This window comes from Kitasatospora sp. MAP12-44 (assembly GCF_029892095.1).
Classification (GTDB): Bacteria; Actinomycetota; Actinomycetes; order Streptomycetales; family Streptomycetaceae; genus Kitasatospora.
Genome location: NZ_JARZAE010000004.1, coordinates 56,924 through 114,594, shown reverse-complemented (window position 1 = coordinate 114,594; position 57,671 = coordinate 56,924). Strand labels below are relative to the sequence as shown.

The following is a 57,671-nucleotide window of genomic DNA, read 5'->3' as shown; positions in this document are numbered from 1 at the left end:
ACCTGCGTGACCAGCGTCCTGATCGGTGTGGTCGGACCCCTGAGCGCGAGCGCGAGTGCAAGTGCGAGTGCGAGGGTGGTCACGCCGCCCGTCTCACTGCGTACCGCCGCTGGCTTCGCGGTCCTCGCCGCGTCGACCGTCACCAATACCGGCGCCACCGTGATCAACGGCGACCTCGGGCTGAGCCCGGGCACTTCGGTGACCGGGTTTCCTCCCGGGCAGGTGAACGGCACCCAACACGTCGCCGACGCTGCCGCGTTGCAGGCTCAGAACGACCTGACGGCCGCCTACAACGACGCCGCGGCGCGCCCGACCACCGCCACCGTTCCCACGGAGCTCGGCGGTACCACCAAGACCCCCGGCGTGTACGACTCCCCGGCGGGCACGTTCGGGATCACCGGAACGCTGACGCTGGACGCCCAGGGCGACCCGAACGCCGTGTTCATCTTCAAGGCCGCGTCCACGCTGATCACGGCATCGGCGAGCAGTGTGGAACTCGTCAACGGTGCGCAGGCCTGCAACGTCTTCTGGCAGGTTGGCAGCTCCGCGACTCTTGGAACCAGTTCCACGATGCGGGGAAGCGTCCTGGCGCAGGCATCGATCACCGTCACGACGGGCGTGACGGTGGACGGTCGGACGCTGGCCCGCACCGCCGAGGTCTCACTGGACACTGACACGATCACCCGCCCGGCTTGTGCCGCATCGGCGCACAACGCCTACGTCACCAACCTCTTTGACGGCACGGTGTCGGTGATCGACACCACCGCCAACGCCGTCACCGCCACCGTCACCGTCGGCAACGGTCCGCAAGGAGTCGCTGTCAGCCCCGACGGGACGCACGCCTACGTCACCAACGAATGGGATGGCACGGTGTCGGTGATCGACACGGCCACCAACGCCGTCACCGCCACCGTCACCGTCGGCGACAGCCCGTTCGGAGTCGCCGTCACCCCGGACGGGACGCACGCCTACGTCACCAACGAATGGGACGGCACGGTGTCGGTGATCGACACGGCCGCCAACGCGGTCACCGCCACCGTCGCCGTCGGCAACACCCCGCAGGAAGTCGCCGTCACCCCGGACGGGACGCACGCCTACGTCACCAACGAATGGGATGGCACGGTGTCGGTGATCGGCACCGCCGCCAACGCCGTCACCGCCACCGTCACCGTCGGCAACAGCCCGGAAGGAGTCGCCGTCAGCCCCGACGGGACGCACGCCTACGTCGCCAACAGCGGGGATGGCACGGTGTCGGTGATCGGCACCGCCACCAACGCCGTCACCGCCACTGTCACCGTCGGCAACAGCCCGGAAGGAGTCGCCGTCACCCCGGACGGGACGCACGCCTACGTCACCGACCTCTTCGACGGCACGGTGTCGGTGATCGGCACCGCCACCAACGCCGTCACCGCTACCGTCACCGTCGGCAACGGTCCGTTCGGAGTCGCCGTCACCCCGGACGGGACGCACGCCTACGTCACCAACGAATGGGACGGCACGGTGTCGGTGATCGACACCACCGCCAACGCCGTCACCGCCACCGTCACGGTCGGCTTCTTCCCGACCGGAGTCGCCTCCTCGTAGGACAGGTCGCTGTCCGGTGGCGCAGTGCCACAGGCGCGGTCAGCGGACCCACGTCGGGAGCTGTGCGCGCGGGAGTGCCGTCTGAGCTGGGGCAATGAGGCTTGCTTCGAGTGTCGCGTCGGTCCGGCAAGAGGCACGTTCTGCCGGACCGATCGCACGCCGATCGCAGCCGCGGAGCCGGGCGCGATCCCGCTTCGCCGGCGCCTGAGGAGGTGCCGGCGGGCGGTGGCGAGGCGATCGGGGGCGTTGCCTGTGCGGCGGGAGGGTCGGTGCCCGGTGGCCTGGCGCAGGCGGCCACCTCACGGGCACTTGGGAACTGTGAGGTGTGGTTCTGACTCCGCAGCCGGTGGCGAAACTGGAGTCTCGAAGTCACGCCGGCTTCCCCAGACAGCTGATCGGCCGTCATGGGATCGTGCGCGGCCGAGAAGTGCAGAGGCACTCCGTATGCGAATCACCTTACGCTAACCGAGTCGCGCCTGAATCGGCTTGAGCCGCCACGGGCCCTCGGGGCGGTGAGGTCGCGCGGACCCGCGACGTTGTGGCTGTTGGGGTGAAAAAAGCGGAGGCACAAGGGCGAATCCGGTATAGATACAAACGTTTGAGCACATACTTACACCGCCTGACGAACGGTGCGGTTTCATCCCTCGGCACCCCCTGGCTGGTGCACTTCTGCGTGTTTGCTTTCAGTTCTTCCGGAGGCTCGAGAATGAACCGTAAGTCCCTTCGCAGGTCGTGGGTTAAGACAGCCACGATGCTCTCGGCAATGGGCGCTCTCGCCCTGGCCATCAGCCTGTCCTCGCCGTCGGCGGCCGACGCCGGCGTGATCGAGAAGTCCGTCGTTGGTTACCTTCACTCGGTGCCCGGCCCGAATGGCGCCCTGAGCGCCGCCTTCACCCCTCGCACACGAGCAGTGCTCAACGGCGGCGAGGATCCCGGCGATGAGGGCGGTGGATCCCGTGGGGACGGGGGCGGGGCCGAGGATCCTGGTGACGGCGGCGAATCTCATGGGCACCACGGGCACCATGGTTCCCAAGGACCACAGGGAGACCAGGGAGACCAGGGCAGTCAGGGCGGTACGGGCGCCCAGGGCACGCAGGGCTTTCAGGGCGGTACGGGCACCCAGGGCACGCAGGGCTTTCAGGGCGGTACGGGCACCCAGGGTTTTCAGGGCGGTGTGGGCGCCCAGGGTGCGCAGGGCTTTCAGGGCGGTGCGGGTGCCCAGGGTGCGCAGGGCATTCAGGGCGGCATGGGGGCGCAGGGCAACGAAGGCAGCCAGGGGACGCAGGGCAGCCAAGGCACCCAGGGCATGCAGGGCACGCAGGGCTCGCTGGGCGGACCCGGCGCGCAGGGCAGCCAGGGCGACGCCGGCGTACAGGGCAATCAGGGCGACATCGGTGCCCAAGGGTCTCAGGGCGCTACCGGAACCCAAGGTACGCAGGGAAACCAGGGCGGCACCGGCAGCCAGGGCAGCCAAGGTGGGGCCGGAGTCCAGGGCACCCAGGGCAGTACCGGAGCCCAGGGCGGGCCGGGCACCCAGGGCACCCAGGGCTCCCAGGGCGGCCCCGGGGTGCAGGGCGCCCCGGGTGGTGCCGGCGCGCAGGGCAGTCAGGGTGGGAACGGTGCCCAGGGCGGTGCCGGCGCGCAGGGCAGCCAGGGTACGCAGGGCGACACCGGCGCGCAGGGTTTCCAGGGTGGTGCCGGTGCGCAGGGGAGCCAGGGCGACCAGGGCTCGCAGGGCCTCCAGGGCGGCGCCGGCGCCCAGGGCACCCAGGGCAACCAGGGCGGCGCCGGCGCCCAGGGAGCCCAAGGCAGCAACGGTACGCAGGGCTTCCAAGGCGGTACCGGCGCGCAGGGTTTCCAGGGTGGTGCGGGCGCGCAGGGGAGCCAGGGCGACCAGGGCTCGCAGGGCTTCCAGGGCAGTACCGGTACACAGGGGAACCAAGGCGACCAGGGCGGCACCGGCAGCCAGGGCAGCCAGGGTGACATCGGTTCGCAGGGTTTCCAGGGTGTGGCGGGTGCGCAGGGGAGTCAGGGTGGTGCGGGGGCTCAGGGCGCGCAGGGTGGTACCGGCGGCCAGGGTTTCCAGGGTGGTGCGGGTGCGCAGGGGAGCCAGGGCGACCAGGGCTTCCAGGGCTTCCAGGGTGGCACCGGCACGCAGGGCAGCCAGGGCGACACCGGTGCCCAGGGGGTCCAGGGCAGTCAGGGTGTTCAGGGTGGTGATGGGAGCCAGGGGTTCCAGGGTGGCGCGGGTGGTCAGGGTGTCCAGGGTGTGACCGGTGCTCAGGGTGCGCAGGGCGGCAACGGTGTGCAGGGCTTTCAGGGCAGCACCGGTGCGCAGGGTGCTCAGGGTCCTTCGGGTACGTGTGTGGGCTGCCAGGGTGGCACGGGTGCGCAGGGTTCTCAGGGCAGCGCGGGTGCGCAGGGCGCTCAGGGCGACACCGGTGCGCAGGGTAGCCAGGGCAACGCCGGTGTCCAGGGGGTTCAGGGTGGCACCGGGGCGCAGGGCAGCCAGGGTGGCACGGGTGCGCAGGGCAGCCAGGGCGACCAGGGCGCGCAAGGTTCTCAAGGCTTCCAGGGCGGCACCGGAACCCAGGGCGCGCAAGGGAACCAAGGCGACACCGGGACTCAGGGCGCTCAGGGCACGCAAGGCGGCACCGGCGCTCAGGGCAGCCAAGGCTTCCAAGGCGCCCAAGGTGGTACCGGGAGCCAAGGCACTCAGGGCGGCACCGGTGCTCAGGGCAGTCAGGGTGACCAGGGCACTCAAGGCATCCAGGGCTTCCAGGGCACCACCGGAGCGCAGGGCGCGCAGGGCGCACAGGGCAGCACCGGCAGCCAGGGTGGCACGGGTGCTCAGGGCAGCCAGGGTGACCAGGGCACCCAGGGCTTCCAAGGCAGCACCGGCGCCCAGGGGATCCAGGGCAGCACCGGTACGCAGGGCGCTCAGGGAAGCCAGGGTAGCCAGGGTGTCGGGGGCGGCACCGGCGCCCAGGGCAGCACCGGTACGCAGGGCGTGCAGGGCGCACAGGGCGGCGCTGGTGCGCAGGGCATCCAAGGAGACACCGGCGCCCAGGGCTTCCAGGGCGGGACGGGCGCTCAGGGCACGCAGGGCACGCAGGGCTTCCAGGGTGGCGCCGGCTCGCAGGGCAGCCAGGGAACCCAGGGCATCCAGGGCTTCCAGGGCAACGCCGGGGCCCAGGGCAGCACGGGGACGCAGGGTACTCAGGGCTCTCAAGGTGTTCAGGGGTTCCAGGGCGGCACGGGTGCTCAGGGTGTCCAGGGGTTCCAGGGCGGCACGGGCGCGCAGGGCAACCAGGGCAACCAGGGCAGCACTGGCGCTCAGGGAACCCAGGGCAATCAGGGTGGCTCCGGGGCTCAGGGCACCCAGGGCGGCGCGGGGGCGCAGGGCGGTACCGGCGCCCAGGGGACGCAGGGTGTCCAGGGCTTCCAAGGGAGCACCGGCAGCCAGGGCACCCAGGGCGGCACTGGCGCTCAGGGAACGCAGGGTGTCCAGGGCGGCACTGGCGCTCAGGGAACGCAGGGTGTCCAGGGCGGCACGGGTGCTCAGGGTGTCCAGGGTTTCCAGGGCGGCACGGGCGTCCAGGGCAGCCAGGGGAGCCAAGGGAGCCAAGGTGGCACCGGTGCCCAGGGAAGCCAGGGCACTCAGGGCACGCAGGGATTCCAGGGCGGTACCGGCACGCAGGGTGCCCAAGGTTTCCAGGGCGGTACCGGCACGCAGGGTGCCCAAGGCTTCCAGGGCGGTACCGGCACCCAAGGTGCACAGGGCACGCAGGGTGGCACCGGCGCGCAAGGCAGCATCGGCACCCAGGGCAACCAGGGCTTCCAAGGGGGCACCGGGGCTCAAGGAGCGCAGGGCCTCCAAGGCGGCACGGGTGCCCAGGGCACCCAGGGCACCCAGGGCAGCACCGGCACTCAGGGCACGCAGGGCAATCAGGGTGGCCCCGGGGCTCAGGGCACCCAGGGCGGCACGGGTGCTCAGGGTGTCCAGGGGTTCCAGGGGACGCAGGGTGTCCAGGGCTTCCAGGGGAGCACCGGCAGCCAAGGCAACCAGGGTGGACCTGGCCCTCAGGGCGGCACGGGCGCGCAGGGCGGTACCGGCGCGCAGGGGACGCAGGGTGTCCAGGGGACTCAGGGTGGCACGGGCGCCCAGGGCATCCAGGGCGGTACCGGCGCACAGGGTGGCACGGGCGCCCAGGGAGCCCAAGGCAACACCGGTGTCCAGGGTTTCCAGGGCGGTACCGGTGCTCAGGGTGCGCAGGGCCTCCAGGGCGGCGCCGGCACGCAGGGCAGCCAAGGAAACCAGGGAAGCCAGGGCTTCCAGGGTGGTGCGGGCGCCCAAGGCAGCCAAGGCAACCAGGGCACGCAGGGCACTCAGGGCCTCCAGGGCTTCCAGGGCGGCACCGGCGCGCAAGGCGTGCAGGGCAACCAGGGCGGCACAGGCGCCCAGGGGAATCAGGGCAACCCGGGGACTCAAGGCACTCAGGGCGGTACCGGCGCCCAGGGCAACCAGGGCTTCCAGGGTGGCACCGGCGCCCAAGGCGCCCAAGGCACCCAGGGCACCCAGGGCTTCCAGGGCGGCACCGGCGCAGAAGGCCCCCAGGGCTTCCAGGGTGCTCAAGGGGACGTTGGGACGCAGAGCGTCGTCGTGAGCAGCACACTTGTTGGCCCTCAAAGCGGAACGAATCTCAACACCGTCTTCTGTCCCGCCGGCAAATTTGCCACCGGTGGCGGCGCTTATAACCTCAACCCACTAACCGGACTGCATTTCGCCATCCAAGGTGCTGTCTATCCAATCGGTTCGCCTCCCACCGGCTTTCAGGCAGAAATCGGAGGGGGCGTTGGCGTAGGCGTCAACACCGTGGTTTACGCAATCTGCAGGGCATGAGGGCCGCTGGCTTGTCGCGGTGTACGCGCCGTGCCCGTGGCGCCGTAGCCGCGAGCCGACTGCCCGCGGCTACGGCGCGCCGGTGCCACAGAGTCCGCTCCTTGAGCGATAGCGTCCGTTTGGCTCTACGTTCTCGCCTCCTGTTGGCGGCCGTCCCCTTCGCTCTCACCAGATCCAAGAGGTAAGCGCAGTGAAAAAACGAGTGCGGTTGTGGACGGGACTCGCCGCGACGGTCGTAGTCGCCAATATGGCGGCCGGTTGGGTCGAGCTGTCCAGAGAGCACCCCACGGCCAAACCCGTGTCGGCGCCCACGGTGTCCACGGCCACAACCGCATCCGAGGCGGGGGCGGTGCTCCAAGCAGGTATCAGGCAAGGGGAAAGCCACGATTTCGTCGGGGCCACGAAAAGCTTCAGGCAGGTTCTGAAGCTGGATCCTGCCAACAAACTCGCCTGGTACAACCTCGGCGTCATCGCCCAGAACGACAACAGGACGGCCGAGGCCCTCTCGGCTTACGACGATGCTCTGAAGATCGATCCGGATTTCGAGTCGGCCCTTTACAACAAGGCGATCCTGCTCGGATCGAATGACACCGATCAGGCGATCGCGATCCTGCAGCACATCGTGAGTGCCAACCCGAAGGCGTCCACGGCCTACTTGCACCTTGGGCAGGCCCTGGCGAAGAAGGGCAGCGACAGCGAGGCCAAGGACGCCTTCGGTCGCGCCGTCCGCGCCGACCCGTCGCTCCAACCGCTCGTGCCGGAACGCTTCCGAGATGCCGCGAGCGCAGTACCGACACCGCAACCGACAGTCCCTCAGGCAGGTACCAGCAGATGACGTCTCCCTGCACGCCGAAGTTCTCCGTGTTCACCCCCAGCCACCGGCCGCGCTTCCTGGATGACTGCCTCGCGACCCTGCAGGCGCAGACGCACTCCGACTGGGAGTGGATCGTGCTCCTCAACAGCGGAGCGCGATGGCGTCCGGAACACCCCGACGACCGTGTCAGGGTGGAGATCGCGGACGACATCCGGGGAGTTGGTGCGGCCAAGCGGCGCGCTTGCGAACTGGCTCGCGGGGAGATCCTCGTGGAGCTCGACCATGACGACCTGCTGGCGAAGGACTGCCTGGCGGAACTGGCGCGGGCCTTCGACGAGCTTCCCGACGTCGTCTTCGTCTACAGCCACACCGCTCAGATCACTGAGGACGGCGGCCGGGACGACACGCGGTTCAACGAGGCGAACGGTTGGCAGTACGAGGAGGTGGATGTCGACGGCCGACGGCTTCTGCAGGCCGTCTCCATGGCGCCGACGCCGCACAACGTCTCGTACATCTGGTACGCCCCCAACCATGTGCGCGCGTTCCGCAGGGGCGTCTACCACCAGGTCGGCGGGTACGACGCTTCGCGCACGGTACTGGACGACCAGGACCTGATGTGCCGCCTGTTCCAGGTGGGCGACTTCCACCGGATCCCCCGCTGCCTCTACCTCCAGCGGATGCACCCCGACAACACCCAGCGCGACACGGAGATCAACTCGCACATCCAGCGCGAGACCGTGGCGCTGTACGACAAGTACGTCGAGGCCAACGCGCTCGCCTGGACCAAGCGGCGCGGACTGCTCGCGCTGGACCTCGGCGCCGCCCATCGCAAGCCGCCCGGTTACCTGGGAGTGGACCAGTACCCCGGGGAAGGCGTCGACATCGTCGCGACACTGCCCGGGAAACTGGACCTCCCGGACGACTCGGTCGGCCTGCTCCGCGCGGTGGACTTCCTGGAGCACGTGCCCGCGAAGGTTCCACTGATCAACGAGCTGTACCGCCTGCTGGCACCGGGCGGCATGCTCCTCACCCTGACGCCCAGCTCGGACGGCCGTGGCGCGTACCAGGACCCGACACATGTCGCCTACTACAACGAGAACTCGTTCTGGTACTACACCGACAACCAGTACCGTGCCTTCGTGCCGGAGATCCAGGCCCGGTTCCAGAGCTCACGGCTGGTCACCTACTACCCGACCGACTGGCATTCCAGGAACAACATCTCCTACGTGCAGGCCAACCTGATCGCGATGAAGGACGGCGCGGAACGGTGTGGTGGTCTCCTGCTGGTGTGATGGGGTCTGTACGCGACCGGTGTATCTCCCGACCAAGGTGCAGCTCGATGCTCAGGCGCAGGCCTCGTAGCCACCCTGACCGCAGTGTTAGAAATGACGCATGGCCGAACCCCCCGACCGATTTCGGACGGTAGTCGAGCAGTCGCCGATCGCTAAGAGTCCTCTCGGGAAGAAGTCCCGGAGCGTCGCCGGCCAGGTCTTCGCGCTGCAGGTCGTGGTCGTGCTGCTGCTCGTCCTCGGGGCGATCCTGGCGCTGGCCTTCGAGTCGCGGCGCGCCAGTGACGCGGAGGCCCGGAGCCGGTCGGTGGCGGTCGCGGAGACGTTCGCGCATTCCCCCGGCATCCTCGCGGCACTGAAGTCGCCCTCTCCGACGGCGATACTCCAGCCGCTGACGGAGGCGGCGCGCGGACCGGCCGGCGTCGACTTCATCGTGGTCATGGACACCCACGGGATCCGCTACACGCACCCCCTGCCGGACCGGATCGGCAAGCGGTTCGTCGGAACGATCGGCCCTTCGCTGGCTGGCCACGTCTACACGGAGAGCGTGTACGGGCCGCTCGGGCACGAGGTCCAGGCAATCGTTCCCGTCAAGGCGCCCGACGGGTCGGTCGTGGGACTGGTGTCGGCCGGGCTCAAGGTCAAGAACGTCAACACGGCCGGCAACCGGCAGCTGCCCGTCATTCTCGGCGCCGGCGCCGCCGCACTGGCGGTGGCCACGACCGGGACCGCTCTGGTCGCCAGGCGGCTGAAGCGGCAGACGCGGGGCCTGGGTCCGGCCGAGATGACGCGGATGTACGAGCACCACGACGCCGTCCTGCACGCGGTGCGGGAAGGCGTGGTCATCGTCGGACAGGACGGGCGGTTGCTCCTGGCGAACGACGAGGCGAGGGAGCTGCTGGGACTGCCGGCTGATGCGGAGGGCCGGCACGTGGGCGAACTGCGGGACCTCGACCCCGACACCGCGGAACTGTTCCTGTCGGGCCGAGTGGCGACGGACGAGATGCACCGCTGCGGTGGCCGACTGCTTGCGGTGAACCAGCGGCGGACGGACCGCCACCGCGGCGCGATGGGAACGGTCGCCACGATCCGCGACTCGACAGAGCTCCTCGCACTGTCCGGCAAGGCCGAGGTGGCCGGCAGTCGCCTCGCCCTGCTTTACGAGGCCGGCGTCGGCATCGGCACGACACTTGACGTCGTGCGCACGGCTGAGGAGCTGGCGCGGGCCGCCGTGCCCGGCCTCGCGGACTTCGTCACCGTCGACCTCGCCGACCCCGTGATGCAGGGGGACGAGCCCGCCGGTACCGGGATGGACCTGCGCCGCGTCACGGTCCACGGGATCCGCGAAGACCATCCCTTCTACCCGCCCGGCAGGCTGATCGCCTTCGTCCCTTCCACTCCCCAGGCCCGGGGTTTCGGCAGCGGCCGATCGCAGGTGGTGCCCGACCTGTCGGTCGCCAGCGGCTGGCAGGCTCAGGACCCGGAGTGGACCAGGCGGATCGTCGAGTACGGTGTCCACTCGCTCATCACCACTCCTTTGACTGCGCGCGGCATCATCCTTGGCGTCGCCAACTTCTGGCGGTCCCAGAAACCCGAGGCCTTCGACGACGAGGACAAGTCGCTGGCCGAGGAACTGGTCGCGCGGGCCGCGGTCAGCATCGACAACGCCCGCCGCTACACCCGTGAGCACGCCATGGCCGTGACGTTGCAGCGCAGCCTGCTGCCGCGCGCCCTCCCGGAACAGAGTGCCCTCGACGTCGCGCACCGCTACCTGCCCGCACAGTCCGGAGTCAGCGGCGACTGGTTCGACGTGATATCCCTGCCCGGCAGCCGGGTCGCCCTGGTCGTGGGCGACGTCGTCGGCCACGGACTGCACGCCGCGGCCACCATGGGCCGGCTGCGCACCGCTGTGCACAACTTCTCCGCCCTCGACCTCCCGCCGGACGAGTTGCTCGGCCACCTGGACGAACTGGTGGACCGCATCGACCAGGAGGAGACCGACAGCGGCACCGGCACCGGCGTCACGGGAGCGACCTGCCTGTACGCGATCTACGACCCGGTGTCCCAGCTCTGCACCATCGCGAGGGCCGGACACCCCGCACCCGCACTGCTCAGGCCCGACGGCAGCGTCGACTTCCCAGAGCTTCCGATCGGACCGCCGCTGGGTGCCGGCGGGATGCCGTTCGAGACGGCGCAGGTTCACCTGGCCGAAGGCACCCAGATCGTCCTCTACACCGACGGGCTGATCGAGGACCGCACTCGGGACTTCGACGTCGGGATGGAGCTGCTGCGCCAGTCGCTCGTCTCCCACCAGGATCGGCAGCCCGAGGAGAACTGCCGGGCCGTGCTCGACGACCTGCTGCCGGCCCGTCCGCAGGATGATGTGGCGCTGCTGATAGCGAGGACGCGGGTGCTGGGTGCGGAGCACGTCGCCGAGCGGGAGGTGCCGTTCGATCCGGCCGCCGTCGCCGAAATACGGGCGTGGACAGCCGCGAAGCTCGACGAGTGGGACCTGACCGACCTGGCGTTCGGCACGGAACTGATACTCAGTGAACTGGTCACCAACGCCATCCGCTACGGCTCGGCGCCGGTGCGGTTGCGGCTGCTGCGTGATCGCGGCCTGATCTGCGAGGTGTCCGACGGCAGCAGCACCTCGCCGCACCTGAAGTACGCGGCGTCGATGGACGAGGGCGGCCGCGGGCTGTTCATGGTGGCCCAGCTCACCAAGCGCTGGGGCACGCGGTACTTTCCTCAGGGGAAGATCATCTGGGCCGAGCAGCCGCTTCCCGCTTCGGTAACCGACCCGGACGGGAACGAGAACGGGACCGGGAGGGAACCCTCGGGGCCACTTCCGGCGACGTCGCACCGACCCGAGGACCATTGGCATATCTGACTGTCACCAACGCGTTCGCTGCCCTGCGGCTGCTGCCGATGAGCGACCGCGACAAGGACGCCGAGGGCATCGACCCCGCACCCCGTCGAAGCGTCACCACCTGGGCGCCGGGCGGTGCCCCCTCCGTCCGCATCATGGGGACCACCGCGCATCCCACCGCCCACTGGGTGGGCCAGGTTGCCCGGAACCTGGTCATGGACCTCGAGAACGCCGAGCCACCGTCAACTACCGGATCCGCGACCGGGACGCGAAGTTCCCGGCGGTCTTCGACCACATCCTGGGCGACGCCGGTATTCGGCAGGCGCAATGGTCGACGTCCTGCGCGACGCCAAACCCGAGACCAAGCGGCAGACCTACGCGGCCCTCGGCCTGCGCTGCCAATACAATCACGCGCAACGCAAAATGCAGGTCAGGATTGCTCCTGACCTGCATTCCCTGGCCAACGATGTTGGCCAATGGGTCGTGTCCGAGGACCGACTTGAACCATATCTACATGCCGCAGCTGCGCGGGGAACCGGATTTGGCATGGCCTTGACGCGCAGTCGCTGGCGTCGTCCGCACGTGCCTCAACCCTGATGAAGCAGCGTCACGCCCGTTTCTGCCGGCCGAAGCCTTCTGCCGCTGGTGTGGCCGGAGTCACTTGCCCCATGGACCACTCTGAGCTGCCATTATTTGGATAATGGGCACATCCGGCGCGCGTCGTCCGGGCCTGGTCGGCGTCGCTTTCCGGCACCGGCACCGGCACCGGCGGCCGACGCTGAAGGGCGGAGCCACCAGCCGGGGTGGGCTGAGCCCGGCTTCAGCCGGTGAGTGCGGGCAGGAAAGGCGCGTGAGTGGCGGGGTCGGGCGGATCGCTGTCCCGTTGCGGTCTGCGTGGCCGAGAGGTGGAGCTCGAAGAGCTGCAGGCGCTGATCGCCTCGGTGGCCGGCACCGGAAGCGGGGGATTGGCCCTGATCCGGGGGGAGGCGGGTATCGGCAAGACCACGCTGCTCGCCGAGGCCGTGACCAGGGCCAGGGCAGCGGGCTTCTCAGTCGGTCTCGGCAAGGCCGACGAGCTGCATCACATCGTGCCGCTCTCGTCGTTGGCGGCCTGCATCCTGCACGGCGATCAACCGCTGTTCTCCGGCGATGCCTTTGCCGATCTCGCGCGCAATCACGATCAGCGGATCTGGCTGGTGGAGCGCATAGCGGAGGCGATCGAGGCCAGAGCCGGCAGCGTGCCGGTGCTGATCGCCCTGGACGACGTGCAGTGGGCCGACCCGCTCAGCCGGTTTGCCCTGAAGCAGCTTCCGACACGCTTGTGGACCTCGCCGGTTCTGTGGATCCTGGCGGGGCGACCGGAGCCCGTCGGTCCAGCGGACGAGGTCGTCGCAGCCGCGAGGGGCACACTCCCGACGGTTACCGTGCCATTGGGGCCGCTGTCCGGCGCGGCCGTCGGCCAACTGGCCGGCGACACACTGGGTGCAGCCGCTGACGAGCGGGTACGCGACCTGCTCGAGGGAGCCGGCGGGAATCCGTTCCTGGCGGTCGAGATGCTCGCCGGACTGCGGTCCGCCGAGGGCTCGGGTGAACTCGTGCCCCCGGGGCTCGTGGTGGGTGTGCGCGGCAGACTCAGGTCCCTGCAGCCCAGCACACTGCGCCTGCTTCGGATGGGAGCGGTGTTGGGACGCCGGTTCGGCTTCCACGACGCCACCGCGCTCTGCGGCCAACGGTCCACCACGTTGATCGCGGCGCTCGAGGAGGCGGTGCGAGCCGGACTCCTGGACGATGACGGCGATCAGCTGGTCTTCCGGCATGATCTGCTGCGCCAGGCCGTCTACGTCGACATCCCGCCGTCAGCCCGGAAGGCACTGCACCGAGAGGCTGCCAACCACCTGGTCTCCGCGGGCCGCCAGCCGATCGACGCGGTGCCGCACATCCTTCGGGGCGCCCTGCCCGGGGACGAGGAAGCCGTGGCGCTGCTGCGGCGAGCCGCGGACGACGTGTTGCCGGTTGCGCCGGGTCTCGCGGCCGACCTGATGGTGCGTGCCCTGGAACTGGTGCCGTCAGCACGGCAGTTGAGGTTCGTCGTGGGTGAGCAGGCGATCGTCTGCCTGACCCGGGCCGGCCGGAATCGAGAGGCGCTGTCGACCGGCGACCGCCTGCTGGACTGCCGACCGCCGCTGGAGGCGTTCAGTCGGTTGCAGGCTGCCCTGGGCGGCACCCTGTGGACCATGGATCTCGCCGGAGAGTTGCGCCGCCGGGCCGAAGCAGCCCTCGCCATCGGGGGCGCAGCCCCGGACGTCGGAGCGAGGCTGGCGGCCCTGCGTGCGCTGGCGCTGTCCCGCGCCGAGGATCTCGTCGCGGCGCGGGAGGCCGGCGAGACCGCGCTGCGTGCCGCCACCGCGAGCGGTGACCGGGAGGCGCACGTCCTGGCCCTGTGCGGGCTGGGCGAGATCGCGCTCAACGCGGGTCAGAACACCGTCGCGCTGGAGCGGTTCGCCGCGCTCAGTGCCGTCGATTCCGCTTTTCTTCCCGAGGAGATCGTCGCGCACCAGCACGTGGACGACTTCGAGTCCAGCGAACGACTGCTGCTGCGGGCGGTGGATCGTGGCGGGTCGCCGCGTCAGGCCATGCTGCTGTGGGGACAGGGGCAGCACCATCTGGCGCTTGGCAAGCTCGCCGACGCTGACGCCGACTTCGTCACGATGGAGCGCCTGGAGGACGACGTCCAGGTACCCGTCCAGCAGGTGAACTCCCGTGTGATCCGCTCACAGATCGCCCTGCTGCGCGGCGATCCGGAAGCAGCGCGGCAGCACCTGGCGGCAGCGCGGGAGAGACTGGCGGCCAAACCGAACCCGGGCAACACGGCCGCAGTGCGCTTCCTGGAGGCGGTCCACGCCGAGGCCGACGGGGACGTCGGGCTTGCCCTCGACAGGATTCGGCAGGTGCAGCAGGCGGGTTTCTTCATGCGCTGGCGGCTGTTGCGCAACTGGATCGATTCCGCGATACGCATGGCCCTGCGTGGCTCGGACCGCGAGCTCGCCGAGGACCTGGCTGCGCAGGCCCAGGCCTACGCCGAACGCAACCCGGCCGTGCCCACGGCCACGGGCATCGCGGCGCAGGCCGCCGGGCTCGTGAACAACGATCTCGCCATGCTGGAGCGCGCCGTCACACTGCTCAAGGCGAGCCCTCGCCCGCTGGTCCGGGCCGCCGCCGAGGCCGATCTCGGACGGGCACTCCTGGCCGCGGGTCGGAAGCCTCAGGCAGTAGCCGCCCTGACGCACGCTCATGGCACGTTCGCCGCGTCAGGCGCCCACGCCGCAGCCGAACGAGTACAGCGCGATCTGGCCGGTGCCGGGGCCGGCAGCCACCGGGCAGCGCCCACGCAGCGCCCTGTCCAGGGCTGGGGAGCCCTCACCGCCTCGGAGAGGAAGGTCGCGCGCCTTATCGCCGAGGGCCGTACCAACCGGTCGGCCGCCGACCTGCTCGTCGTCTCCCCGCACACGGTCAACACCCACCTGACCTCCGTCTTCCGCAAGCTGTCGCTCAACTCCCGGGTTCAGCTTGCCAACCTGGTCATGGCCTTGCCGGACAACTGACGCCCCCAGGTGTCTGGCCGTGACCCGCATGTTTACGCTGTTCGAGTCACCTGGGGATCTTGGTTCCCCTCTCTTCACCGCCATCGACACTCCGGCCACCCACGACACTTGGTAAAGGCACCACCATGAGCTCACCAGCCAGGCCGTCGGCGCGGCGGATCGCCGCCCGACTGGGGACCGGACTCGTCGCCCTGGGCCTGGTCGCCACCGGGTGCGGTGGCCCAACCGGTGGCGCAGCCGGTGCCGGGTCAGCGGCAGGCAGGGTCACCTCCATCACCGCACTCGACTACTACACCGACGAACCCGAGCACACCCAGTGGGGCGAGTTGCTCACCACCTGCGGCAAGACCGTCGGCGTATCGGTCGAGCAGACAAGCGTTCCAGGGCCGTCCCTCATCCCCAAGGTCCTCCAACAGGCGTCGTCGCGGACCCTGCCCGATCTGTTGATGCTGGACAACCCCGATCTGCAGCAGATCGCCCAGACCGGCGCGCTGAACCCGCTGGACCAGTACGGCATCGACTCCAGTGGCTTCGCCAAGGGCATCCTGTCGGCGAGCACGTACCAGGGAAAGCTGTACGGACTGGCGCCCAACGTCAACACGATCGCCCTCTTCTACAACAAGGACATGCTCTCCGAGGCCGGTGTCGCCGTGCCGAGGACCTGGGAGGAGCTGAAGGCGGCGGCGGCCAGGCTGACCCGCCCGGGGCGCTACGGCATGGCGGTCGACGCGAACGCCACCTTCGAGGGCACCTGGCAGTTCCTGCCCTTCCTCTGGTCCAACGGCGGGGACGAGACGCAGTTGGACACCCCGCAGGCCGAGCAGGCACTCCAGTTGTGGGTCGACCTGGTGGAGAGCGGATCCATGTCGAAGTCGGTGCTGAACTGGAACCAGTCCGATGTCAGCGCTCAGTTCGTCGCCCGCAGGACGGCCATGATGATCAACGGTCCCTGGCAGATCTCCGCCCTGAACGCAGCGCCGGGCCTGCACTGGGGCGTGGCCACCATCCCGGTCCCGCAGGCGGGGCAGACCGCTGTCACACCGCTCGGCGGTGAGGTGTGGACGGTCCCGCAGAGCGCTTCCAAGGTCCGCCAGCAGAAGGCCGCTCAGGTCCTCGCCTGCCTGAACGACTCCACGAACATGCTCGCCCTGGCCAAGGAGCGCTCTACCGTGCCCTCCCGATCCGCGGTGGCTTCCAAGTACGCCGAGCAGGAGCCGTCGATGGCTGCGTTTGTGAACAGCGTTGAAGCGGCCCGGGCCCGTACCGGCGAACTCGGCGTCAAGTGGCCCAAAGCAGCCATCGGGATATACACCGCGATCCAGTCCGCGTTGACGGACCAGCAGACGCCGGAGGAAGCACTCAAGCATGCGCAGCAGATCGCGACCGACTCCTGACGGGACCCCACGCTTCTGGGAGCCGCTCGCCCAGTGGCTGTTCATCGTGCCCGCCGCGACGTACCTGCTGCTGTTCTTCGGCTACCCGATCGCCAAGAACATCGTGATGAGCTTCCAGCAGTACACGATCACGACGTTCTACACCGGTGCCGCACCGTTCGTGGGGCTGCGGAACTACTCGGAGATCCTGTCGTCGGACCTGTTCTCCAAGGCCCTGCTGACCACGGTCCTGTTCACCGCTGGTTCGATACTCGGGCAGTTCGTGCTCGGCCTGGCCTTCGCCCTGTTCTTCCAGCGCAGCTTCCCGCTCGGCCGCGTTATGCGGTCGCTCCTGCTGCTGCCCTGGCTGCTGCCGCTGGTCGCCTCCGCAACGACGTGGCGGTGGATGCTTGACGCCGACTCAGGGGTCGTCAACGGCGCGCTGCGCGACCTCCACCTCTCGTCCGGCGTCCCTTGGCTCACCGGTACCTCGCAGGCACTCGTGTCGGTGACGCTCATCAACGTCTGGGTCGGAATCCCCTTCAACACCACGATCCTCTACGGCGGTCTGCAGGACGTCCCGACGCATCTGTACGAGGCGGCGAAGCTGGACGGCGCAGGCCCGGTGACGACGTTCCGCTATGTCACCTGGCCACTGCTGCGCCCCGTGGTGAGCGTCGTGCTGGTGCTGGACGTCGTTTACACGGTCAAGGTGCTGGACATCATCCTCACGGTGACAGGCGGCGGACCGGCCAACGCCACGGAGACCATCGCCACCCAATCCTACGAACTGTCCTTTCAGCAGTTCGAATTCGGGCGCGGTGCTGCGATGAGCACCGTACTCATCGTCATCTCGCTCGCCTTCGCCCTCGTCTACCTGCGCGCCAACCGCCGCGCCCAGAACGTCTGAGAGGCGATCCCGTGAAGCGCGCTCCGAGCCGCGGCCGGCCATCCACGATGATCGGGATCATCCTGCTCGCGCTGATGCTCTTTCCCGTCTACTGGATGGTGAACGCCTCCCTCCAGCCGACGGGCAACACACTGCGGGGAGGCTGGTTCCCCACCCATCCGGACTTCAGCGGTTACGTCACCGCACTGCGCGATCAGGGACGCAGCCTCGTCACCAGCCTCGTCATAGCCCTGGGGAGTGTTGTGCTCAGCCTCGGGCTCGCCGCCCCGGCGGCCTACGCGCTGGCCCAGTTCCCCATCCGAGGAACCAAGTTCGTGCTTCTCGGCATCCTGATCACCCAGATGGTGCCGAGCATCGTCGTGGCCAACGCGCTCTACAGCGCCTACAACGACCTGGGACTCCTGAACTCCTACCTCGGGCTGATCCTCGCCGACTCCACCGCAGGGGTCCCCTTCGCGATCATCATCATGCGTTCGTTCATGCAGAGCATCCCCCGGGAGATCATCGAGGCCGCGCGAGTGGACGGCGCCGGGAGGCTGCGCGTCTTCCGGGCCGTGGTGCTCCCGATGAGCGTGAACGCATTGATCACGGCCGGCCTCTTCACCTTCCTCTTCGCCTGGAGCGACCTCCTGTTCGCCCTCACCCTGACCACCACCGAGACCGTACGGCCGGTCACCGTGGGCATCTACCAGTACATCGGCGCTCAGACGGACCAGTGGAACGCCGTCATGGCCACCGTCGTTCTGGCTTCCGTGCCGGCGGCCGTGCTGCTCGTCGTCGCTCAGCGCCATGTCGCCGCCGGCGCCACCAGCGGGTCCCTCAAGTGAGGGCCGCACCTCCGATCTAGCGGATTCACGCGATGCGTCGATCCGGCCCCGCTGGCACGGTGTTCCGAAGAAACACCTGCTCAGGGGAGTACTCATGACTGTCGTACTGACCACAGCTTGTGCGCCGGACGACGACAAGCTCGACTACTGGAACAAGGCCCTCACCCGCATGCTCGTCCCGCAGGCGGCCACTCCCCGCGTCAGGGCGCCGTTCTCGGGCCAGATCACCTCCCACCGTCTGGGCTACCTCCAGGTCTCCACCATCGAGGCGGACCCGCAGCGCATGAGCCGCACACACCGGCACATCGCCCAGTCCGACGCGACGTTCGTGTCCGTCGGGCTGCAGAGCTCCGGGCGCGGCGCGCTGGCCCAGGACGGGCGCACCGCCCACCTGGCGCCGGGAGGGCTCGTGCTCTACGACTCAGCCCGTCCCTATGCCCTCGACCAGCCCGAGGCCTTCCGCATGCACGTCTTCCAGCTGCCCCGCCGCGTCCTGGCCATGCCCGAGGCGGATATCGAGCGCGTCACCGCGACGGCGCTTCCCCCGGACGCGGGCGTGGCGGGCCTGCTCACGCCCCTCCTGAGCGCGCTGGCCACCACCGCTGGGCAGTGCAGCCCCCGCGTGGGCGAACAGCTGGCGGGCACCGTCGGCGGCCTGGTGGCCGCGCTGATCAGCGAGCAGGCCGCAGGGAGCGAGCCGGCGGACCGGGGGAGTGCCGGTTGCGGCATGGCACTGCGCGTGCGCGGCTATGTCAACGATCACCTGTCGGACCGCGATCTCTCCCCCCAGACGATCGCCGCGTACCACCACATCTCCGTCCGCTACCTGCACAGGCTCTTCGAGGGTGAGGGGACCACGATCACTCGCTGGATCCAGCAGCGCCGGCTGGAGGAGTGCAGCCGCGAGCTCGCGCGCCGCGGGCGGGTGAGCCCGACCGTGTCCGCTGTCGCTCAACGCTGGGGCTTCGTCAACGCCGGCCACTTCAGCCGCGCCTTCCGCGCGGCCTATGGAATGTCGCCACGGGAATGGCGCAGCGCGACACTCACCGGGCTCACGTAGTTTCCCTCACCCCACGTGGCTGTGCAGGGCGATGTGGACGGTGTCCACGGCCTGGATGAACGCGGCGCGGGCGGTGCGGGTGCGACGGGCGGCGTCGAGGAGGAGGAACCCGTGCACGACGCCCTGGTAGCGCGTGGCCACCACCGGGACGCCGGCCGCGCGGAGCCTGGCCGCGTAGGCTTCTCCCTCGTCCCGCAGGACGTCGGCCTCGGCGGTGACCACCAGCGCCGGTGGGAGCCCGGCGAGTTGCTCCAGGGTGGCGCGCAGGGGAGCCGCGGTGGCCTCCCGCCGGCGGGGTACGTCGGGCAGGTAGGCATCCCAGAACCGGCGCATGTCGTCGCGGCGCAGCAGGTACCCGTCGGCGAACTGGCGGTACGAAGGGGTGTCGAAGTCGGCGTCGGTCACCGGACACACCAGCACCTGGTGCACCAGCCGCACGCCGCCTCGCTGCCGGGCGAGCACGGTCACCGCCGCGACGAGGTTGGCACCCGCCGAGTCGCCCACGGCGGCGATCCGGCGCCCGTCGAGCCCGATCTCGTGGCCGTGGGCGTGGAGCCACTCGGCGACGGCGTAGCACTGCTCGACGGCCACCGGGTAGCGCGTCAGAGGTGCCCGGGCGTAGTCGACGAACACCACCGCGGCATCGGCCCCCACGGCGAAGTCGCGCAGCAGGCGGCCGTAGCCGGCGGCGTCCCCCAGCGCCCAGCCGATTCCGTGGAGGAACAGCACCACCGGGGTCGGTTCGGCGGCGCCGGTCGGCCTGACCACCTGGACCCGTACGGGCCCGGTCGGTCCGCCGGGCAGCACGAACCATTCGGCGGTCGTGTCCTGGGGTCCGTCCGGTCCGTCCGGTCCGTCCTCCAGGGGGAGGGAGGAGAGGTCCGGGAGTTCCTCGCAGAGCCCGCCCGTCCCGCCTTCCGCAGCAGGCCGGTGGGCGTGGGCATCCACCAAGTCCTGGAGCGCCCTCTCAAGCACCGGGGGCCGCGGGTGCGAAGGGGTGGTGTCGGACACTCAGGTCTCCTGGCGTAGCGGCCGGTCGGGTCGGATGGCACGGGGGTGGTCGTCCGCCGTGTGGGGCCGAGCACTTCGCACGCTAGTCACAGATCGGTCGGCCGTGCTGCTGAGGAGGCATCGCTCCTTGCTCCACCGCGCACGGCTGCCGGCCGGCCGGCACCGAACGGCTCGGCGCGCTGGCAGTCCCTTCGACGGTGCGGGACGCGCGCCACTCGCGCGGGGACATCCCGTAGGCGGCGCGGAAGGCCCGGCTGAAGTGCGCCGGGTTGACGAACCCCCACCGCTGGGCGACCGCCGACACCGTCGGCGCGGTGCGGCTGCGCCGGGCCAACTCCCGGGCGCACGCCTCCAGTCGGCACTGCTGGATGAGCCGGCTCACCGTGACCCCTTCGCCTTCGAAGAGCCGGTGCAGGTAGCGCACCGAGATGTGATGGGCCTGGGCAATGAGCTCCGGGGACAGCTCCGGATCGCCCAGGTGGCCGTTGATGTGGTCCCGCACCCGCTGGACGAGATTGCCGTTCGAGGTCGTCCGGGGGTCGGCGGCTATTGGCCCGGTGAGCTGGCCGACGAGCATGATGAGCAGATCGGCGACACTGCCGGCCAGCCGATCGCCGACGGAGGCGGGGTAGGAGTGCGCGGAGGCCGCCAGGGTGTCGAGGAACGGGAGCAGGACGGCCCCGAACCCCTCGGTGGAGGTGATGGCCGTCCCCGCCGCCTGCCGGATGTCGCACTCCGGCACCCCCAGCAGTCTGCGCGGGACCTGGAAGACGTGGGAGCGGAAGCGCTCCGGGTAGTCGAAGGAGTACGGCCGCGCGGTGTCGTACAGCACGAGGCCGCCCTCCGCCACCTCCGCCCGACGCCCGTCCTGCCGCAACACGGCGCGGCCGGACGCCTGTACACCCACCCCCACCTGCGGCTCCGCCTGCGGTGACCGGGCGATCAGGCCGGCCGTGCGCGACACCCGCGTCGCGTCCGCCTTCATCGTGGACACCCGCAGGTATCCCAGCCGGTGCGATACCAGGCGGCCCTCGAACGGCCGGTCGGCCAGTGGCACCACCTCCACTGGCACCAGCGTCCGCGACACCGCCTCTCCCCAGAACGCCGCCTTCTTCTCCTCCGGGACGGAAGCGGTCGTCACCAGCAAGCTCACCTGAATGCCCCTTTCGGCCAATGCCCTGCGCAGTCAGCCTGGTCCCGGGGGCGGCAGCTGCTCTAGGTCATTTGACTGCCGGTCTGCGCAGCAGGGACGGTCGTGCGCTCTCGGAACAGGCGCAGTGCACGCGCAGGACAGAAAGCGGCGGAACCTCCGGCTCTCAGTGCGAGTCGAGGGCATGGGCGAGCGCGGCCCGTGAGGTGATGCCGAGCTTGGGAAAGATCTTGTAGAGGTGCGCCGCGACGGTCCGGGGCGACAGGCGGAGCGCGTGGCCGATCTCCTTGTTGCTCAGGCCGGTCGCGGCGAGCCGGGCGATGCGCAGCTGCTGGCCGGTCAGCTCCGCGACGGAGGCGGCCGAGGTGACCGAGGTGACCGAGGTGACCGAGGTGCTCGGCGCCGGTGCCACCAGGTCACCCGCGGCCCGCAGCTCCTCCTCGCAGCGTCGCGTCCAGGGGTCGGCCTGGAGGCTGTGGAAGACGTGGTATGCCGCACGCAGGAGGTCCCGGGCCTCGGCGCGCCGGCAGCGGCGAAGCCACGAGCCGTGGGCCAGCTGCAGGCGGGCGAGTTCGAAGACCCACTGCTCGGCCCCCGGCACGGCGTACGCCGCGCGGTAGGCGGCGTCGGCCCCGTCGTCGTCCGCGGCCAGCGCGGCGGCTGCGGCCAGCAGGAAGGCGTGCCGGCCGGACAGTTGCGCGGATCGCTCGGCCTGCGCGGCGGCCAGGTGCGCACCTGCCTCGCGGCGTCGACCCGTGTGCACGGCGGAGTCCACGAGATCGAAGACCAGTGTGTGGAACCAGGGCAGGCACCTGGGCGGCCGTCCGGGCGCGGTGAGCTCGGCGAAGTGCGCGTACGCCTGCTCATGGCGTCCGTGGGCCAGGGCGGTCAGGCCCCGCAGATGGGCCAGCCGGTCCAGCACGAACCGCATGCCGGCGCGCGCGGCGGCCGGCCTGATGAGCTGTTCGATCTCCCGCAATCCTGCCTCGTCGCCCCGGCCGGCGAGGAAGTGGGCGTAGTAGTGGCGGAACATCAGCGCGTTGCAGTGGTAGCCGAGTTCCTCCGCCGCCTCGGCCTCACGCAGGCAGACGGGTGCCAGGTCCCAGCGGCCGCGCAGGAAGTCCTGGTAGCACTTGGCCTTCGCCACCGAGCCCTGGGTGGCGTAGCCGTGCAGCCCGGTGAAGCGTCGCCACAGGTCGCCGTCGGCACTGTCGACCGCCGAGGCGGTCCACAGCAGGAGCCAGGCTGCTCCCGCCTCCTGCTCCTCGTTCATCCGCTCGACCACGGTGCGCAGTTCCTCGGCCAGGCCCGGGGACGGGTCGGTCCAGGCCCGGTGGCAGAGCCGGCCCGGTTCGGAGGCGTTCTCCCGGTGCCGGGCCAGCGCGTCCCAGGCCCTGGGATCGTCGGTGTAGGTGGCGGCGAGCAGCAGTTTGAAGTAGACCTGCTCGGCCAGTCCGCCGAAGGACTCGGCGCCGGGTGCCGTCAGGGCGTCGAGGGCCGCGGGCAGCAGAACGGAGGAGGACTCGAAGTCGATCCGATGGCTCTGGTCGACGTACACCACCGCGTAGGCGAACAGCGGGGCGATGTCCGGCGGCACCGGGGCGCGCTTCAACTCCTCCACCAGGGCGGCGGTGTGGCGCAGCTGTCCGCCGCGGGCCGCCATCACGGCCGCCCAGGTGAGCCTGCGGGCCCGCTCGGCGGGGTCGGTGCTGAGCACGGCGGCCCGGTCGAGCAGCAGCGCCCCTTCCGCGTCGCCGCCGCGCCGGGCGAGCCGGCTGCCCGCCTCCTGCAGGCGGCCGGCGAGGGCTTCGTCCGGGAGCAGTGCCGCGGATGCCTCGTGGACCAGACGCCGGGGGTCGCCCGGATCGAGGAACCCGGCGAGGACGCGGTGGGCCTCGCGCCGAGCGGACTCCGACGCGGTCGAGATCACGGCCGTTCGGACCAGCGGGTGGCGGAAGACCAGCCGTCCGGCCGGGTCGAGCCGGGCGAGGCCGCCGGCCGCGATCCGCTCCAGGGCCTCCTCCGCGTCACCGCCCGCGGCGTCGTACAACCACGCCGAGCTTGCACCGTCCGTGCCCGTGGCGAGCGCCGCCAGCAGGAGAACACGGCCGGCCACAGGAGTCAGCGATGCCAGCCGCTCGGCGAACATGCGCTCCAACCGCCGCCCCAGGGGCAGGTGATCAGGCAGCGGGGCGACACCCCGCTGCTGCTCGCCGCGCAGCTGCCGTGGCAGCTCGACGAGTGCCAGCGGGTTGCCCGCCGCCTCATCGAGGATCCGGTCGGTTGCCGTGGCGGCCAGCTCCGGGTAGCGCCGCCGCAGCAGTGAGGCCGCGTCCGGGCGGGACAGCGCCGCCACCTCGGCGGGCTCCGTCGGCCACGCCTCGGCCGCCACACCGTCCGGGCGGCTCGCGCCGACGATCACCAGCGGCAGCTCCGCGCAGCGCCGCCGGAGGAAGGCGAACACGGTGGCGCTCGACGAGTCGATCCAGTGCAGGTCGTCGAGGACGAGCAGCAGCGGGCTGCTTCGCGCCGCCTCGTCGAGCAGCGCGAGCGCGGCCGCCCCGACGGCGAAGCCGCTCGGCGGGGTTTCCGCGCGGCCGCCGAAGGCGCTCTCCAGCGCGTCCCGCTGGTGGGCCGACAGAGCATGGGAGCGCTGCAGCAGTGGCCAGGCGGCCTGGTGCAGGGCGCCGAAGGCGAACTCCGTCTCCGCTTCGACGCCGACCGCCCGCAGCACGGCGAAGCCGAGCTCGCGCGCCCGGTGCCCGGCCCACTCCAGCAGCGCGCTCTTGCCGATGCCGGCCTCGCCGCGCAACAGGACGGCCGAGCCGCCCCCGCCGCCTGCGGCCCGCTCCAGGGCGGCCGCCAGCAGGTCCATCTCGTGCTGCCGCCCGACCAGAGTCGTGCCGTGCGTGTCCCGTCGCATCCTCGTCCCCCGGGTAAGTCAACCTCCCGGAGGCGGTCCGCGCTCACCCTCCGGACGCTGTCACACGGTGCTCGTCGGAGCTCGTTCGTCCAGCAATCGCCCGTCAGCGGGCGCCCTGAAGGGTAACGCTCCGCAGAGTCCGTTGCCACCAGGCCGACTGACGGGCCGCCGGGCCGGCCGGCGGGCAGGCAGGCGCCGCCCGCCGCCGTACCTGTGCGCTGTCTTGGCGGGTCAGCGGGCGATGGTGGCGTGCATCTCCCAGACCAGGATCTCCGCCGGTTCGACCGCGGTGACCTTCTGCCCGCCGATCGCGGTGAAGCGCACGGCGTCGCCGGCGGCCAGCGGGCCGACGCCTTCCAGGGCGACGTTGCCGCGCGGGACGAAGAGGTGCACGAAGGGGGCGTCGGGTAGCTCGATGCTCTGGCCGGGTTGCAGGCGGGCCACGTGCAGCGCCGCGTAGCGGTTCTTGATGCGGATCGCGGACGCGCCGTCGTGCTTGTCCATCCCGGAGGCGACCGGGATCAGGGCGCCGGACAGCAGTTCGTTGTCGATTTCGAGCTGTTCGTAGCCGGGTGTGATGCCGCGTTCGTCGGGGACGACCCACATCTGGACGAAGTGGACGGGGTCGGTGTGGGTGTCGGCTCCGCTCAGGCGCCAGGAGTCGTTCTTCTCGGAGTGCAGGATGCCGGTGCCGGCGCTCATGCGCTGGGCGAGTCCTGGGTAGATCACGCCGGAGTGGCCGGTGGAGTCCTGGTGGACCAGGGAGCCCTGCATCACCCAGGTGACGATCTCCATGTCGCGGTGCGGGTGGGTCTCGAAGCCGCTGCCGGGCTTGACGATGTCGTCGTTGTTGACGAGCAGCAGTCCGTGGTGGGTGTTGGCGGGGTCGTAGTGTCCGCCGAAGGAGAAGGAGTGCTTGGAGTCCAGCCAGGCGATCTTCGTGGCGGAGCGCTCGCCCGCGCGGCGGACGTCGATCTGCGGGTGGTTTGCGGTGGTGTTCAACTCGTGTCCTTTCGGGCGGTCCGGGAGCTCTCGCGAGGCCCCGGTGGTGTCTCGCAGCACCCTGCACCAGAGAACATAGTTCATCGTTCAACTATTCCGGATGCGAGGGCGGTGTCACAGCCCGTACTGCTCCAGCAGGCGCAGCCAGATCTCACTCATGGCGGGGAACGCCGGAACGGCGTGCCACAGGCGCTCCAGCGGGACCTCGCCGACGATGGCGACGGTCGCCGCGTGGATGAGTTCGCCGACACCCGGGCCCACCAGGGTGCAGCCGATCACGACGGATCGCCGCTCGTCCACGACCAGCTTGGCGTGCCCCCGGTAGCCGTCGGCGAAGAGCGAGGCTCCGGCGACGTCGCCGATCGGGTACTCCACCGCCCGGACCGGGAGGCCGGCCCGGCGGGCCTGCTCCTCGGTCAGGCCGACGGCGGCGGCCTCCGGCCTGGTGAAGACCACCTGCGGTACGGCGTGGTGGTCGGCGGTGGCCGCCCAGGCAGCCCACGGGGTGGGTTCCGCGAGGTGCCCATGCGCGCGTGCCGCGATCGCCGCCGCGCAGGCCCGGGCCTGGTACTTCCCCATGTGGGTGAGCGGCGAGCGCTGGTTGATGTCGCCGGCCGCGTAGAGCCAGTCGGCGGCGACCTCCGTGACTCGGCAGCTGTCGTCCACGAGCAGTCGGCCGCCGGGCGCCAGGCCGACCGTCTCCAGACCGAGGCCGGCCGTACGCGGACTGCGGCCGGTGGCCACCAGGAACTCCTCGGACTCCACCGTCGACCCGTCGGCCAGGTACGCCGTGACCACGCCGGTCGAGTTGTCCCGGGCCACTCGCTCGACCTCGACCCCGGTGCGTATCTCGATGCCCTCGCTGCGCAGCCCGTCGGCGACCTGCGCCGCGGCGAACGGCTCCCAGGCGGGCAGCACCCCCTCGCCGCGCACCAGCATGGTCACCCGGGAGCCCAACGCGCTCCAGGCGGTGGCCATTTCGCACCCCACCACGCCGCCGCCGAGGACCACGAGCCTGCTCGGAGCGGCACCGGCCGTGGTCGCCTCCCTGCTGGTCCAGGCCCCGATACCGGCCAGGCCCGGCACCGGCGGCAGTACGGCGCTCGATCCGGTGCACAGCACCACGGCATGACGGGCCGTCAGTGACGTGGTTCCGCCGTCGGCGCGTACCTCGACGCGTCGCTCTCCGACCAGTCGGCCCCAGCCGCGTACCAGGTCGATGCCGGCCGACTTCAACCATTCCGCCTGGCCGTCATCCCGCAGGTCGGAGACGAACGCGTCCCGCCGGGCCAGGACGGCCGGGACGTCCAGCGAACCGGCCACCGCCTCGCGTGCGCCGGCCACCGCGCGAGCCTCCGCCAGCGCCGCGGCCGGGCGCAGCAGGGCCTTGCTGGGAATGCAGGCGAAGTACGAGCACTCGCCGCCCACTCGTTCACCCTCGACGACGACTGCGCTCAAACCTGCCTTGACCACGCGGTCGGCGACGTTCTCACCGGTGGGGCCGGCACCGATCACCACCACGTCGTACTCGGCCGTTGCCGGCAGGTGCGGCTCGTGGGCCGTGCTCGTCGGGTTGCGCATCTTTCCTCGATTCGGTGTCGGCGGATGACTTCCGCGTTGTCAGCAGGACGTGGCTGCGGCGCCGACGGCCGGACGACCCAGGCGCAGCGTGGTGTCCACCGGGAAGGGCAGCAGGTCGTGGTGCTGGTCCGGCAGGGCGATGACGAGCGCGCAGCGGGGCAGCGCCGCCCGGATGCCGCTCAGCAGCCGTACGGCCGTGGGCTGGTCGAGCCCGGCGGTGGGTTCGTCGAGCAGGAGCACGGCGGGGGCGCGCAGGATGGCGCGGGCGATGGAGAGGCGGCGCCGCTGCCCTTGCGAGAGCGTGCTGCCCATGGGACCGGTGGGTGCGTCGAGGTCGTCGAGGTCGTCGAGGTCGTCGAGGTCCGCCAGCGCCGCGGCGGCGAGGGCGGCGTGCAGGGCCCGGGCGTCGGCGCCGGGGGCTGCTTGGCGGAGGTTGTCGGCGATGGTGCTGTCCGCCAGCCAGTCGTCGGCTTCGACGAGGGTGAGCGTGGTGGCCACCGAGGCCGCGGAGAGTGTGTGCAGCGCAGAGCCGCCGAGCAGGACGACACCGGGTGACTGGCTGTCGATCCGGCCCGCGAGGGTGTTGAGCAGGGTGCTCTTTCCGCTTCCGTTCGGCCCGGTGACCAGGGTGGCGCTGCCCGGGCCGAGGACGGCCGACCAGCGGCTTCGGGCCGCTCCGAGCCCCACCGGGAGGTCGCGCACGACCAGCGGCGCCCCGGGGCGGGGGAGCACGGCGGACCCGGAAGGCTGCGGGCGGGCTCGCACGAGCAGGTCGGTCAGCCGCAGCGCGGCGTGCGCGGCCGAGCCGCGGTCGCGCAGGAGCTGCGGCAGCGTTTCGACCAGTTCGTAGCCAGCGGCGACCAGCAGCGTCTCACCGATGGCGTCGGCGACCGGCTGCATCGTCGAACGGCCGGAGAGGGCGAGCAGCAGGACCGCGACCTGTCCGAGCGCGCCGAGCAGGCGCAGCAGCAGTCGGCCGTTGCGCAGGGCCGCGAGTGAGGCGGCGTCAGCTCGCCGCGCGTGCTCGACCCGCTGGGCGACCTGGTCGCGGGCCAGGTCGACGGCGTCCAGGCAGTGCAGCTCGGCGAGTGCGGCTCGGGCGCTGAGCAGTGCGGAGCGGGCGGCGGCCCGCTCAAAGGTGGCCTCGGCGCGGTGGGCGGCAGCCCGGTGGTTCGTCCGCAGGGCGACGGCGAGTGCCAGCGCGAGCAGCAGCAGCTCCGCGGCTCCGGCCACCGGGTTCGCCACGCAGATCAGCGCCACCACGACCACGGCGGTCACCGCGATGCCGGTCAGCGGGGCGACGGTCTGGGCCGGCGCCGCGCCCACGGCCGCCACGTCGTCGGTGAGCCGGGCGAGCAGCGCGCCGTCGCGCCGCTCCCGCAACTGGCGTGGTGGGAGTGCGCCGGCGGTCCGCACCATCCGGGCCCTGAGCGCCGCCGTCGCGCCGAGCAGGGCGCGGTGGCTGGTGAGCCGTTCGGTGTAGCGCAGCCCGGTCCGGCCCAGCGCCAACGCCCGTACGGTTCCCGAGGGATACATCCAGGACCAGGTGGTGTTCGCGCGGAGCGTGACCAGTGCGCAGGAGGTGAGGAACCAGCCGGACACGCCGAGCAGCGCGGCGGCGGCCACCTCGGCGGCGGCGGCCAGCAGTGCGCCGAGCAGCAGGTCGCGCCGGCCGCGGCGGTCGGCCGAGGTCCACAGCAGGGTGAGCGCCTTCAAGATGTCGCTCCGCGGATACGTCCCCGGTCGATGGCGACGACGGCGTCGGCGATCGTGAGGAGTTCGGGGCTGTGAGTGGCGAGGAGGACGGTTCTGTCCCGCGCCAGGGTGCGCACGGCGGCCATGACGCGTTCCTCCGCGTCGGGGTCCAGGTGGGCGGTCGGTTCGTCCAGGCAGAGCACGGGCGCGTCCCGCAACAGGGCGCGGACGAAGACCAGTTGCTGGATCTGGCCGGAGGAGAGCCCGCTGCCGCGTTCGCCGACGACGGTGTCCAGGCCGTGTGGCAGCGCCGCCCGCAGGCCGGCGAAGCCGAGCGTGGCGAAGGCCGCGTCGAGCGTCGCGTCGTCCGCGTCCGGGCGGGCCAGCAGCAGGTTCTCCCGCACCGTGCCGGGGAGGAGGTAGCAGGGCTGGCCGATCCAGGACACGGCACGGGGGTCGGCGGGCTGCGGCGCATCGCCGACCTCATGGGTACTCGACCCGCTGTCAGGAGCGAGCAGCCCGGCGGCGACCGCCAGCAGCGTGGACTTCCCCGCTCCGCTGGCGCCGGTGAGCGCCAGCACCTGACCCGGGCGCGCGGTCAGGGTGACGTCGTCAAGGGCAGGCCGGTCGCGGTGGGGGAAGGTGACGCCGACTGCGCGCAGGTGCACGCTGCGGGGAGTGTCGCAGGGCCTTGGCGTCGCCCGCCCGGGTGCGGACACGTCCAGCAGGCCGTTGACGAGCTCGGCGGCTGCGGACGCTTCGGCGCGGGCGTGGTAGCCGCGCGCCAGCTCCCGCACCGGCGCGAAGTAGGCGGGGGTGAGGACCAGGACGAAGAGTGCCGTGCCCAGGCCCATGGTCGAGGGGATGCCGGGCAGGTGCAGGTAGTCGAGCAGCACCAGGCCGCAGTAGGTGGCGACCACGGCGAGGGTTCCGGTGACCAGCAGTTCCACCCAGGCGGTGGACAGGAACGCCACGCGCAGCACCGCTTGGGTGCGGTGGGCCAGTTCCCGGTCGTCCTGTTCCACGGCGAGGGCGGCGCGCTCGTCCGCGCCCAGGCCGACCAGCGTCGGCAGTCCGCGCAGCTGGTCAAGCAGCCGGGCGCTGAGGGCCCGGGCGGCGGCCAACTGGGCTTGGACGGCGGTGCGGGTGCCCATGCCGATGACCTTGAGGTTGGCCGGCAGCAGCGGGGTTGCCAGGACCAGCAGCAGGGCGACCACCCGGCTTCCCGATGCGATCGCCGCCAGCACGATGCCGCCGGCGATCAGCATGGTCCGGCGCGCCGGGACGTAGCCGGTCAGCCAGTCGGTGAGGCGGTCCACCTCCTCGTCGAGGGCCTGGACGAAGGTGGCGTCGGCACCCTGGAGCTCCGGCGGGGCGGCCCGCTGCTGCCAGGCGGGCAGGGCGGCGTCCAGCAGTCGGCCGCGCAGCGCGTGCCGGACGGCGGCGGCCGCCTCGTCCGCGGCCCGGTCGCCGACCGAGAGCAGCCAGGCCCGCAGCGCGAGCCCGGTCGCGACCAGGCAGGCAGCCGGCAGCACCGAGACCGGGGTGACCGCCGCCCGCTGGCCGTGCAGGGCCAGTCGGGCGGCCCAGCCGAGCCCGGCTGCCCACCCGACGGTGCCCAGGGCGGCGAGCCCGCGCAGGGTGCCGGCGCGCCGGAAGGCGGGTGCCTGCGCCTGCGCCCACTCGCGCAACCGTTGCAGCGCACGCTGCTGGTCCTGCTGTGCGTCGTCCTCGGCCAGGCGCCCCAGCAGGGCGGCGGTGTCGCTCACCGCCGGGCCGCCTGGTCGAGGTCGAACTCGCCTGCGGCAGCGGCCCGTCGGTCGCCGACCAGCCAGGCGGTCAGCGAGACGGAGCTGAACAGGACGAGCGAGACGGGGGCGATCCATTCGCTCTGACCGCCGAACACGTCCTGCGCGACGGCGACCACCCCGAGGCCGAGCACGGTGAACCCGACCCGACGCGGTAGAGCTCTCAGGTCTGGCTCGTCTGCGGTGACATGACTGACTGTCAGATCTGTGTGTGCGTCAACAGGCTTGGCCGGTACGGCGAGCGCGGCCGGGGCCGGCGGCCGGTACTTCCCGCGGAACACCCACCAGGCGTAGATGTTGTAGGCGAGCACGACGGGCATACAGCAGCCGACACCGATCAGCAGGAACACCTGCGAGCCGGTGGGGCTCGCGGCGGCCTGCACGCTCAGGCCGGGTGGCACGACGACCGGGGCGGTCGCGGTCACCAGCGCCAGCAGTCCGGCCACCTGGGCGCAGAGCACGGCGACGAACGGCCGGGCGTCGGGCTCCTTGCCGAAGCCGTACCAGGCAACCGTGCCGCAGCCGGCGGCGGCCGCCACCAGGAGGCCGAACAGGACGGCGCGCAGCGGCTGGTCGAAGCGGAAGCGCTGCGGATCGGCCACCTCCAGGCCGAAGCCCAGCACCAGGCAGGCCGCGACGGTCACGGCGAGCAGCGGGCGCCCGAGCCGCGCGGCCCGACGGCGGGCGTCGCCCTGCGTCTTGGCCTGCAGCCAGGCGGCGCCGGCCAGCAGGTAGAGCGCGGTCACGCCGAGCGCGCACAGCACGCTGTAGGGCGTGAGCCAGCGCAGTGCACCGCCGTCGAAGACACCCCCGTGCTGCGGTAGACCGCCGAGCACGGCGCCGACCACCAGCCCCTGGCAGAGCGTCACCACCAGCGAGGAGATGCCGAACAGGCGCCCCCAGCCCCGCCGGTAGTCCGGTGCGGAGCTCTGCATCTCCAGCCCCAGCCCGCGCAGCACGAAGGCCAGCAGCATCACGACCAGCGGGAGGTAGACCCCGGGAAGCACGGTGGCGTAGACCCCGGGCAGCGCGGCCCACAGGGTGACCCCGGCGAGGATGATCCAGCTCTCGTTGGCGTCCCAGGCCGTCGCGACCAGCTCGGTGTACTCCTTGCGCCGCTCGTCGCTGCGGTCGAAGAGGCCGAGGATCCCGATCCCGAGGTCGTAGCCGTCCAGCACGACGTACGCGCCGAGCGCGAAGAGGATCAGCGCGTAGGAAGCGTACTCAGCCATGGACGGCCTCCGGCAGGGTTGACGAGTCGACGGCTTCCGGCCCCGCCTTGACGGTCCGGACGATGTAGCGGATCCAGACCGCGACCAGCACGGCGTAGACCGTCACGAAGCCGGCCAGGCTCAGCGCCGCCTCGGCCGTGGACAGCTGGGAGACGGCGTCCGAGGTGCGGATCTGGCCGTAGACCACCCAGGGCTGGCGTCCGGTCTCCGCGGTGATCCAGCCCCCGGTGATCGCGACCAGGCCGGCGGGTGTCATCCACACCATCAGCCGGTGGAAGCGCCGGGCGGTGAACAGCCGCCCGCGCAGACGCAGCACCAGTCCGGCGAAGGCCATCGCGAACATCGTGAGCGCGGTGAAGTACATCGCGCGGAAGCCGTAGAAGGCGCTCCACATGTTCGGGCGCTGGTCCGGCGGGGTCTGCAGCAGGCCGGGCACGTGGGCCTGGCCGGTCAGGTCCTTGCCGATCACCGCGCCCAGGTGCGGGATCTCGATGCGCAGGTTGTCCTTGCCCCGGCCGGGGTCGGGGATGACGACCAGGTTGTAGCCGTTGTTGTCGGTCTTCCAGTTGCCCTCGAAGGCCTCCAGCTTGGCGGGCTGGTGCTGCCCCATGAACACCGCGGTCTCGTCGCCCGCGTACAGCTGAACGGGCATCAGGATGGCCAGCACCCCGAGCGTGAGGGAGAGGGTGCGGCGGGCGAAGGCGAGCGAGCGCTGCCGCACCAGGTACCAGGCGGCGATGCCGCCGACGAACCAGGCGGCGCTGATCAGCACCGCGAGCAGCATGTGCGGGAAGCGGTAGGAGAACGCCGGGTTGAGCAGCACCTGCCACCAGTCGCGGGCCTGGAACTGGCCCGCGACCTCGGTGTACCCGGCTGGATCCTGCATCCAGCTGTTGGCGGAGAGGATCCAGGTGGTGGAGAGCAGGGTGCCGAAGGCGACCATCCACGAGGCGAAGGCCATGGTGCGCGGGCGCACCCGTCCCTCGCCGTAGAGCATGATGCCGATGAAGCCGGCCTCCAGGAAGAAGGCGGTGATCACCTCCATCCCGATGGTGACACCGAGGATGGGGCCGACCGCGTGCGCGTAACTGCCCCAGTTCAGGCCGAACTCGAAGGTCATCACTGTTCCGGCGACCACGCCGAGACCGAACCCGACCGCGAAGATCTTCCGCCAGAAGCGGAACATCTGCAGGTAGAGCGGATTGCGGGTGCGCAGGTAGGCCGTGTAGACGACCGCGAGCAGGATCGACAGTCCGACGGTCAGGGCGGGAAAGGTCATGTGGAAGATGGCGGTGATGGCGAACTGCCAGCGGGACAGTTCCACCGTCGCGGACGACGCCATGGCGACTCCTGTCAGCGCTGCGCGGTGGGGTGCGGGTGGAGCAGGTGGGTCACAGCCGCACCAGCGGGGTGTCCACCAGGTGCTCGGCCAGGAACCACACCTGTGCCTCGCCGGTCCGGACGACCTGGGAGACCAGCAGGTCGTTGGTGCCGTCGTCGCCGAGTGCCGCCACCCGGCCGGCGGCCTCGCGGGCGTCGACGAGGATCGCCTCGTGCGCCGACAGAAGCCGCGACAGCATGGCCGGCACCTCCTCGACGCCGTCCGGCGGACGCGGGATCGAGGTGATCTCCGCGACGTGCCGCGGGTCGCCGACCGCGACTCCGCCAAGGGTCTGAATCCGCTCGGCCAGTGTGTCCACCAGCGCCAGAAGCTCGTCCGCGTGCTTGTCCAGCATCAGGTGCAGCTGGTAGAAGGTCGCCCCGCGCATCAGCCAGTGGTGCTTCTTGTAGAGCGTGTAGAGGATCCGGGTGTCCGCGACTACCCGGTTGAGCCGCTGGCAGGCGTACAGGCGCGCATCATGGGAGAGGCCGAGCGGAACCTGGTTGACGGTACCGAACTCCTGGATCTCCTTGCCCTTCTGATGCAGCAGCGGCTGGCTGCTGCCGCTGATGTTGGGGTGGTCGGAACTGCTCATGGGAACTCCCTCGGCCTTCGCGGTCCGGTGACTCGGTCGCGGTCCAGTGACTCGGTCCAAGCTATGGGCGCGCGAAGCACGGGTTTGTTCCGAAGCGCACTGATCATTGCCCCTGCGCGCCCACCCAGGGGGCGTCGCCACCTGCCCGGGCGCGCCATTCGCGGGGCGTGACGCCGTAGGCGGTGCGGAAGACGCGGCTGAAGTGGGTCGGGCTGACGAATCCCCAGCGCCGGGCCACGGATGACACGGTCGGAGTGGCGAAGGCACGCCGGGACAGATCGTGCGCGCACATGTCCAGCCGGCGGCGCTGGATCCAGCGGGTCACCGTGGTCTCCTCGCCCTGGAAGAGCTTGTGGAGGTAGCGGACCGAGACGTGGTGTGCGGTGGCGATCTGCTCGGGGGAGAGCGACGGGTCGCCGAGATGGCACATCGCGTAGTCCTTGATCCGCGCGAGCATGGCCGGTGCCGTCTCCGGAGCCGTCGGGTCCAGGGTGCCGCTGCGCTCCTGGATGAGCAGGGCGAGCAGATCGACGGCGGTGTCGGCGAGCCGGCTCCCCGTGCAGGGGTCGAGCTTCGCCGCCCCGGAGGCCAGCTTCCGCAGGTACGTGGTGACCAGCTCGACGCATCCGGACGCGGACTCGAACGGCGAGGCGGTGGCCGCTCTGAGCTCTTGGTCCCGCACGTGCAGAACGTGCCGTGGCAGTCGGAACGCGGTGAACCCGAAGGCGGTCGGGAACTCCTTGGTGAACGGGCGACTGGAGTCGCAGAGCGCCAACTCGCCCGGGCCACAGATGATCTCCCGACCATCCTGGGAGATCCTCGCGTGGCCCTGGTGCTGCATCGTGAGCGCGACCCAGCCCTCGCCGCCGGTCCCGATCGCTCGGCGGCTGCGGGTGACCACCTGCGGTCCGGCTGCCACGCCGGAGATCTGCACGACTCCCAATTGGTCACTGCTGAGGACTCCGGAGGAGGGCTCCCGTTCGAGGAGTCTGAGCTCCAGCGGGATGAACGCCCGTTCTACGGCCTCGTGCCAGAACTCGGCGCGCTCGGCGGGGGACAGCGATTCGGTGGATACGGTGGTTGGCACAGGGGCTCCCCTCGTCGTCGGCCTGGTGGGCGTCGGGCATGGAGTCACCACCGCTGACCTGGCACTATCTTGCGGGCGGCCCGTATGGCGGCGCTTCTGTCAGATGACCGGTCTGGGAGGCGGAACACATCGAGCAGCCGCGAACAAGGACCAACAGCAGGGGTGCGCATGGAGATCGTCGGCAGGGAGCGTGAACTGGCGCGGATCGCGGGGGTGCTCGACGCGGTGGACAGCCGTGGCGGAGTCGGTGCCCAGGTGCTCGTGCTGACCGCCGAACCGGGCGCGGGCAAGACCACGCTGGTCGACTTGGCCGCTGCCTGGGCGGCGAGCCGGGGCTTTCAGGTGCTGCGGGCTCGCGCCGGCGAGGGAGAGGAGGGGTTCGGATTCGCCGGGTTGCACCAGCTGCTGCGGCCGCTGCTGGGGGAGGCCGACCGGCTGCCCGCCCCGCAGCGGGAGGCGCTGCTGGCCGCCTTCGGCCGGCAGGCGGCGACCGGCGACCGGCAGCTCGACCCGCTGCTGATCCGCTATGCCGCCCTGAGCCTGCTGTCCGACGCGGCTACCGACCGGCCGTTGCTCCTGCTCGTCGACGACGTCCAGTGGCTGGACCGGGGCAGTGCGGACGTCCTCGCCTTTGTCGCTCGCCGGCTGGACGGTGAGGCGATAGCCGTCCTGCTGGCCGCGCGCGAGGAGGGCCTTCCCGGGCAGTTCGACCGGGAGTTCGCCGTCCTGCCCGTCACTCCGCTGGACCGCGCGGCCGCCGGCCTGCTGCTCGACCGCCAACCGCAGCCGCCGCGCGGCCGGGCCCGGCTGCGGATCTTCGAGCAGGCGGGCGGCAATCCGCTGGCACTGATCGAGCTGGCCCGAGCGGTCGCCCAGGAGCCCGGCGGAGCGCAGGGGGCGGACGCCGCCGAATCGCTTCCGCTCACCGCCCGTCTGGAACGCATCTTCGCGGCGGATCTCGCCGGCCTTCCGCAGCGGACCCGGCAGGTGCTGCTGCTGGCGGCCGCGGCGGGCACCGCGCAGTTCTCCGAGGTGCTGCGGGCCACCCCCGACGCGGGGGACCCGCAGGTGTGGCTGCCCGCCGAACAGGTGGGCCTGGTGCGACTGGCGGCCGGTCAGGTCCGGCTGCGCCACCCGCTGGTGCGCTCCGCCGTCTACCAGGCTGCTTCCTTCGACGAACGGCGGGCCGCCCATCAGGCGCTCGCCGCCGCCCTGGCGGACCACCCGGACCGCCGCGCCTGGCACCTCGCCGCCGCCACGCTCGGACCGGACGAGGAGGTGGCCCGGACGCTGGCCGAGAGTGCGGACCGGGCACGCGGGCGGGGCGGCTACGCGGCCGCGGCGGCCACCCTGGAGCGCGCGGCCGCGCTGACCCCTGACACGGACCAGCGAGCCAGGCGTCTGCTGCAAGCCGCCACCATGGCGATGTACGGCGGCTGCCCCCAGTGGGTGGGCGAGCTGGCCGTCAAGGTCTGCGCCATCGCGCAGGACCCGGAACTGCTCGCCCAGGCGTCCATGCGGGCCGGCTGGTCCCTGGCCGTGACCACCCGGCACGAGGAGTCGCTGGGATTCCTGGTGCCCGTCGGGCAGTCCATGGCCGAGAAGGCACCAGGACTCGCCATGGACGCCCTGGGCACGGCAGCCACCCCGGCGTACAACTCCGGGTCCCCCTTCTACCGTACGGAGCTGCGCCGTATCGCGGACCTGGTGCCGCAGCAGCCTGACGAAGTGGACCGGGTCTGGCTGCGGGCCGCCACCGAGCCGTTCGCGGACCGCGCGTGGGCGCTGCCCGCCCTGGACCGCTCACTGGCCGAAGCGCCCCAGGACTCGCTTGCCCACCTGGCCCAACTCGGCGCCGCCGCCTGGGTTCTCGACGAGACCGAGTCGGCTGTGCGGCTCCTCGGCCAGGCGATGGACCACCTGCGCCGCACGCCCACGGCCGGCGGCAACCCCGTCATCGCGCAGGCGCTCGCGCTCGCGCTCTTCGAGAGCGGCGCGTGGTCCGCGGCCCGCTCCACCGCGCAGGAGGCGTACCGGACGGCCGTCGAGGTCGGTGCGGACAACTCCGCGGCGGGATCGCCGATCCTGCAGGGCACGCTGCTGGCGCTGCACGGCGACGCGGCCGGCGCGCGCGGGCTCATCGACACGGCCGTCGCAGGGGTGGACGACCTGTCCTGCTCGCCCAGCCTGTTCGTCCGGTCCTGCCACGCGCTCGGCCTGGCGGCATTCGTCGAGGGCGACCACCTCGCGGCGTACCGGCAGCTGCGAGCCGTCTTCTCGCGCGACTTCCACCCCGCCCCGGTGCACTACCACGCCTCGTACTACTACCTCGGCGACCTCGCGGCCGCGGCTGTCCGCGCCGGTCACGAGGACGACGCGCGGGCCGTGCTGGGGGTCGCCGTGCGCTCGCTCGGCGCGCTGCGCTCCGCGCGCCTGGACGTGGTGGTGAACCGGGCCTGCGCGCTGCTGAGCGGGCCGGACGAGGCGGAGCAGCACTTCCGGGCGGCCCTCGCCGACCCGGCCGGTGACCTGTGGCCCTTTGAACGGGCGCTGGTGCGGCTGGAGTTCGGGGAGTGGCTGCGCCGCCACCGCCGGGTCACCGAGGCGCGCACCGAGTTGAGCGCCGCCCTCGGTGTCTTCGAGCGGCTCGACGCCCGTCCCTGGACCGAGCGGGCCGCCTCGGAGCTGCGGGCCGCCGGTGTGCCGACCGCCCGTACGGAATCCGTCAGCCGTACGGCCGACCTGACTCCGCAGCAGCTGGAGATCGCCCGCGCGGCCGCCTCAGGTCTGACCAACCGGGAGATCGGCGCCAAGCTGCTGCTCTCGCCGCGCACCGTCGGCTTCCACCTGCACAAGATATTTCCCAAGCTCGGCATCACCACCCGGACCCAGCTGCGGGACGCGCTGGGTGACGCGCTGCCGCTGCCCGCGCCACCGTCGCCCGCGTGGTGACTGCGCGCAGAGACCAGAGGCCGGGCACCATCGGACAACGCGGCCCGGTCGAGCGGTCCTACGGTGGCGATCGCGCCTCGGGACTCGGAGGCCGGCCGGGCAAAGCCGCGGTCGGCGCCGGCCGAGGTGGACCACCCCGCACCATGGAGGAGACAGACATGACGCACGACTTCGAGCCGGTCCAGCCCGTACTGGAGACGGCGGCCGCAGCGTTCGCGCAGGCCACGGCGGAGCCCCCGTACCTGTTCCAGCTGACCCCCGCCGAAGGCCGTAAGGCGGTCGACGAGGTCCAGTCGGGCCCGGTCGAGCTGCCGGCGATCGACGAGGAGTGGATCACCGTGTCCGGTGGACCGACCGGCAGCGTCCGGGCCCGGATCGTGCGGCCCGCCGGTTCCACCGGGACCCTGCCGGTGATCCTCTACATCCACGGCGCCGGCTGGGTCTTCGGCAACGCGCACACCCACGACCGGCTGGTCCGGGAGCTGGCGGTCGGTACGGGGGCGGCCGTGGTGTTCCCCGAGTACGACCTGTCGCCCGAGGTCCGCTACCCGGTCGCCATCGAGCAGAACTACGCCGTCGCGCAGTGGATCGTGCGGGAGGGCGCCGGCAAGGGGCTGGACGGTGCGCGCCTCGCCGTCGCGGGGGACTCGGTCGGCGGGAACATGAGCGCCGCGCTGACACTGATGGCCAAGGAGCGCGGCGACGTGTCGCTCCGTCACCAGGTGCTCTTCTACCCAGTGACCGACGCCGCCTTCGACACCAACTCGTACCACCAGTTCGCGACCGGCTACTTCCTGCGCCGCGACGGCATGCAGTGGTTCTGGGACCAGTACACGACCGACCCCGCCCAGCGCGCCGAGATCACCGCCTCCCCGCTGCGCGCCACCACTGAGCAGCTCACCGGCCTGCCCGCCGCCCTGGTCATCACCGGCGAGGCCGACGTGCTGCGCGACGAGGGCGAGGCCTACGCCAACAAGCTCCGCACCGCCGGGGTCCCGGTCACCGCCGTGCGCTACCAGGGCATCATCCACGACTTCGTGATGCTCAACGCCCTGCGCGAGACGCACGCGGCCCAGGCCGCCATCACCCTGGCCATCCAGACCCTGCGCGAGGCGCTGCACGCCGCCTGACGTCCGCCCACACCGTCGAGGATCCGGTGCCGCCGTGCTGTGCACCGGCGGCACCGGGTCCGCGCCTTCGGCCGTTCAGCGGATCCGGCCGCGCGCCTTGAGCGGCGTCGTGGGCAACTGCGGGGCGGGGACGGGTATGCCGTCGTAGCCGTGCACGGTGCCGAAGCGGGTGCCGGTCATCCAGTCCTCGCGGGCTTGGTTGATCTCCTCCCCGGATCGTCCGATGAAGTTCCACCACATGACGAGCTTCTCCTCGAAGGGCTCGCCGCCGAGCAGCAGCAGTGAGCCGTCGGCCAGTGCGCGCAGGGGCAACTCCCGTCGCCCACTGCCCAGGTAGAGCATCGAGCCGGGTTCCAGCCGGACGCCGTCCACCTCGGTCAGGCCTGACATGGTCAGCACGGCGTACTCGAAGTCGGGGTCGAGGGGGAGCCGGGCCGAGCCGCCCTCGCGCAGGCTGAGGTCGACGCCGACCAGGGGGGTGTGGGTGCTCCCGGGCGAGGTGGCGCCGTCGATGGAGCCGAGGATGACGGTGCCGTGCAGGCCGGCGGCGGTGATCTCGGGGAGCCGGGCGTGGTGTTCGAAGGCGGGGGCGGTGTGGCGGTGGGCCTCGGGCAGGGCCACCCAGAGCTGGGCGCCGAGCAGGAAGCGCGCGTGCGGGCGCGGCGATTCCTCGGAGTGGGAGATGCCGCGCCCGGAGGTCATCAGGCCGAGTTCGCGCGGCTGGACGGTCTGCAGGCTGCCCAGGCTGTCGCGGTGCAGAACCTCGCCCTGGTGCAGCCAGCTGACGGTCTGCAGGCCGATGTGGGGGTGGGGTGGGACCTGCATGCCGGGCTCGTCGGCGATGTCGTCGGGGCCGTAGTGGTCGACGAAGCACCAGGCGCCGACCATCCGGCGGCCGAGGCCCGGCAGCAGGCGGCGCACGACGGTGCTGCCGCCGAGCGCGGTCTCACGCGGCGCGAGCAGTTCCCTGACGGGGCCGGACGGGACGTCCTGGCGCCCGCCGCGCACGGTGGCGGCGGTCTGGTCGGGCTCATTCATGGCGTGCGGACTCCTCCACGATCGGTGTGCCGCCGGACACCGCCCGGGTGACCGGTGTGCGCTCGGCGATGTCCAGCAGCCGGGCGCGCTGTGCCTCGTCCAGCTCGCCGACCAGGTCGATGCGCCGGGTGATGCGGGCCGTCTTGTCGGGGCCCTTCTCGTAGCCGAGGTGCACTCGGACGGTCTCCAGCGGCCACTGCTTGCGTTGCGCGTACATCCGCAGGGTGATGGCGGTGCAGGAGCCGAGCGCGGAGAGCAGCAGGCCGATCGGCGTGGTGGCGGTGTCGGCTCCGCCGTTCGACTCTGGCTCGTCGGCGGTCAGACGGTGCCGGCCGGAGTGGATGTCGACGCGGTAGTCCTCGCCCGTGCTGGTGGCGACCACGGCCGCCGCCCGGACGAACTCCCGGGCGGCGGCCGTGGCCGGGGCGGTGGTCACAGGCCGAAGCGGGTGCGCTGGGACTGGGGCACCAGGTCGACGTACTCCGGGTGCTTGCCCAGCCAGCCTCGGATGAAGGGGCAGTATGGGAGCACGTCCGCGCCCTGCTCCCGGGCGGCGTCGAGGGCGGCGCGGGCCAGGGTGCCGGCCAGGCCACGGCCGGCGAAGGCGGGGTCGATCTCGGTGTGGATGAAGGCGATCTCGTTCTCGTGCCGGAAGTACTCGGCGAAGCCGGCGAGTTCACCGTCCTCGGTGATCTCGAACCGTGACCGGTCGGGGTTGTCCACGACGCTGCTGGTCATCGTTCCTCCTGCTGTCGGGCTGCGGGCTGGTGGCCCGGCTGCGCATTTAATTTAACATTCAACAAGACGAGGATCAAGCACGCGGTGAGGGCAGAGTCACGGACGGCCGACGGAGAGCGCCGCGAGCTGCTCCGCGAACGGGACGACCGTCTCGGCCGTGGTGCGCGCGGGCACCGGCCGGCCGGTCATGAGATCGGCCAACTCGCCTGCCGCCCGGGCGATCCGGGCGGCCAGGCCGCCGCTCGCATCCCCGGCCGAGCCCCAGTCCTCGGAGGCCGCGTAGACGGCGGTGGGCGCCACCACGGCCCGCAGATAGGCGAACAGCGGTCGCATGGCGTGCTCCAGGGCAAGGGAATGCCGGGCCGTTCCGCCGGTGGCGGCGACGAGCACCGGACAGCCGGTGAGCGCGTCCTTGTCGATCACGTCCACGAAGGACTTGAAGAGTCCGCTGTACGAGGCGCTGAAGATCGGCGTCACGGCGATCAGTCCGTCTGCTGCGGTGACCGCCTCGATCGCCTCGCGCAACGCGGGCCCCGGGAATCCGGTGACCAGGTTGTCGGCGATCTCCCGTGCCAGATCACGCAGTTCGATCACGCGGAGGTCGACCTCCCGTCCGCTGTAGCGCAGCTGGCGGACGGTGCCGTCGGCGATCCGGTCGGCCAGCAGCCGGGTCGACGACGGCACCGAGAGCCCGGCCGCGACCACCACCAGGCTCAGGGACGTCACTTGGCCACCTCCAGCGCCGTGGCGGCCGCGGCGACCCGCGCGGTGTGGGTGGGGCCGTCGGGGACGATCGCCGGGCGGCCCTTGGCGAACTCCTTGCGCAGCACCGGGACGACCTCCTCGCCGAGCAGGTCGAGCTGCTCCAGGACGGTCTTCAGCGGCAGGCCGGCGTGGTCCATCAGGAAGAGCTGGCGCTGGTAGTCGCCGAAGGTCTCCCGGAAGGTCAGCGTCTTCTCGATGACCTCCTGCGGGCTGCCGACGGTCAGCGGGGTCTGCTCGGTGAACTCCTCCAGCGACGGTCCGTGCCCGTACACCGGCGCGTTGTCGAAGTACGGCCTGAACTCCCGTACGGCGTCCTGGGAGTTGCGGCGCATGAACACCTGCCCGCCGAGGCCGACGATGGCCTGCTCGGGGGTGCCGTGGCCGTAGTGGGCGTAGCGCTCGCGGTAGAGGTTGATCAGCTTCTGGAAGTGCTCCTTGGGCCAGAAGATGTGATTGGCGAAGAACCCGTCGCCGTAGTAGGCGGCCTGCTCGGCGATCTCTGGGGAGCGTATCGAGCCGTGCCAGACGAATGGCGGCACGCCGTCCAGCGGGCGCGGGGTGGCGGTGAAGGACTGCAGCGGAGTGCGGAAGCGGCCCGACCAGTCCACTGTCTCCTCGCGCCAGAGCTCTTGCAGCAGCGCGTAGTTCTCGATCGCGAGCGGAATGCCCTGGCGGATGTCCTGGCCGAACCAGGGGTACACCGGGCCGGTGTTGCCGCGGCCCATCATCAGGTCGACCCGACCGTCCGCCAAGTGCTGGAGCATCGCGTAGTCCTCGGCGATCTTCACCGGGTCGTTGGTGGTGATCAGCGTGGTGGCGGTGGAGAGGATGATCCGCTCGGTGCGGGCGGCGATCCAGCCGAGCAGGGTGGTCGGCGAGGACGGTACGAACGGCGGGTTGTGGTGCTCACCGGTCGCGAAGACGTCCAGACCGACCTCCTCCGCCTTGAGCGCGATGGCGGTGATGGCCTTGATCCGCTCGTGCTCGCTCGGGGTTCGCCCGGTGGTGGGGTCGGCGGTCACATCGCCGACGCTGAATATTCCAAACTGCATCGGTCATCATCCTCTGCTCATGGATGCGGGCCCCGGCTCTTCCGGGGCCCGTCGCTGCTGACTGTAGGGCCGGCCTGGGTTGCCGTCGTGGCTGGTCGTGCACCGTCGCCTGCCCGTGCACGCCCTGCTCGCCGACCTGCTGCCTGGTTGGTTACGACCGCGGGCCGCCGTCGTGGAGCTCGGCGATGTAGCCGCCGGGGAACTGCACCATCGCGCTGTCGCGCTGCGGGGAGGCGGACGGCCCCCACAGGACGGTCGCGCCGGCGGCCCGGGCCTTGGCCAGGGTGGCGTTGAGGTCGGTCACCGCGTAGCCGGTGGTCTCGCGTCCGAAGGGGTAGGGCAGGTGCCCGTCGGTGACCGCGACGGAGGTGTCGCCGAACGGTGAGCTGATCCGGATCCGCCGGTAGGTGGTGCCGGGCAGGTCGAGTTCGGCGCCCGGTGCGTGCTTGTCGTCGGAGACCACCGTGCCGCCGGTGAAGGCCAGGTACGTGGGGAGGAACTGGCGGATCGCGCTGCCCGGCACGTACAGGCGGTTCTCTGGCACGGACGCGAGCGCCGGGTACGAGGGCGCCTTGGTGTGCCAGTACAGCTGCGCGTCGATGCCGCCGGGGAACTGCACGATCGCGTCACGGCCGATCGGATCGGCGAACGGCGTGACGACCGTGTTCGCCCCGTCCTTCTCGGCCTTCTGGACGCCGCGGTCCAGGTCCGTGACGAGCCAGCCGGTGCGTTCGACGCCGAAGGGGTAGGGGATGGGCGTCTGGTAGTCGAAGACGGACAGCGTGCCGACCGGGGAGAGGACCAGCTCGGACTTGGTCAGGCTCGGGGTCGGGGTGACATCGGCGAGGACCTGCGTGGTGTTGGTGCCGCCGAAGGTCGACTCCCAACTGCTGATGAACGAGTCCATCGTGCCGGGTGCCACGTAGACGTGTGTCGAGTCGTACTGGGGGCCGACGGCGATGCCGGGGCGTCCGGTGCTGGGCGCCGCAGGGGCTGACGGAGCGGTGGCGAAGGCCAGCGCGGTGGCGGCGGTGACCGCCGTCAGCAGGCGCAGTGAGGGGCGCATGGACATGTGGGAATCCTTTCGGGAAGGGGAGCGCGGGGTCGCCTCAGTTGCGTTCGCGGTAGCCGATCGCGATCGCGGCGACCAGGAGTGTGCTGGCCTCCAGGGCCCAGGCGAGGTGTCCGTGGATGACGAGCGCGGCTCCGGGAGCGGCGCCCGCGAGCATGGCCAGGACCGCGTAGAGGCGCCGGCCCAGGCGGGGGTTGGCGCCGCCGGCCAGCGAGGAGTCCGCGGCGATGCCGGTCAGGGTCAGGGTGAGCACGGTCGTGGTCAGGTCCGGTACGCCCAACTTGCGGACGGTGCCGTTGCGCAGGCCCATGGCGACGGCCAGCAGCGCGATCAGTGCCTCCTGCCGCGCCTGGCCGCCCGCGGTGAACGCGATGGCGGTCGCCGCCGCTTGCAGCGCCGTTTCGGCCAGCAGCGCGGTGCGCAGCCAGTGCTCCCGGCGGCTGTCGCGGTGTCGCAGCGCGAGGCGGCCGGCCAGGACCGAGCCCAGCAGGAAGGCGGTGAGCGAGGTGAGCGAGCCCGCGATCGAGAAGCCGGGTGTGCCGACCAGGGCGAAGGCGACCACGACGACGTTACCGGTCATGTTCGCGGTGAACACGTGGCCGAGCCCCAGGTAGCTCACCGCGTCGATCAGGCCGCTCACTGCGGTCAGCGCGAACAGGGCCAGGGCCAGCGGGTGGCGGTCGCGGACCTGCGCGGCGGCCACGGTGCTCTCGGACTGGGGGGTCGTCATCGGAGGTCCTTTCACAGTGGGTCAGCCGAAGCAGGGGTCGTCGAGGGCCGGCCCGCCCTGGCCGGGGACCAGGAGTCCGCGCGCCTGCCGCCACTCGCGCTGCTCGTCGGAGGCGGCTGCCGCCTCGACCACCCGCTCGGCCTGGCGGACGCCGGTGCGGCTGGGCGCGGGGGTGGCCTGGTAGCCGCCGAAGCGCGTCACCGGGCTCCACAGCGGAACCACGGCCGGCAGCTCGGGGGCGAGCCCCTCGTGCTCCTGGGCGCTGTGCACGATGCGGCCGCCGACCACGGTGAGCACGGACTCGATGTGCGGGATGTCGGCCTCGTCCACCGCCAGGTAGTCGGCGCTGAGCACCGCGAGGTCGGCGTAGCAGCCCACCCGCAGCCGGCCCTTGACCTCCTGCTCGCCGGTGAGCCGGGCGCCGCCCAGGGTGTACAGCTCCAGGGCCTCCTCGCGGCTGAGCCGGTTGGCCGTCGGGCGGAGCGTGCGTCCGCTGACGGCGCGTCCGGAGACCAGCCAGTGCAGCGCGACCCACGGGTTGTAGGAGGAGACCCGGGTGGCGTCGGTGCCCGCGCCGACCGTCAGCCCGCGTTCCAGCATCGCCCGCACCGGCGGCGCCTCGGCTGCCGCCGCCGTGCCGTAGCGGCGTACGAACGCCTCGCCCTGGAAGGACATCCGGTTCTGCACCGAGAGGGCGCCGCCGAGCGCGGCGATCCGGTCCAGGCTGGCGGGGGAGACGGTCTCGGCGTGGTCGAAGAGCCAGCGGTTGCCGCCCGGGAAGAGGCCCTCGGCGGCGAGCTTCTCGAAGACGGCCAGGTCGCGGCGGATCGTCTCGTCGTAGCTGGCGTGCAGCCGAAAGCCCCAGCCGTGTTCCATCAGCAGCCGCACAGCCTGCTCGAACCCGGCCTCGTACGGCCCGAGTTCGGGGCGCGGCTCGGTGAAGTTCTCGAAGTCCGCGGCTGCCCAGGTGAGGTTCTCCCCGGCGCCGTTCAGCCGCAGCCACTCGTCGCCGTCCCCGGGGCGGACGGTGGCCACCCAGCGCGCCAGGTCGTCCAGCTCCTGTCCGGCGGTCTGCGGGAAGAGGTGGTAGGCGATCCGCAGCGTCAACTCGCCCCTCTGCGCGAGCTCCAGGACGGTGCCGTAGTTCTCCGGGAAGCTCTGGAAGCCGCCGGCCGCGTCGATCGCCGAGGTGAGCCCGAAGCGGTTGAGCTCGTGCAGGAAGTGCCGGGTGGAGATGACCCTTTCGGCCTCGTCCAGCATCGGCGCCTTCGCCAGCGTGGAGTACAGCAGCAGGGCGCCGGGGGCGGCCAGCAGCATGCCGGTCGGCTGCCCGTCGTGGCCGCGCACGATCTGGCCGCCCGCCGGGTCGGGGGTGTCGCGGTCGAACCCGGCGGCCCGCAGGGCCGCCCGGTTCATCAGCGCCGACTGGTACAGGTGCAGGACGAAGACGGGGGTGTCGGGAGCGGCGGTGTTCAGCTCGCTCAGGGTGGGCAGCCGGCGCTCGGCGAACTGGTCCGCGGACCAGCCGCCGACCACCCGTACCCACTGGCCGGGCGGGGTGCGCTCGGCCTGGGCGCGGAGCATGGCCAGCGCCTGACGCAGCGTCGGCACGCCGTCCCAGCGCAGCTCCAGCACGTAGTTGAGGCCGCCCCGGATGACGTGCAGGTGCGAGTCGTTCAGGCCGGGGACGGCGCGTCGCCCGAGCGCGTCGACGACGCGGGTCTGCGGGCCGATCTGCGCTATGACGTCCGCGTCGTCTCCGACGGCGGTGATCAGGCCCTCGCGGATCGCGACCGCGCTCGCCCGCGGGCGCGACGGGTCGCCGGTGTACACCCTGGCGTTGCGTACCACCAGGTCGGCGGGTTGGTCGGGGTGGCCGGCGCGGATCCCGGCAACTGGCATGCTGGACATGAGTTCTCGCTCTCGGAAGGGCCGGCTGGTCAGTCGCCGATGAAGGCGAGGAGTTCCTTGTTGACCTCGTCGGCGTGCGTCCAGATCAGCCCGTGCGGGGCACCCTCCAGCACCACCAGGCGGGCGCCCTCGATGCTCCGGGAGAGCGGGATCGCGGTCGAGCGCAGCGGCAGGGTGCGGTCCGCGTCGCCGTGGATGATCAGCACGGGGACGTCGATCCTGGGGAGGTCGGCGCGGAAGTCGGTGAGCCAGGCCGGGACGCAGTCCAGGGTGGCCTTGGCGGACGCGGAGACGCCGACGTTCCAGCTGTACTGCACCACCTGGTCGCTCACCCGCTCGCCGCCGAGCACGTCGACGTTGTAGAAGTCGGCGAAGAAGCCCGCGAGGAAGGCGGGGCGGTCGGTGCGGATGGCGCCCTGGATCTCCTCGAAGACGATGCCGTCCACGCCGTCGGGGTTGTCGTCGGTGCGTAGCAGGAACGGCGGTACCACGCCCAGCATCACCGCCTTGGCGACGCGCTCGGAGCCGTAGCTGCCGAGGTAGCGGGTGACCTCTCCGGTGCCCATGGAGAAGCCCACCAGGACCACGTCCCGCAGATCGAGGTGGGTCAGCACGGCGTCGAGGTCGGCCGCGAAGGTGTCGTAGTCGTAACCGAAGGCCGGCTTGTCGGAGGCGCCGAACCCGCGGCGGTCGTAGGTGATCACGCGGTTGCCGGCGGCGAGCAGCGCGGCCACCTGCTTCTCCCAGGAGGCACCGTTCAGCGGCCAGCCGTGGATCAGCACCACGGGCCGGCCGGAGCCGTGGTCCTCGTAGTAGAGGTCGATGGCGTGGGAGTTCTCTACGCCGACCGTGATGAAGGGCATGGTGACCGTCCTTGTCGTTCAGGCCGGACAGCACGAGCCGCACGGCCCGTTGAGCTCTGGCACGAGTCAACGTAGGGCGGCATCGAGCTGCGACTTTGCTCTGCACGCACCGGCTCTGTCCTGTGCGGGCAGCGACCCCGCGGGCAGCGCCGGGACCGATGGCGCATGCAGTCCCCTGCAGTCCCGTGCAGTGTGGGAACAGTCCTGGGCGCGGTGGGAGAAGAGATGTCCGGGTGCCGCCGGATAGCGTCCTGGCTGTGCCGCAGAGCCTGCGGCACCGCTCGCGTTCCGAGCCTTCGACTCCTTGCGACGTCCCCGCCGATCTCCGCGCCGACGTCCCCGTGACACCCCCTCAGCCGAAAGAGAGAACCGCCATGGTCGACTTCGACTTCGTGCACGCCACTCCCAGCTCCGACCTGCTGACACCGGACAACTCGATGATGCTGTTCGTCGACCACCAGCCGCAGATGTTCTTCGGCACGGGCAGTGGCGACCGCACGGCGATCATCAACGCCACCGTCGGTCTGGCCAAGGCCGCCCGGGTCTTCGACGTCCCGGTGGTGCTGTCCACGGTGGCCGCCGAGTCCTTCTCCGGCCCGCTCCTGCCCCAGCTGAAGGCGGTCTTCCCCGAGCACGAGGTGGTCGACCGGACGTCGATGAACGCCTGGGAGGACGCGGCCCTGGTCGAGGCGGTCAAGGCCACCGGTCGCAGCAAGATCATCCTTTCCGGCCTGTGGACCGAGGTCTGCCTGGTGCTGCCCGCCCTGTCGGCGCTGGACCAGGGCTACGAGGTCTACGTGGTCACGGATGCTTCGGGCGGCGTCAGCCCGCTGGCCCATGAGCACGCCATCCAGCGGATGACGGCAGCCGGCGCGGTGCCGGTGACCTGGGTCCAGGTGCTGCTGGAGCTGCAGCGCGACTGGGCCCGCACCGAGACCTACCTGCCGGTCATGGACGTGGTCAAGGAGCACGCCGGCGCCTACGGCCTGGGTGTGGTCTACGCGCAGACCATGATCAACGAGCACGCGGCCGGCTGACCGGCAACCAGGCACCACAGAAAGAGAGTTCGCCAGTGAACACAGGTCTCCTGCTGCTCCGGCTGGTCGCCGGCCTGCTGGTCGCGGGGCACGGGGTCCAGAAGGTCAGCTTCCACCTGGGCGGGCGGGGGCTGGCAGGGGGCACCGAGGAGTTCCGCGGCGACGGCTTCCGTGGCGGGGTGTTCACCGCGCTCACCGCGGGAGGCACCCAGATCGGGGCCGGACTGCTGCTCGCGGCAGGCCTGCTCACGCCGCTGGCCGCCGCGGGGGTGATGGGTGTGATGACGGTGGCGCTGACCGTCAAGCGGCCGCACGGGCTGTGGGTGCAGAACGACGGGTTCGAGTACCCGCTGGTGCTGGTCACGATCGGCGCGGCGCTGTCCGCCACGGGACCCGGCCGCTGGTCACTCGACGCCTCGCTCGGACTGCTGCCCTGGCCCGCCTGGTGGCTGCCGGTGGCCGTCCTGGCCGGCGTGGGCGGCGGACTCGCCACCCGCCTCGTCCTGCACCGGCGTTGAACCACCTGTCGGCACGGACCGACCCGTGCCGACAGGTGGCGCCAGCGCGGGGACCACACCCGGCCGCGTTCACGGTGTGGGACCTGGCGTTCTCCATGGTCTCGGCCTGGGGCCGACGCGGCAGTTGACCGTTCGGGCCAAGGATGCGGAGCTGCTTGTGCTCAGACACGAGAACGCGGTGCTGCGTCGCCGCCTCGCCGGCCCGGTCCGCTGTGCGCCGGAGAAGCGTTTCTGGTAGGCAGCGCTGTCCAGCTGATATCCCGTCACCGCTGGCAGGCGGTCTTTCCGGTCACGTAGGTAGGGGCACGGAGTCCCGTTGCTTCCTGCTGCGTGACCGCGACGGGAACTACCGGTCGTCGTTCGACGCGGTCTTCGATGCCGAGGGGATGGAGATCCTCAAGAGTGCACCGGCGATGTCGTATCGGTCAGCTGTTCACGACCGCGACGCCGGCCGCGCTTCGGCGCCCGTGCCATCGCCGGCGCCGCGCGCAGCATCGACGGCGGCACCATCTGCGTGGAAGTTGTCTGGTGGGGGGAGCGATCCGTGTGCGAGGAGGTTCGCATACACGGATTCCAGCGCGGTGCTCAGTGGGTCCAGCAGTTCGCGGGGCATTCCACCGAAGAACAGCCGCTTGATCAGCTCGACGTGGCCGGGGGCGGCCCGTTCGAGGGTGACGCGGCCCTCGGCGGTCAGGCGGACCTCGGTGGCTCGCCGGTCGGAGTCGGCGGTCGCAAGTTCGACCAGTCCTCGGCTCGCCATCCGCTTCGCGTGGTGGGACAGTCGGCTTCTCTCCCAGCCGATCTGGGCGGCGAGGGCGGTGACGGTCAGGCTCGCGGATTCGCTTGCGCCGAGCGCGGTGAGTACGTCCCAGTCGGCGAGGGACATGCGGCTGTCGGCCTGTAGCTGTCGGTTCATCTCGTAGACCAGCCGCAGCTGGACCTTGATGTAGGCCAGCCACGCCCGTTGTTGCTCCTCGTCGAGCCATCCTGTGACGGGCTCGGGTGCGGGCCGCTTGCGGGGCATCACGTGCAGGCCTTCCTCGGTCCAGCCGTCATCGGCTCGTCTGCTCATTCTCACACCCTCGGCGTGGCGGCAGGAATATTGCGATCCGCCTCAGGCTTATGCTTGACATGTCACGTAATCCGAGCGGAGGACGACGATGAACCAGCTTGAAGGCAAGACGGCCCTTGTGACCGGCGGCACGTCCGGGATCGGGCTCGCGACGGCCCGGCGCTTCGCCGAGGAGGGCGCCCACGTGTTCGTCACCGGCCGCCGCCAAGCCGAGCTCGATCAGGCGGTCACTTCGATCGGCCACGGCGCGGTCGGCGTCCGCGGCGACGTGTCCGACCTGACCGATCTCGATGCGCTCTACGCGCAGATCGCTCAACGCGGTCGCGGCTTGGATGTCCTGTTTGCCAACGCCGGCGGTGGGTCGTTCGCGACGCTCGAAGAACTGGACGCCGAGCACTTCGACCAGACCTTCGCCATCAATGTCCGGGGCACGGTGTTCACCGTGCAGAAGGCTCTGCCGCTGCTGAACGAGGGCGCCTCGGTCATCCTGTCCGGCTCGACCGCCGCCACCAGCGGCACTCCCGCCTTCGGCGTCTACGCCGCGACCAAGGCCGCTATCCGATCGTTCGGACGGACGTGGGCGGTGGAGCTGGCCGGCCGAAGCGTGCGGGTCAACGTGATCGTGCCCGGCCCCACCGAGACCGCCGGCTTGCGCGGCTTGGCCGGCGACGCAGCCCAGGCCGATGGACTCATGGCTCAACTGGGTGGCGGAGTGCCGTTGGGACGAGTCGCCCGCCCCGACGAGATCGCCAGCGCCGTGCTGTTTCTCGCCTCCGACCAGAGCAGCTTCGTCACCGGCAGCGAACTCTTCGCCGACGGCGGCGAAGAACAGCAGTAGTCGCACCCGCGGGCATCCGCGCGCTCCGCGCCACTCCTACGCACTTCTGACACGACCTTCCAGAAGGAGGACCTCATGTCAAAGGCAGTCCTGCTCACCGATTTCGGACCCCCCGAAGTACTCAAGCTCGGTGACATCGAGATCGGCGACCCGGGCCCGACCCAAATCCGCCTGGCCGTTCGCTTCGCCGGTGTCGGGCCCACGGATCTGGCCATCAGATCCGGACACCTGCGCAACGCCTTCCCCACCTCTGCGGGCGCGGTGCTCGGCTTCGAGGCCGCAGGGGTGGTCGATGCCGTCGGAAGCGCGGTCACCGAGGTCTCGCCCGGTGACGAGGTCGCGGTCTTCCTGCCCGGGCTCGGTGGCTACGCCGAACTCGTGCTGGCCGACTACTGGGTGCGCAAGCCGCCATCGGTCGACTGGGACGCCGCGGCGGCCTTGCCGGCCTCTGGTGAAGCCGCGGTGCGTGTACTCAATCTGCTGCGCGTAGCACCGGGAGAGACGCTGCTGCTGCTTGGCGGCACAGGTTCGGTTGGCACCATCGCCACCCAGCTCGCCGTCGCACGCGGCGTCCGAGTCGTCGCCGCGGTCCGACCCGATGACTTCGCCATCGCCGAGAACCTCGGTGCGATCCCAGTCGAGTACGGCGAGCACCTGGCCGAGGCAGTGCGCTCGGCCGTCGGACGCGTCGACGCGGTGATGGACGCGGCGCGCGCCAGCGACCTGGAAACAGCGGCCGAACTTGCCGGCGGCCCCCAACGCGTCATCACCCTCACCAATCCGAGTGCCGAGCAGCTCGGCGCCACCCTCTCCGGACCGATCCCGGCTGACATCCCGGCGGCGCTGACCGAAGCGATGAAACAACTGGCCGACGGCAATCTGCTACTGCGCGACCGAACCGTCAGACCGCTCGCGAACGCCGCAGAGGTTCACGCGCAGCTGCAGGCCGGGACCCTGCGCAGCAAAGCCCTGCTCGCGATCCCGTGACCGCCGGCCCCTCGTCGCTGCCATCGCCGCACGGTTGGCGATCAGCCCCCCACTGCGCCCGCGCCAAGGTCGACGCGGGCGCGATCCCAAATCGCCGTTCACCGGTGAGCCCCCCGCCCCCGCCCCCGCCCCCGCCCCCGCCCTCTGCGTCATGGGAGCTTCTGCAGCCCCGCGCCGGTCAGCAGGTAGGCCGGGGCGATGTCGGCGGCGTCCGACCCGACCAACTCGACCACGGCGGCGCCCGCGACCTCCGGGGTGACGAGCGGGCCCAGCTGCTCGATGTACTCGTCCTCCGTCATGCCGTAGCGCTCCGCGTACGCCCGCACCGCCGGCCGTCCGAGTTCGGTCATCGGGGTGATCCGGGGCAGCACCGCCGTGAACGTGATGTCGAGGCCGGCTCGCTGCGCCTCCTCCCACGCGTACCCCGTGATGAACCGCTGGGTGGCCTTGGCCCCGGCGTAACCGCCGCTGACCGGTGACCCGGCCACCGCTGCGCCGCTGCTGATCACGACCACCCGGCTGCCGGGGCGCAAGGGCTTCAGCAGAGCCTCGCGCAGCCAGTGGAAGGCGATCCGCACGTCGCTCTCCCAGTTGACGCAGAACGTCTCCCAGGTGTGCTGCTGGAGCGGGCGCAGGTGCGGGGTCGCGCCGGCCACCAGGACGAGCGTGTCCGGCTGGTAGCGGCCGATGAGGGCGCCGGCCACCGTGGGGTCGGTGGCGTCGGCCGCTTCCGGCCGGACACGCTCGGCGCCCTCGGCCAGTTCGGCGAGCGCCTCCCGGCTGCGGGCGACGGCGACCACGGTGGCGCCGGCCTCGGCGAGCGCGGTCGCGATCCCGCGTCCCAAGCCGCGGCTCGCCCCGACGACGACGGCGGTCCTGTCCGACAACTCACTCATGATGTCCTCCTTGTCGATGTGTTGAACTCCGGCGGTCGGCCCGCCGCAGCCTTGACGGCCGGCGCGTCGGCCGGGCTGGCCGGCTCGGGCTGCGCCTGCCTCCGGCGCGGGATGACCAGGCCGACCGGGACGGCCAGTGCGGCGATCACGGTGCACACCCAGAACGCCGCCCGGAACCCGCCGGTGAGCGCCGCCGCGGCCGGCTGGCCGGTCGCGGCCAGCGTTGCCGTGCGGCTTGCGGCGACCGTCGACGCGATGGCCACGCCGATCGCCCCGCCGAGTTGCTGTGTGGTGTTGAGCAGGCCGGAAGCGAGCCCGGCGTCCCGCTCGGCGACCCCGGTCAGACCGGCGATCGAGATCGGGATGAAGGTGAACGCGGTCCCGGCGCCGGCCACGAAGAACGGCCCGGCGAGGTCGGCCCAGAAACTCCCGTGCACCCCTGCTGCGGTCGCCCAGGCCGTCCCGCCCGCGATCAGGGTCATGCCCGCGGTCATCACCGGGCCCGCCCCGATACGCGTCACCAGCAGCTGCGACGGCCCGGCAAGCGCCACCGAGGTCAGCGAGGCCGCCAGCCACGCCGTCCCGGCCATCAGCGCCGAGTAGTGCAGGACCTGCTGCATGTAGAGCGTCCCGATGAAGATGAACGCGAAGAAGCCGCCACCGAGCAGCAGCCCGACCGTGTTCGCAGCGGCGACCGGTCGCGACCGCAGCAGCCGTAGCGGGAGCAGCGGCGCCCGGGTCCGCGCCTCGACCAGGACGAAGGAGGCCAGCAGTACCCCGGAGGCGACGAGCGAGCCGATCGTCTTCGGGGTCGCCCAGCCGTCCTGCGGCGCGGTCGAGATCGCGTAGACGAGCAGCAGCAGGCCGCCTGTCACGGTCAGCGCGCCGAGCGGGTCGTAGCTGCGGCGGTCGGTCTGCAGCCGGCTCTCCGGGACGATCCGGGGGGCCAGCGCCAGCGCCGCCAGTCCGACCGGGACGTTGAGGAAGAAGATGTACTCCCAGCCGGCGTACCGGGTGAGCAGGCCGCCGGCGAGCAGCCCGACGGTGGCACCGCCGGCCCCGAGGCCGCCCCAGAGGCCGAGCGCCTTGTTGCGCTCCGCCCCCTCCGGGAACATCGTCATCACGATCGACAGCGCGGCCGGCAGGACGATCGCCGCGCCGGTGCCCTGCACGCCCCGCATGACGATCAGGAACGTGTCGCTGCGGGCCAGGCCGCAGGCCAGTGAGGCGCCGGTGAAGACGGCCAGCCCGAGCAGGAAGATCCGGCGGCGGCCGAGCAGGTCGGCGGAGCGGCCGCCGAGCAGCAGCAGGCCGCCGAAGGCCAGGCCGTAGGCGGTCACCACCCACTGCAGACTCGATTCGGAGAAGCGCAGGTCGCGCCCGATGGTCGGGAGCGCGACGTTGACGATGGTCAGGTCGACGATCGTCATGAAGAAGGCAACGGCGAGCACGGCGAAGGCCCGCCAGCGGTGGATGGGCGTCGTGGTGTTCATGGGGATCCTCAGTCCCGGAAACATGGTCACTTGTGTGACGTGGCGGCGGCCCGTCATTCATCGCTCCCGCCGGCCCGGCCAGGATCAGGCTCGCGACAAGGCGCTGAGGACGAGCGGCCCGTCGCCGGCGTTGCGCAGGCATCGCGGTGTCAGCCCGGCGAACTCCAGAACCGCCCCTCGCTGGAAGCCCGCCGACGCGCCGCTGCGGCACTCGATCTCCAGCTCGCCGATCTCGACCACGACGAGCACGTCGTCCCAGTCGGCGGGCCGGAACGGCAGTTCCTCCCCGGGTTCCAGTACGGTCGTTCGCAGCAGGAAGCCTCCCGGGCAGCGTGTGCCGAGGAAGGAGAGCTGCTCCTCGCTGTCCATCACCCGGCCCTCACGCTGCCATCGGCCTGGCGGCGCACCGCCGTGGGCAGCGCGAAGGAGGCGAACACCTGCGGCTGGCGGAAGGTCGCGATCTCGGCGACCGCGCCGTCCTGGACCCGGAGCACCCCGATCCCGAACCGCTCGTGCAGCGGCTTCCCGGGCGCGCGCCGGTACAGCGCGAAGGCGGGCTGGTGGTTCGCCGCCGTGGGCAGCAGCAGCCAGTCCGTGCCCAGCTCGCCGAACACGTGGTCGCGCAGGAACACCGCGATGTCGTCCCGCCCGGCGTACCACGTCGGCCGCGGCGGCATCACGAACCGTGCGTCCGCGCGCAGCAGCCCGACCAGCGCCGCGGTGTCGGCCTGCTCCCAGGCCGCGATGAGCTGCCCCAGCAGTGCCCTCTCGTCGGCGTTGGGGGCGGACGTCCAGGCGGCGCGGTCCGGCGGCAGACGCTCGGCGAGCGTCGCGTGCGCGCGCTGCAGCGCGCTGTTCACCGCTGCCTGGCTCATCTCCATGCTGGCCGCAGTGGACTTGGCCGACCAGTCGAGCACGTCGCGCAGGATCAGCACCGCGCGCTGACGGGCCGGCAGCTGCTGGATGGCAGCGAGGAAGGCCAGCTCGATCGTCTCCTTGGCAGTGACGACCGCTTCCGGCTCCGTGTCCGGCGACGCCGGCGGCTCCAGCAACCGGTCGGGGTAGGGCTGGAGCCAGGGCACGTCCAGTGGCGGCGCCGGCTCATCGCGCGGGTCGGCCGGCCCGGACACGTCCGTCGACCAGACCCGCGCCCTGCGCCGCCGCAGCGCGTCCAGGCACGCGTGGGTTGCGATCCCGTACAGCCAGGCCCGGAAGGGGGCGCGCCCGGCGTAGCTGTCCAGCCGGGCCCAGGCCCGCAGGTACGTCTCCTGCACGGCGTCCTCGGCATCCTCTACCGAGCCGAGCATCCGGTAGCAGTGCACCTGCAGCTCATGACGGTACGGCTCGGCAAGGCGCGCGAAAGCACCCTGGTCACCGGCGCGCGCGGCATCCACCATCGATCCGTCCATATAGGTATGACGCACGGGAGGGCCAGTATTCATCGGTGGCGTCCACCTGGGTGGACTCCGGGCTGGCCGTTGGAGCGGAAGCTGGGCCGGCCGACCTCGGTGACCAGGTGCCCTGGCTCCGGTCGCCCCTGTCCCGGACGAGCCGCCGTTCCCGACAACTCGGGGTGACCGCAATCCGTAGCTATGGCGGGGCGGCGGAACTACGGGCGGGTGAAGGTCAGATGGGTGATGCCGCTGGGTGTCGTCACCGACTCGATCTGAAACCGCTGCTCCAGCCCTTCCAGCCCGTCCCACAGCCGCTCACCGCGGCCCAGGACGATCGGGACGAGGGCGACGTGGAGGTGGTCGACCAGGTCCTCCGCGAGGAACTGCCTGACCGTGGCCGGGCCCCCGCCGATCCGCACATCGAGGCCGCCCGCGGCCTCGCGGGCCTGCCGCAGCGCCTCCTGCGGCGAGGCGTCGATGAAGTGGAAGACCGTGCCGCCCTCCATCTCCAGGGACGGGCGCGGGTGGTGTGTCAGCACGAACACCGGGGTGTGGAACGGCGGGTTCTCTCCCCACCAGCCCTTCCACTCCTCGTCGGTCCACGGGCCGCGCTGCGGTCCGAACTTGTTGCGGCCCATGATCTCCGCCCCGATCCCGGGCCCCCAGGTCCAGGCGAGGGCGTCGTCCACACCGCTGCCGCCGACGGCCTGGCCGTACATCGCGTTGAAGGCGCGGGTCTGGAAAAACCACTCGACCAGCCGAGTCCCGGCATGCCCGAACGGGGCCTCCAGCCCCTGTCCCTCCCCGGCGGCGAACCCGTCCAGCGACACGCTGAAGTTGTGCACTCGAACACGCGACATGACACTCACGTCCCTCACCCGGACTCCACGGTCGAACCGAGCCTAGACGCGCCCACTGACGTTGAGCCCCGCGCCACAGCGAGGCGCCCGCACGCTGCGCAGGAGTTCCACGAACTTGGCCCCCTGGGTCGGTTGCCACCGTGCACCACAGACGGCCTCGCCGGCGAGTCCCTGTACGTGGTGGACGGGAGCGCCGGGTCGTCGGTCGGAACGTCACGATCGTTAACGGCACCCCACGACCCCACAGCGCGACGAGGACTGAACTCGGGTGGCGCTGCAGAGCAGCGGAGCAAGTCCGGTCGATGGCGGATTCGGCCGGACGGGTGGACCGTCCGAGGTGCCCGTGCCTGGCGGTCCGGGTGCGCGGGCCCGGCCACGCCCCGGAATCGGGAGCTTTCGGCCCGCGGCGCGCGGCGTGGCAGGGGGCGCCGGAACTTGCCGGGACAGCCGCGATTTTGCAGGCTGTCGGTTGCTGATCTTCACCGGCGGTGGTCGGTCCCGGGACAGCAGCCAGCCGAGGGAAGGAACCCGCTCCGTGTCCGCTGAACTCTCCGACGACCTGAAGAAGCTCATCGACGACAGCCCGGTCTTCGCGACCCTGGCCACGATCCAGCCGGACGGCAGCCCGCAGCTGTCGGTCACCTGGCTCACCCGGGACGGCGACGATCTGCTGGTCTCCACGACCGTCGGCCGCCGCAAGGAGCAGAATCTGCGCGCCGACCCGCGGATCACGGTGATGATCAACCCGGCGAACGCGCCCTACACCTACGCCGAGGTCCGCGGTACGGCCACGCTGACCACGGAAGGCGGGCAGGAACTGATCGACGCGCTGTCGCGCAAGTACACGGGCAAGGCCTACGCGGACTTCAACCCGGCCTCGCAGGACGACGACCAGCGCGTCGTCATCCGCGTCACCCCGCGCAAGGTCGTCGGTTCGCTCTGACGCCTGGGGCGAAGCGCGGTTCGGTCGACTCATCTGGCTATTCTTCGGGCGGCGCTGCCGACCTTCGGCAGCCACCATCCTGGTGACCATCGTGCTTCAGTCCGCGCTGCCCAGCTGGTTGCTGCCGCATCCGCGCCAACGGTGCAGTGCCGGGTGATGACGGATGCTACGGAGTGGTGCCGAGGGTGAGGATCTGTGCGGGATTGGAGCTGCAGCCCGCCAGGTCGAACAGGGGGCCCGGGTATCCGTTAGGCGTCGGGGAAACCTGGATGCAGTCGGCGCCGGGGTAGGAGGTGCCGGCGACGAATTGATACCGGTTGCCGCTCGTGCCGACCGGGTGGAGCGTCCATTCGGTGTAGCCGCTGCAGGCCGCCTGCCGGACCCCCAGGCGGTACTTCCCGATGCACAGGCCGTTGGCCTGGCTGACGATCTGATAGGTCGAGGACGTCCCGGAGACCGCCTGGAAGGCGAAGTTCTGGGTCGTGGACTCGTTACAGGTGTGGCCGTAGGTGTCGAGGAAGTAGTGGCTGGGGTCGGTCGTGCTGGTATCCAGGCAGGTGTTCTGTGCCGCCGAGTAGATGGTGCTGATTGGCGCTGCCTGTGCGGTGGCGGTCTGGGGCACCACGATCGCGCCTGCGACCGCGGCGGCTGTCGCCGCTATGAGGAGGGACTTGCTGATCACG

At 71.3% G+C, this 57,671-nt stretch carries 46 protein-coding genes; 18 read left to right on the top strand and 28 right to left on the bottom strand.

What is annotated here, in order from left to right; translation table 11 throughout:
* Nucleotides 1–75 precede the first annotated feature (75 nt).
* The gene (locus P3T34_RS01530; RefSeq protein ID WP_280664127.1) at nt 76–1,584 is read left to right on the top strand and encodes an ice-binding family protein; all 1,509 of its coding nucleotides are present in this window, start codon (nt 76–78) and stop codon (nt 1,582–1,584) included.
* A 637-nt stretch (nt 1,585–2,221) separates the two neighbouring features.
* On the opposite strand, the gene P3T34_RS01525 is transcribed toward P3T34_RS01530, so the two are convergent.
* Nucleotides 2,222–6,220, bottom strand: a complete 3,999-nt coding sequence (locus tag P3T34_RS01525) for a hypothetical protein (RefSeq protein ID WP_280664126.1) — start codon at nt 6,218–6,220, stop codon at nt 2,222–2,224.
* Nucleotides 6,221–6,247: 27 nt separating this feature from the next.
* Here P3T34_RS01525 and P3T34_RS01520 point away from each other — a divergent pair, with 27 nt between their 5' ends.
* From P3T34_RS01520 to P3T34_RS01475, 10 genes are all read left to right on the top strand, one after another.
* Entirely contained in the window at nt 6,248–6,487 is a 240-nt protein-coding gene (locus P3T34_RS01520; RefSeq protein WP_280664125.1) for a hypothetical protein, read from the top strand.
* Between the two features lie 190 nt (nt 6,488–6,677).
* Nucleotides 6,678–7,322, top strand: a complete 645-nt coding sequence (locus tag P3T34_RS01515; protein ID WP_280664124.1) for a tetratricopeptide repeat protein — start codon at nt 6,678–6,680, stop codon at nt 7,320–7,322.
* Nucleotides 7,319–8,593 carry a glycosyltransferase gene (locus P3T34_RS01510; protein WP_280664123.1) on the top strand — a complete coding sequence of 425 codons (1,275 nt, stop codon included), beginning with the start codon at nt 7,319–7,321 and terminating at the stop codon, nt 8,591–8,593. Before P3T34_RS01515 ends, P3T34_RS01510 begins: the two co-directional genes overlap by 4 nt.
* A 100-nt stretch (nt 8,594–8,693) precedes the next feature.
* Entirely contained in the window at nt 8,694–11,483 is a 2,790-nt protein-coding gene (locus P3T34_RS01505; protein WP_280664122.1) for a SpoIIE family protein phosphatase/ATP-binding protein, read from the top strand.
* A gap of 306 nt (nt 11,484–11,789) precedes the next feature.
* The gene (locus P3T34_RS01500; RefSeq protein ID WP_280664121.1) at nt 11,790–12,059 is read left to right on the top strand and encodes a hypothetical protein; all 270 of its coding nucleotides are present in this window, start codon (nt 11,790–11,792) and stop codon (nt 12,057–12,059) included.
* A 257-nt stretch (nt 12,060–12,316) separates the two neighbouring features.
* A complete protein-coding gene (locus P3T34_RS01495) occupies nt 12,317–15,064 on the top strand; it encodes a LuxR family transcriptional regulator (RefSeq protein ID WP_280664120.1) in 2,748 nt (915 codons plus the stop codon).
* Between the two features lie 125 nt (nt 15,065–15,189).
* Nucleotides 15,190–16,458 carry a sugar ABC transporter substrate-binding protein gene (locus P3T34_RS01490; RefSeq protein WP_280664119.1) on the top strand — a complete coding sequence of 423 codons (1,269 nt, stop codon included), beginning with the start codon at nt 15,190–15,192 and terminating at the stop codon, nt 16,456–16,458.
* Entirely contained in the window at nt 16,430–17,347 is a 918-nt protein-coding gene (locus P3T34_RS01485; RefSeq protein ID WP_280664118.1) for a sugar ABC transporter permease, read from the top strand. Before P3T34_RS01490 ends, P3T34_RS01485 begins: the two co-directional genes overlap by 29 nt.
* A 47-nt stretch (nt 17,348–17,394) precedes the next feature.
* Nucleotides 17,395–18,174 carry a carbohydrate ABC transporter permease gene (locus tag P3T34_RS01480; protein ID WP_280671766.1) on the top strand — a complete coding sequence of 260 codons (780 nt, stop codon included), beginning with the start codon at nt 17,395–17,397 and terminating at the stop codon, nt 18,172–18,174.
* A gap of 94 nt (nt 18,175–18,268) precedes the next feature.
* A complete protein-coding gene (locus P3T34_RS01475; RefSeq protein WP_280664117.1) occupies nt 18,269–19,234 on the top strand; it encodes a helix-turn-helix domain-containing protein in 966 nt (321 codons plus the stop codon).
* Nucleotides 19,235–19,240: 6 nt separating this feature from the next.
* Here the strand turns inward: P3T34_RS01475 and P3T34_RS01470 are convergent, their stop codons facing one another.
* The 11 genes from P3T34_RS01470 to P3T34_RS01420 form a co-directional block, all read right to left on the bottom strand.
* Nucleotides 19,241–20,245 (bottom strand): alpha/beta hydrolase, encoded by a 1,005-nt coding sequence (locus P3T34_RS01470; RefSeq protein ID WP_280664116.1) that lies wholly within the window; start codon nt 20,243–20,245, stop codon nt 19,241–19,243.
* Between the two features lie 82 nt (nt 20,246–20,327).
* Nucleotides 20,328–21,386, bottom strand: coding sequence for a helix-turn-helix domain-containing protein (locus tag P3T34_RS01465; protein WP_280664115.1), 1,059 nt, complete (start codon nt 21,384–21,386; stop codon nt 20,328–20,330).
* Between the two features lie 175 nt (nt 21,387–21,561).
* Entirely contained in the window at nt 21,562–24,318 is a 2,757-nt protein-coding gene (locus tag P3T34_RS01460) for a LuxR family transcriptional regulator (RefSeq protein WP_280664114.1), read from the bottom strand.
* Nucleotides 24,319–24,549: 231 nt separating this feature from the next.
* Nucleotides 24,550–25,320, bottom strand: a complete 771-nt coding sequence (locus tag P3T34_RS01455) for a pirin-like bicupin family protein (RefSeq protein WP_280664113.1) — start codon at nt 25,318–25,320, stop codon at nt 24,550–24,552.
* Nucleotides 25,321–25,434: 114 nt separating this feature from the next.
* A complete protein-coding gene (locus tag P3T34_RS01450) occupies nt 25,435–26,901 on the bottom strand; it encodes an NAD(P)/FAD-dependent oxidoreductase (RefSeq protein WP_280664112.1) in 1,467 nt (488 codons plus the stop codon).
* Nucleotides 26,902–26,940: 39 nt separating this feature from the next.
* The gene (locus tag P3T34_RS01445; protein ID WP_280664111.1) at nt 26,941–28,617 is read right to left on the bottom strand and encodes an ATP-binding cassette domain-containing protein; all 1,677 of its coding nucleotides are present in this window, start codon (nt 28,615–28,617) and stop codon (nt 26,941–26,943) included.
* The gene (locus tag P3T34_RS01440) at nt 28,614–30,365 is read right to left on the bottom strand and encodes an ATP-binding cassette domain-containing protein (RefSeq protein WP_280664110.1); all 1,752 of its coding nucleotides are present in this window, start codon (nt 30,363–30,365) and stop codon (nt 28,614–28,616) included. The genes P3T34_RS01445 and P3T34_RS01440 overlap by 4 nt, the downstream gene beginning before the upstream one ends.
* Entirely contained in the window at nt 30,362–31,636 is a 1,275-nt protein-coding gene (locus P3T34_RS01435; protein WP_280664109.1) for a cytochrome d ubiquinol oxidase subunit II, read from the bottom strand. Before P3T34_RS01435 ends, P3T34_RS01440 begins: the two co-directional genes overlap by 4 nt.
* A complete protein-coding gene (locus P3T34_RS01430; protein ID WP_280664108.1) occupies nt 31,629–32,978 on the bottom strand; it encodes a cytochrome ubiquinol oxidase subunit I in 1,350 nt (449 codons plus the stop codon). The genes P3T34_RS01435 and P3T34_RS01430 overlap by 8 nt, the downstream gene beginning before the upstream one ends.
* A 49-nt stretch (nt 32,979–33,027) precedes the next feature.
* Nucleotides 33,028–33,612 (bottom strand): DNA starvation/stationary phase protection protein, encoded by a 585-nt coding sequence (locus P3T34_RS01425; protein ID WP_280664107.1) that lies wholly within the window; start codon nt 33,610–33,612, stop codon nt 33,028–33,030.
* 103 nt (nt 33,613–33,715) lie between these two features.
* Nucleotides 33,716–34,699: a helix-turn-helix domain-containing protein gene (locus tag P3T34_RS01420; RefSeq protein WP_280664106.1), complete on the bottom strand. Its 984-nt coding sequence runs from the start codon at nt 34,697–34,699 to the stop codon at nt 33,716–33,718.
* 168 nt (nt 34,700–34,867) lie between these two features.
* Here P3T34_RS01420 and P3T34_RS01415 point away from each other — a divergent pair, with 168 nt between their 5' ends.
* Together P3T34_RS01415 and P3T34_RS01410 are read left to right on the top strand one after the other, a co-directional pair.
* Nucleotides 34,868–37,651: a LuxR family transcriptional regulator gene (locus P3T34_RS01415; protein WP_280664105.1), complete on the top strand. Its 2,784-nt coding sequence runs from the start codon at nt 34,868–34,870 to the stop codon at nt 37,649–37,651.
* A gap of 158 nt (nt 37,652–37,809) precedes the next feature.
* On the top strand, nt 37,810–38,781 hold the full coding sequence (locus P3T34_RS01410) for an alpha/beta hydrolase (RefSeq protein WP_280664104.1): 972 nt from the start codon (nt 37,810–37,812) through the stop codon (nt 38,779–38,781).
* Between the two features lie 75 nt (nt 38,782–38,856).
* Here the strand turns inward: P3T34_RS01410 and P3T34_RS01405 are convergent, their stop codons facing one another.
* The 9 genes from P3T34_RS01405 to P3T34_RS01365 form a co-directional block, all read right to left on the bottom strand.
* Entirely contained in the window at nt 38,857–39,819 is a 963-nt protein-coding gene (locus P3T34_RS01405; RefSeq protein ID WP_280664103.1) for a pirin family protein, read from the bottom strand.
* Nucleotides 39,812–40,255, bottom strand: a complete 444-nt coding sequence (locus P3T34_RS01400; RefSeq protein ID WP_280664102.1) for an OsmC family protein — start codon at nt 40,253–40,255, stop codon at nt 39,812–39,814. Before P3T34_RS01400 ends, P3T34_RS01405 begins: the two co-directional genes overlap by 8 nt.
* Nucleotides 40,252–40,557 carry a GNAT family N-acetyltransferase gene (locus tag P3T34_RS01395; protein ID WP_280664101.1) on the bottom strand — a complete coding sequence of 102 codons (306 nt, stop codon included), beginning with the start codon at nt 40,555–40,557 and terminating at the stop codon, nt 40,252–40,254. The genes P3T34_RS01400 and P3T34_RS01395 overlap by 4 nt, the downstream gene beginning before the upstream one ends.
* A gap of 96 nt (nt 40,558–40,653) precedes the next feature.
* Nucleotides 40,654–41,283: an FMN reductase gene (locus P3T34_RS01390; protein ID WP_280664100.1), complete on the bottom strand. Its 630-nt coding sequence runs from the start codon at nt 41,281–41,283 to the stop codon at nt 40,654–40,656.
* Nucleotides 41,280–42,374 (bottom strand): LLM class flavin-dependent oxidoreductase, encoded by a 1,095-nt coding sequence (locus P3T34_RS01385; RefSeq protein ID WP_280664099.1) that lies wholly within the window; start codon nt 42,372–42,374, stop codon nt 41,280–41,282. The genes P3T34_RS01390 and P3T34_RS01385 overlap by 4 nt, the downstream gene beginning before the upstream one ends.
* Nucleotides 42,375–42,525: 151 nt before the next feature.
* Nucleotides 42,526–43,446, bottom strand: a complete 921-nt coding sequence (locus P3T34_RS01380; protein WP_280664098.1) for a glyoxalase — start codon at nt 43,444–43,446, stop codon at nt 42,526–42,528.
* 37 nt (nt 43,447–43,483) lie between these two features.
* Complete coding sequence (locus tag P3T34_RS01375) at nt 43,484–44,176, bottom strand: YoaK family protein (RefSeq protein ID WP_280664097.1); 693 nt, start codon at nt 44,174–44,176, stop codon at nt 43,484–43,486.
* 21 nt (nt 44,177–44,197) lie between these two features.
* Entirely contained in the window at nt 44,198–46,087 is a 1,890-nt protein-coding gene (locus P3T34_RS01370; protein WP_280664096.1) for an amidohydrolase, read from the bottom strand.
* Between the two features lie 29 nt (nt 46,088–46,116).
* Nucleotides 46,117–46,950 carry an alpha/beta hydrolase gene (locus P3T34_RS01365; protein WP_280664095.1) on the bottom strand — a complete coding sequence of 278 codons (834 nt, stop codon included), beginning with the start codon at nt 46,948–46,950 and terminating at the stop codon, nt 46,117–46,119.
* Nucleotides 46,951–47,324: 374 nt separating this feature from the next.
* Here P3T34_RS01365 and P3T34_RS01360 point away from each other — a divergent pair, with 374 nt between their 5' ends.
* A complete protein-coding gene (locus P3T34_RS01360) occupies nt 47,325–47,987 on the top strand; it encodes a hydrolase (protein WP_280664094.1) in 663 nt (220 codons plus the stop codon).
* Between the two features lie 35 nt (nt 47,988–48,022).
* Nucleotides 48,023–48,505 carry a DoxX family membrane protein gene (locus tag P3T34_RS01355; RefSeq protein WP_280664093.1) on the top strand — a complete coding sequence of 161 codons (483 nt, stop codon included), beginning with the start codon at nt 48,023–48,025 and terminating at the stop codon, nt 48,503–48,505.
* Between the two features lie 433 nt (nt 48,506–48,938).
* On the opposite strand, the gene P3T34_RS01350 is transcribed toward P3T34_RS01355, so the two are convergent.
* Nucleotides 48,939–49,529 carry a MarR family winged helix-turn-helix transcriptional regulator gene (locus P3T34_RS01350; protein ID WP_280664092.1) on the bottom strand — a complete coding sequence of 197 codons (591 nt, stop codon included), beginning with the start codon at nt 49,527–49,529 and terminating at the stop codon, nt 48,939–48,941.
* 136 nt (nt 49,530–49,665) lie between these two features.
* Between P3T34_RS01350 and P3T34_RS01345 the strand changes: the two genes are divergently transcribed.
* The gene (locus P3T34_RS01345) at nt 49,666–50,415 is read left to right on the top strand and encodes an SDR family oxidoreductase (RefSeq protein WP_280664091.1); all 750 of its coding nucleotides are present in this window, start codon (nt 49,666–49,668) and stop codon (nt 50,413–50,415) included.
* 75 nt (nt 50,416–50,490) lie between these two features.
* On the top strand, nt 50,491–51,402 hold the full coding sequence (locus tag P3T34_RS01340; protein WP_280664090.1) for an NADP-dependent oxidoreductase: 912 nt from the start codon (nt 50,491–50,493) through the stop codon (nt 51,400–51,402).
* Nucleotides 51,403–51,551: 149 nt separating this feature from the next.
* On the opposite strand, the gene P3T34_RS01335 is transcribed toward P3T34_RS01340, so the two are convergent.
* From P3T34_RS01335 to P3T34_RS01315, 5 genes are all read right to left on the bottom strand, one after another.
* Nucleotides 51,552–52,298, bottom strand: a complete 747-nt coding sequence (locus tag P3T34_RS01335; RefSeq protein ID WP_280664089.1) for an SDR family oxidoreductase — start codon at nt 52,296–52,298, stop codon at nt 51,552–51,554.
* Nucleotides 52,295–53,791, bottom strand: a complete 1,497-nt coding sequence (locus tag P3T34_RS01330; RefSeq protein ID WP_280664088.1) for an MFS transporter — start codon at nt 53,789–53,791, stop codon at nt 52,295–52,297. Before P3T34_RS01330 ends, P3T34_RS01335 begins: the two co-directional genes overlap by 4 nt.
* An 84-nt stretch (nt 53,792–53,875) precedes the next feature.
* Complete coding sequence (locus P3T34_RS01325) at nt 53,876–54,160, bottom strand: hypothetical protein (protein WP_280664087.1); 285 nt, start codon at nt 54,158–54,160, stop codon at nt 53,876–53,878.
* Entirely contained in the window at nt 54,160–55,188 is a 1,029-nt protein-coding gene (locus P3T34_RS01320) for an RNA polymerase subunit sigma-70 (RefSeq protein ID WP_280664086.1), read from the bottom strand. Before P3T34_RS01320 ends, P3T34_RS01325 begins: the two co-directional genes overlap by 1 nt.
* Nucleotides 55,189–55,400: 212 nt before the next feature.
* Nucleotides 55,401–56,045 carry a dihydrofolate reductase family protein gene (locus P3T34_RS01315; RefSeq protein WP_280664085.1) on the bottom strand — a complete coding sequence of 215 codons (645 nt, stop codon included), beginning with the start codon at nt 56,043–56,045 and terminating at the stop codon, nt 55,401–55,403.
* A 535-nt stretch (nt 56,046–56,580) separates the two neighbouring features.
* On the opposite strand from P3T34_RS01315, the gene P3T34_RS01310 reads away from it, so the two are divergent.
* Nucleotides 56,581–56,988, top strand: a complete 408-nt coding sequence (locus tag P3T34_RS01310; protein ID WP_280664084.1) for a PPOX class F420-dependent oxidoreductase — start codon at nt 56,581–56,583, stop codon at nt 56,986–56,988.
* A 166-nt stretch (nt 56,989–57,154) separates the two neighbouring features.
* Here the strand turns inward: P3T34_RS01310 and P3T34_RS01305 are convergent, their stop codons facing one another.
* Nucleotides 57,155–57,670 carry a hypothetical protein gene (locus P3T34_RS01305; RefSeq protein WP_280664083.1) on the bottom strand — a complete coding sequence of 172 codons (516 nt, stop codon included), beginning with the start codon at nt 57,668–57,670 and terminating at the stop codon, nt 57,155–57,157.
* Between the last annotated feature and the right edge of the window lies 1 nt (nt 57,671).

Coding starts and splice junctions, on each gene's coding strand:
- P3T34_RS01510 (WP_280664123.1), top strand. CDS start 7,319: ATGACGTCTCCCTGCACGCCGAAGTTCTCCGTGTTCACCCCCAGCCAC.
- P3T34_RS01505 (WP_280664122.1), top strand. CDS start 8,694: ATGGCCGAACCCCCCGACCGATTTCGGACGGTAGTCGAGCAGTCGCCG.
- P3T34_RS01500 (WP_280664121.1), top strand. CDS start 11,790: ATGGTCGACGTCCTGCGCGACGCCAAACCCGAGACCAAGCGGCAGACC.
- P3T34_RS01490 (WP_280664119.1), top strand. CDS start 15,190: ATGAGCTCACCAGCCAGGCCGTCGGCGCGGCGGATCGCCGCCCGACTG.
- P3T34_RS01485 (WP_280664118.1), top strand. CDS start 16,430: ATGCGCAGCAGATCGCGACCGACTCCTGACGGGACCCCACGCTTCTGG.
- P3T34_RS01480 (WP_280671766.1), top strand. CDS start 17,395: ATGATCGGGATCATCCTGCTCGCGCTGATGCTCTTTCCCGTCTACTGG.
- P3T34_RS01475 (WP_280664117.1), top strand. CDS start 18,269: ATGACTGTCGTACTGACCACAGCTTGTGCGCCGGACGACGACAAGCTC.
- P3T34_RS01460 (WP_280664114.1), bottom strand. CDS start 24,318: ATGCGACGGGACACGCACGGCACGACTCTGGTCGGGCGGCAGCACGAG.
- P3T34_RS01450 (WP_280664112.1), bottom strand. CDS start 26,901: ATGCGCAACCCGACGAGCACGGCCCACGAGCCGCACCTGCCGGCAACG.
- P3T34_RS01435 (WP_280664109.1), bottom strand. CDS start 31,636: ATGGCTGAGTACGCTTCCTACGCGCTGATCCTCTTCGCGCTCGGCGCG.
- P3T34_RS01430 (WP_280664108.1), bottom strand. CDS start 32,978: ATGGCGTCGTCCGCGACGGTGGAACTGTCCCGCTGGCAGTTCGCCATC.
- P3T34_RS01425 (WP_280664107.1), bottom strand. CDS start 33,612: ATGAGCAGTTCCGACCACCCCAACATCAGCGGCAGCAGCCAGCCGCTG.
- P3T34_RS01415 (WP_280664105.1), top strand. CDS start 34,868: ATGGAGATCGTCGGCAGGGAGCGTGAACTGGCGCGGATCGCGGGGGTG.
- P3T34_RS01410 (WP_280664104.1), top strand. CDS start 37,810: ATGACGCACGACTTCGAGCCGGTCCAGCCCGTACTGGAGACGGCGGCC.
- P3T34_RS01405 (WP_280664103.1), bottom strand. CDS start 39,819: ATGAATGAGCCCGACCAGACCGCCGCCACCGTGCGCGGCGGGCGCCAG.
- P3T34_RS01395 (WP_280664101.1), bottom strand. CDS start 40,557: ATGACCAGCAGCGTCGTGGACAACCCCGACCGGTCACGGTTCGAGATC.
- P3T34_RS01385 (WP_280664099.1), bottom strand. CDS start 42,374: ATGCAGTTTGGAATATTCAGCGTCGGCGATGTGACCGCCGACCCCACC.
- P3T34_RS01380 (WP_280664098.1), bottom strand. CDS start 43,446: ATGTCCATGCGCCCCTCACTGCGCCTGCTGACGGCGGTCACCGCCGCC.
- P3T34_RS01375 (WP_280664097.1), bottom strand. CDS start 44,176: ATGACGACCCCCCAGTCCGAGAGCACCGTGGCCGCCGCGCAGGTCCGC.
- P3T34_RS01370 (WP_280664096.1), bottom strand. CDS start 46,087: ATGTCCAGCATGCCAGTTGCCGGGATCCGCGCCGGCCACCCCGACCAA.
- P3T34_RS01365 (WP_280664095.1), bottom strand. CDS start 46,950: ATGCCCTTCATCACGGTCGGCGTAGAGAACTCCCACGCCATCGACCTC.
- P3T34_RS01360 (WP_280664094.1), top strand. CDS start 47,325: ATGGTCGACTTCGACTTCGTGCACGCCACTCCCAGCTCCGACCTGCTG.
- P3T34_RS01350 (WP_280664092.1), bottom strand. CDS start 49,529: ATGCCCCGCAAGCGGCCCGCACCCGAGCCCGTCACAGGATGGCTCGAC.
- P3T34_RS01345 (WP_280664091.1), top strand. CDS start 49,666: ATGAACCAGCTTGAAGGCAAGACGGCCCTTGTGACCGGCGGCACGTCC.
- P3T34_RS01340 (WP_280664090.1), top strand. CDS start 50,491: ATGTCAAAGGCAGTCCTGCTCACCGATTTCGGACCCCCCGAAGTACTC.
- P3T34_RS01335 (WP_280664089.1), bottom strand. CDS start 52,298: ATGAGTGAGTTGTCGGACAGGACCGCCGTCGTCGTCGGGGCGAGCCGC.
- P3T34_RS01330 (WP_280664088.1), bottom strand. CDS start 53,791: ATGAACACCACGACGCCCATCCACCGCTGGCGGGCCTTCGCCGTGCTC.
- P3T34_RS01325 (WP_280664087.1), bottom strand. CDS start 54,160: ATGGACAGCGAGGAGCAGCTCTCCTTCCTCGGCACACGCTGCCCGGGA.
- P3T34_RS01320 (WP_280664086.1), bottom strand. CDS start 55,188: ATGGTGGATGCCGCGCGCGCCGGTGACCAGGGTGCTTTCGCGCGCCTT.
- P3T34_RS01315 (WP_280664085.1), bottom strand. CDS start 56,045: ATGTCGCGTGTTCGAGTGCACAACTTCAGCGTGTCGCTGGACGGGTTC.